Source organism: Micrococcus sp. HMSC067E09, from assembly GCF_001812555.1.
Taxonomy (GTDB): Bacteria; Actinomycetota; Actinomycetes; order Actinomycetales; family Micrococcaceae; genus Micrococcus; species Micrococcus lylae.
This window is the reverse complement of the sequence record NZ_KV809440.1, coordinates 1-57,671: the sequence shown is the minus strand read 5'-3', so window position 1 is coordinate 57,671 and position 57,671 is coordinate 1. Positions and strand designations below refer to the sequence as shown.

The following is a 57,671-nucleotide window of genomic DNA, read 5'->3' as shown; positions in this document are numbered from 1 at the left end:
GGTCTCCCTGCCCGGCCGCTACCTCGTGTACGTGCCCGGCGGCTCGATGACCGGCATCTCCCGCAAGCTCCCGGACGTGGAGCGTTCCCGCCTGAAGAAGATCCTCAAGGACCACCTGCCGCAGGACGCCGGCGTGATCGTCCGCACCGCGGCCGAGGGCACCTCGGAGCAGGAGCTGCAGAACGACATCAACCGCCTGCGCGCCCAGTGGGAGGGCATCCAGGAGAAGGCCAAGGGCACCAAGGTGCTGGCCCCGGAGCTGCTGTACGCGGAGCCGGACCTGACCATCAAGACCGTCCGCGACGTCTTCAACGAGGACTTCTCCGCGATGCTCGTGCAGGGTCAGGAGACCTGGGACAACATCGAGGCCTACGTGATGTACGTGGCCCCGCACCTGCTGGACCGTCTGCACCACTGGGTGCCGGAGGACCACGAGGGCGAGGACCTCTACACCACCCACCGCATCGATGAGCAGCTCCACAAGGCGCTCGAGCGCAAGGTGTACCTGCCCTCCGGCGGATCGCTCGTGTTCGACCGCACCGAGGCCATGACCGTGGTGGATGTGAACACCGGCAAGTTCACCGGCTCCGGCGGCAACCTCGAGGAGACCGTCACCAAGAACAACCTGGAGGCCGCTGAGGAGATCGTCCGCCAGCTGCGCCTGCGGGACATCGGCGGCATCATCGTCATCGACTTCATCGACATGGTGCTCGAGTCCAACCGGGACCTGGTGCTGCGTCGTCTGGTCGAGTGCCTCGGCCGGGACCGCACCAAGCACCAGGTGGCCGAGGTGACCTCGCTGGGCCTGGTGCAGATGACGCGCAAGCGCATGGGCACCGGCCTCGTCGAGGTGTTCTCGGAGACCTGTGAGCAGTGCGCCGGACGCGGCATCCTGATCCAGGACGAGCCTGTGGACCGCCACCGCTCCCACAACTCCCACGGCGAGCCGCGCGGCGAGGGCGACGGCCGTCGTCGCCGGAAGAGGCGAGGCGGCAGCGGCGGACAGCAGCACGACGGCGACGCCGCTCAGAAGGACACCGCAGGTTCCGCCGACGCCGAGGTCTCCGAGGAGGAGAAGCAGCGTCAGGAGCGGGCCGCCGCCGCGCGGGCCGCGCTCCAGTCCATCGCCAAGGCCTCCGGCAAGTCCGTCGACGACGGCACCGCCTCCGCAGCGGAGGACACCGCCGCCCCGACCGAGCCCGCCACCGCGTCGGCCGGTTCTGACGGACCGGATGCTTCCGACGGACAGGACGGTTCCGGACAGGAGCAGTCCTCCGGCCGTTCGCGCCGCAAGCGGCGCGGCAAACGCCGCCGCGGCCGCGGCGGCGAGGGCCGTGGCGGTGAGGGCCGCAGCGAGGGCCGGGACCAGGAGCAGGACGACTCCGAGTCCGACGGCCGCGATCGCGCGGACACCGGCCGCCAGGACGCGGAGCGCAAGGACGCCGAACCGAAGGCCGAGGGCCGCGACGATGCCGTGCAGCAGCGCGCCGGGCAGGGCGAGGCCGCCCAGGCCGGTCCGACGGACGACGCCGTGATCACCTTCGACGGCGAGCCGGTCTCCGTGCCGCGCCGTCGCGGCGGGCGCCGTGCCGCGACGGAGGAGGGCGCCAAGGACCTCTCCGCCCTCGAGGACGCCCTCGAGCAGAAGTCGGCCTCGCGCCGCCGTTCCGAGCCGAATGAGACGAAGTCCACATCCGCCGACGCCCGGGATGCGGCCGACGACCGGTCCGCGGCGGACGGCCGGGAGCAGCCGGCGCCGCGTCGTCGTTCCCGCCGGGCCGTCTCGTCCGGCTCTGCCGGCTCCGCGGTGAGCACCGTCGAGGACCAGAAGGCCTCCGGCGGCGCCACCTTCACCGCCACCGCCGGCGCCCCGGCGAAGAAGGAGGAGGCCACCTCCGCCCCGGTGATGCTGGGCGTGGGCGTCAAGGCGGAGGACATCGTCCGCCACCGCTGAGCCGGTGTCCGCTCCGGTCGCCACGCCGCCGGAGCGGACATTTGTCCGGTGAACCGTGACCGCGTATGATGGTCACTCGGTGTTCACCGCCAGCTGGCTCCCGCATGCCCGTCGCACACGGCGGCGAGGTTCGGAATTTCGGAGCCGCACGTGCGGTCGAGAAGCAGGCGTGGACACAGTCAATCCGAAACGTCGAGAGAAGTGAGTCCCAAGTGGTGTACGCGATTGTCCGCGCTGGCGGCCGCCAGGAGAAGGTTGCCGTCGGCGACCTCGTTACCCTTGACCGCGTTGCCGCTGAGACCGGTGGCTCCGTCGAGCTGCCCGCTCTGATGCTGGTGGACGGGGACAAGGTCAAGGCAGGCACCGACGCCGCCGGTGTGAAGGTGACCGCCGAGGTCGTCTCCCACTCCCGTGGCAAGAAGGTCGTCATCCAGAAGTACAAGAACAAGACCGGCTACAAGAAGCGCCAGGGTCACCGCTCTGAGCTGTCCACGGTCAAGATCACCGAGATCGCCTGAGGCCTGCCCCGCGCAGGACCGGCACCTCGATAGCATCCGAGAGGATAGGTAACAGCAATGGCACAGAAGAAGGCCGGCAGTTCCTCGAAGAACGGCCGTGACTCCAACCCGCAGTACCTGGGCGTGAAGCGCTTCGGCGGCCAGGTCGTCTCGGCCGGCGAGATCCTCGTCCGCCAGCGGGGCACGAAGTTCCACCCGGGCCACAACGTGGGCCGCGGCAAGGACGACACCCTGTTCGCCCTGTCCGCCGGCTCGGTGGCCTACGGCCAGCGCCGCGGCCGCAAGGTCGTGGACATCGTCCCGGCCGCCGAGTGACCCTCGGCTGAACAGACTCCGTCGGCCCGCAGATCGGTGAGATGACACCGGCCCGCGGCCGCACAGACGCCCCGGCGGGGGCGGGTCGCTGACACCACTCACGACCCGCCTCCGCCGTCGGCGTACCCGGGCCCTTCGGGCCCCACGGACGGCCACGGCCGACTCCGTACCCGCAGCGCGGTCTCCGCGCACCGCCCCTGACCCGAGGAGGGACGTCCGACATGGCAGCCTTCGTGGACCGCGTGGTCCTGCACCTCACGGCCGGCAACGGCGGCCACGGCTGCGTCTCCGTGCGGCGCGAGAAGTTCAAGCCCCTCGGCGGCCCAGACGGCGGCGACGGCGGCAACGGCGGCGACATCACGCTCGTCGTGGACTCGCAGACCACCACGCTGCTCGGATACCACCAGGCGCCGCACCGCTCCGCCGAGAACGGCGGCCCCGGCATGGGCGACAACCGCTCCGGCAAGCATGGACAGGACCTGATCCTGCCGGTGCCGGACGGCACCGTGGTGAAGGACACAGACGGCAACATCCTCGCGGATCTGGTGGGGGAGGGCGCCACCTTCACGGCCGCCGCCGGCGGCCAGGGCGGCCTCGGCAACGCCGCGCTGGCCTCCAGGAAGCGCAAGGCACCGGGCTTCGCGCTGCTCGGCCTGCCCGGCGAGCAGCGGGACGTGGTCCTGGAGATCAAGACCGTTGCGGACATCGCCCTGGTGGGCTACCCGTCCGCCGGGAAGTCCTCGCTCATCGCTGCACTCTCCGCGGCCCGCCCGAAGATCGCCGACTACCCGTTCACCACCCTGGTCCCGAACCTCGGCGTGGTGCAGGCCGGCGACGTCCGCTACACCGTGGCCGACGTGCCGGGCCTGATCCCCGGCGCCTCCGAGGGCAAGGGCCTCGGCCTCGAGTTCCTCCGCCACGTCGAGCGCTGCGCCGCGCTGGTGCACGTGCTGGACTGCGGCACCTTCGAGTCCGACCGTGACCCCGTCAGCGACTTCGAGGCCCTCGAAGCCGAGCTCGAGGCCTACGCGGTGGAGCCCGTCTTCGCCCAGGGCGGCGCTGGTGTGGTCCCGCTCAACGAGCGCCCCCGCCTCGTGGCCCTGAACAAGACCGACCTTCCCGACGGCGCGGACATGGCGGACCTGGTCCGGGCGCAGCTCGAGGAGCGCGGCCTGCGCGTCTTCGACATCTCCGCGCTCGCCCACCAGGGCCTGGACGCCCTCAAGTACGCGATGGCCGAGCTCGTCGAGGCCGCCCGCGCCCAGGAGCCCGAGCCGGAGCACGCCGCGCCGGTCGAGGTGCCGCGCCGCCGCGCCAGGAAGGGTCAGAACCATGAGTTCGACATCCGCCGCGAGGAGCGCAACCTGCTGCCGCTGTTCCGCGTGCGCGGCCCGAAGCCCGAGCGCTGGGTCGCCCAGACCGACTTCACCAACGACGAGGCCGTCGGCTACCTCGCCGACCGTCTGCACCGCCTGGGCGTGGAGGACGGCCTGTTCAAGGCCGGCGCCAAGCCCGGCGACGCCGTCGTGATCGGCGACGACTCCACCGGAGTCCTCTTCGACTGGGAGCCCACCATCTCCACCGGTGCCGAGCTGCTCGCCGGCCCCCGCGGTTCCGACATCCGTCTGGAGGAGCGCACGCGCGCCACCCGCCAGGAGAAGCGCGAGGACCAGGACCGCCGCAAGGCCGCCCGCGCGGCCACCCGCGCCGAGATGGAGGCCGAGCGCCGCGCAGGCATCTGGACCGAGACCTACGACCGCGACGACGAGGACTGACCCCCTCCACCGCTTCCGGGCGGCCGGCGCGGGGGAGCTCCCGGTCGGCGACCCGGCCGCCGAACGACCACCGCCCCCGAGACACCGAGGAGAGTCCACCGCACATGGCCGACCGCAAGACCGTCGTGTACCGCTACGCCACCCCCGCCACCGGAGGTGCGCCCGGAGAACCGAAGACGAACCCGGTCACCACCAGGGACACCCTCCAGGACGCACGCCGGGTGGTCATCAAGATCGGCTCCTCCTCCCTGACGACGGACCAAGGCCTGAACACCGAGGCCATCGACGCGCTCGTCGACCTGATCGCGTCGCTCCGCGAGCGCGGCACCCAGGTCGTGCTGGTCTCCTCCGGAGCGGTCGCCGCCGGCTTCCCGCAGCTCGGCCTGGCCCGCCGCCCGAAGGACACCGCGACCCAGCAGGCCGCCGCCGCGGTCGGCCAGGGCGGCCTGATGGCCTACTACTCGCAGTCCTTCGGCCGCTACGACACCACCGTGGCCCAGGTGCTGCTGACCGCGGAGGAGCTCATGCGCCGCGGCCAGTACATCAACGCCCACCGTGCGCTGGCCCGGCTGCTCACCCTGGACGTCATGCCGATCGTCAACGAGAATGACGCCGTGGCCACCCGCGAGATCCGCTTCGGTGACAACGACCGCCTGGCCGCCCTCACCGCCAACCTCGTCAAGGCCGACCTGCTCGTCCTGCTCTCCGATGTGGACGCCCTCTACACCGGCCACCCGTCGAAGCCCGACTCGCGCCGCATCGACTCGGTCGGTTCGGACGAGGACCTTGCCGGCGTCGATGTCGCCACCCCGGGTTCGGCCGGCGTCGGCACCGGAGGCATGGTCACCAAGGTGGACGCCGCCGGCATCGCCGCGACCACCGGCATCCCGACCCTTCTGACCTCCGCCCCGAAGGCGGCGGCCGCGTTCGCCGGCGAGGACGTCGGCACCTGGTTCGAGGTCGCCGGCCGGCGCCGCTCCGCGCGCGCCGCCTGGCTCGGGCTGACCGCCGAGGTCCGCGGGCGGCTGGTGCTGGACGACGGCGCCGTCCGCGCCGTCATCGAGAACGGACGATCCCTCCTGGCCGCCGGCATCACGGAGTTCAGCGGCCAATTCACCTCCGGCGACGTCGTGGAGATCGCGGACTCCCACGGGAAGGTGCTGGCCCGCGGCATGGTCCAGTACTCCTCCTCGCAGCTGCCGCGCATGCTCGGCCGCTCCACCGAGACCCTCAAGGAGGAGCTCGGAGCCGGCTACGACGGCGTCGTCGTCCACGCCGACGACCGGGTGAAGCTCGCTCCCTCGCACTCCGCCTACCGCTGATCCGGCGGGCGGGCACGCCCGCCGGCCGGCACCGATCAAGACCGAACGCACATCCTCATCCGCAGCCATCGACGAAGGGTGACAGACATGACCGAGAACCAGAACGCAGAGAACAAGACCGTCGACGCCATCCTCGAGATCTCCCGCCGCGCCCGCGCGGCCACCCCGGAGCTCGCCACCGCCGGCCGCGCCCGCAAGGACGAGACCCTGCAGGCCATCGCGGACGCCTTGCGCGCCTCCTCGACCGTGATCCTCGAGGCCAACGGGAAGGACGTGGAGCGGGGGCGCGAGAACGGCACCTCCGAGGCCCTGCTGGACCGTCTTCGCCTGGACAAGGACCGCCTGGAGGGCCTGGCCACCGCCGTCGAGGCCCTCGCCGCCCTGCCGGACCCGGTGGGCGTCGTCGTCCGCGGTCGCATGCTCCCCAACGGCGTGCGCATGCAGCAGACCCGCGTCCCGATGGGCGTGGTCGGCGCCGTCTATGAGGCCCGTCCGAACGTCACCGTGGACATCGCCGGCATCGCGCTGAAGTCGGGCAACGCCGTGGTGCTGCGTGGCGGCTCGGCGGCAAAGGACACCAACACGACCCTCATCGCGGTGCTGCGCCAGGCGATCGAGAACCAGGGCTTCGACCCGAACCTCGTCCAGGGCATCGACGATCTGGGGCGTGAGGGCGTCACGGCCCTGATGACCACCCACGGGGCCGTGGACGTGCTCGTCCCGCGCGGCGGCCGCGACCTCATCCAGAGGGTCGTCCGCGAGTCCCGCGTCCCGGTCATCGAGACCGGCGAGGGCAACGTGCACCTGTTCATCGACGAGTCCGCCCCGGTGCAGATGGCCGTGGACATCGCCGTGAACGCGAAGACCCATCGCACCTCCGTCTGCAACGCCGCCGAGACCCTGATCCTGCACCGCGGCGCCGAGGAGGCCTCCCGTGAGGTCCTGCGGGCCCTCACCCGTCTCGGCGTCCGCCTGCACGCCGACGCCGAGGCGATGACGCTCATGCCGCAGGGATCGGACCGCGGCGACAACGCCGTGGACCCGGTCGAGGCCACGGACGAGGACTGGGCCACCGAGTACCTGGACATGGAGATGGCCGTGAAGACCGTGGGCTCCCTGGCGGAAGCGGTGGAGCACATCACGCAGTACTCCACCGGCCACACCGAGGCCATCGTGACCAACGACCTGGCCAACGCGGACCGGTTCGTGCAGGACATCGACTCCGCCGCGGTGATCGTCAATGCGTCCACCCGCTTCACGGACGGCGGCGAGCTCGGCCTCGGCGCCGAGGTGGGCATCTCGACCCAGAAGATGCATGCCCGCGGCCCCATGGGGTTGGAGGAGCTGACCACCACGAAGTGGATCCTGCGCGGCGACGGCCAGATCCGGCGCTGATTCCGGGCTAGACTGGTTCCGACGCCCCTGCGCCGCCGTCAGCACGGTCCGGCGCGCTCATCCGATCGCACCGAGGAGCGAGAATGCTGAACTCCGCCATCGTCCTGGCCGCCGGCGAGGGCCACCACGTCGTCAACGAGCTGCCGATCCCGGCGCCGTGGTACGGCATCATCGTGTTCGTCAGCCTGATGTTCATGCTGCTGTGCATCATGGGCATGCGCTCCGTGGGCATCCGCCCGTCGGAGCCGGGCGACGAGGTCGTCCCGCACGGCCACGAGGCCCAAGGCCACGGTTCCCACCAGGCCCAGGGTCACGGCCGCTGACACCGCTGCCGCAGCGGCCCCGGGCGTTCCCCTCGAGCCCCGGGGGCCGCGGCGGCGTTGTCTTCCGACGTGAACGACACGCACCCGAACACGCCGTCCGCCGACGCCTCCGCGTCCGTGGGCGGCGCTGTCGCACCCGGGCCGGGGGAGCGGCGCTTCCGCCTGGGGATCATGGGCGGCACCTTCGATCCGATCCACCACGGTCACCTGGTGGCCGCGTCCGAGGTGGCGGCCCGCTACGAGCTCGACGAGGTCGTGTTCGTGCCCACCGGCCAGCCGTGGCAGAAGGCCGGACGGGACGTCTCGCCGGCCGAGCACCGCTACCTGATGACCGTGGTCGCCACCGCGTCGAACCCGCGCTTCACGGTCTCCCGCGTGGACATCGACCGTCCGGGCGCCACCTATACGGTGGACACGCTGCGGGACATCCGCCGCCAGCGACCCGAGGCGGAGCTGTTCTTCATCACCGGCGCGGACGCGCTGAGCCAGATCCTCACCTGGAAGGACATCGACGAGGTCTGGGACCTCGCGCACTTCGTCGGCGTGACCCGGCCGGGCCACAGCCTGACGGACTACGGTCTGGAGGGCGACATCTCGTTGCTGGAGATCCCGGCCATGGCGATCTCCTCCACGGACTGCCGTGAGCGCGTCGCGGCCGGCCGCCCCGTCTGGTACCTCGTGCCGGACGGTGTGGTGCAGTACATCAACAAGCACCGGCTCTACCTCAGGGCCGCTCCGAGCGGCACCGGGCACCGGGCAGACGGCTCAGGGGGCGAGGCAGACCGAGTCCACGACGACGGCACCCGCCGTCGCTGACCGGCTCGCCTCGTCGTCCGCGACGGCCTCCGCCGTCTGCCCGACGTACCCCACCGACCACTTCCGAAGGAGATCCATGACCGTTCCGGAGATCACCCGCACCGCCCTGCTCGTGGCCGCCCGTGCCGCCGAGGACAAGCTCGCCGAGGACATCGTCGCCTTCGACGTCGCCGAGCGACTCGGCCTGACCGACGCCTTCCTCGTGGCCTCCGGCGCCACCGAGCGTCAGGTCAACGCCATCGTGGACGGCGTGGAGGAGGAGCTCCTCAAGCAGGAGCAGCTGAAGCCGATCCGCCGCGAGGGACGTTCTGACGGCCACTGGGTGCTGCTCGACTACGGCCACTTCGTGGTGCATGTGCAGCACGCCGAAGACCGTGAGTTCTACGCCCTCGACCGCCTCTGGAAGGACTCGCCGTCCATCGACCTGCAGCTGGAGGGCCACGCCTCCCCGGCGTCGGCGGGCGATCCCGAGCCCGAGGACCCGGCCGAGCCCACCAGGGACTGATCGGCTGTGCCCGTGCGTCTGATCCTGCTGCGACACGGTGAGACGGACTGGAATGCGGAGGACCGCTACCAGGGCCGCACGGACGTCGACCTCAACGCGACGGGGCAGCGCCAGGCCCGCGCCGCCGTCGCCCGGTTCCTCGCCGGTGCGCTCGAGGACGCCGACGAGCTGGTGGCCGTGGCCTCTCCGCTGACGCGCGCCCGTCGCACCGCGGAGATCGTCCTTGAGGCCGCCGTCGGAGACGTCGAGCTCACGCTCGACCCGGACCTCATGGAGCTGTACGGCGGGGACTGGGAGGGGCTGCGCCTGGCCGAGATCGCCGAGCGCTGGCCCGCTGAGCACGAGGCCTGGCGCGGCACCCCGGACCTGGACGCCGGTCCCGTGGCCGGGGAGACCCTCCGGGCAGGCGGTCAGCGCGTGTTGGCCGCCCTCGGTGAGCACGTGCCACCGGCCTGGACCCCGGCGCGTGGAGCCGGGGAGCGTGCCCCGCAGGCCCCGGTCCTGCTGGTCGTCGCCCATGGCGGGGTCCTGCGCTCGGCCGTCGGGCTGCTGCTCGGCGCCGAAGGCGAGGACTTCGCCGCGCTCGAGCGGATCGAGAACGCCCGCGCTGTGGTGTTCGAGGGTGACTGTGCCGCCGGCGGGCCCGCGTCACGGCGGATCGTGGACGGCTGCTGGCAGCTGCGCGGCTACAACGTCTGAGTCGTGCACGGCGCCGATTTGGCCGCTCCGTCGGGTCCGGTGTACAGTAGTCGAGTTGCCAGCGCGACGAACGGACGGGGAACCTTCCGCGAACGCGGTGGAAACACCCTTTTTCGGGGGTATGGCGCAGTTGGTAGCGCGTCTGCATGGCATGCAGAAGGTCAGGGGTTCGAATCCCCTTACCTCCACCACAGCGAAGGGCCCGGATCGAAGGATCCGGGCCCTTTGCCGTCATCTGGTTCCTCGTGAGGTCGAGGCCCAGAGGCCGGGCACGTAGGGTGTGACCATGAGCACGTCACCTGCCTCGCCGCTTGCCGGCCTCGCCCCAGCACGGGATGCCGATGTCCCCGCCTTCCTGAAGGACCTGGGCCTGCCCGGTCTGGTGGACCTGCACGTGCACTTCATGCCGGAGAGCGTCCAGCGCAAGGTGTGGGGAGTGTTCGACGCGCTCCCGGAGCAGGGTCTGCCGGCCTGGCCCGTCTCCTATCGGTTCGACGACGAGCAGCGCGTCCGCATCCTGCGCGAGCTGGGCGTGACCGCCTACGGCACCCTGAACTACGCGCACCGTCCGGGCATGGCCGCCTGGCTGAACGAGTATTCCTGCGCCTTCGCGGCGGAGCATCCGGACGCGATCCACTCGGCCACCTTCTACCCGGAGCCCGAGGCTGACGCCTACGTGGCCGAGGCGCTCGCGGCAGGGGCGCGCCTGTTCAAGGTGCACGTGCAGGTCGGCGCGTTCTCCCCGGTGGACCCGTTGCTCGAGCCGGTGTGGCGCAGGATCGCCGTTGCGCGCACGCCCGTGGTCATCCACTGCGGCTCCGGTCCGCACCCGGGGGAGTTCACCGGTCCGGAGCGCATCGCCCGGCTCGTGGAACGTCACCCGGACCTCGTGCTGGTCATCGCCCACGCGGGCATGCCGGAGTATCGCGAGTTCGCCGCCCTCGCCTGTGAGCACCCGAACGTGTACCTGGACACCACCATGGTCGGCACCGACTACATGGAGGAGCTGGTCCCCACGCCCGAGGACTTCCCTGAGCTGATGCGCCGGGCCGCCGGCAAGGTCGTGTTGGGCAGCGACTTCCCCACCATCCCCTACGGCTACCACCACCAGCTCCAGGCACTGTCCTCCTGGGGGCTGGGGGAGGACTGGCTGCGGGACGTCCTCTGGCACACGCCGTCCCGCCTCGTCGGGCGGGCCTGACGGGCACGCCGCCACTGGGGAACACTGGCTGCGGGCACTGACGGGCATCGCCCGTTGCCGTGCCTGTGGCGGCTCCGCCGATTTGCATCGGCTCTCGAGTACTGGTTATAGTTCTCGAGTCGTTCGGGCGAGAGATCGGCTGGAGGACGCCTCGATCTGGGGGTATGGCGCAGTTGGTAGCGCGTCTGCATGGCATGCAGAAGGTCAGGGGTTCGAATCCCCTTACCTCCACCAGACGAAGGGCTCGGAGCGCACCCTCCGGGCCCTTTCTCGTGCGCCGACCACACGGCGGACCGCACGTCGACGGCGGAGGCGCGGGAGCGTCGTCGGGCGTACTCTGAGGCGTCTTGCCCGCCTTGACCCTGGCCGTCAGAAAGGCCCGCCGCCATGCACCTGCGCCACGCCCGCCCCGAGGACGCCGCGGCGATCGCCGCCATCTACAACCACGCCGTGGAGCACACCACCGCCATCTGGAACGACGCCACGGTGGACGCAGACAATCGCGTCGCCTGGATGGCCGACCGGCAGCGGGCCGGGTTGCCCGTCCGCGTGGCCGTGGACGCGCCCGAGGGGCAGGACGGCGAGGTCGTCGGCTACGCCACCTACGGGCCCTGGCGTGCCTTCGACGGCTACCGGCACACCGTGGAGCACTCCGTGTACGTGCGCGAGGACCAGCGTGGCCGCGGCCTGGGCCGGTGCCTCCTGGAGGACCTCGTGGAGTCCGCACGGGATGCCGGCGTGCACGTGATGGTCGCCGGCGTCGAGTCCGGCAATGCGGGCTCGATCCGCCTGCACGAACACCTCGGATTCATCGAGACCGGCCGGTTGCCGCAGGTCGGCTGCAAGTTCGGCCGGTGGCTGGACCTCGTCTTGCTCCAGAAGACGCTGGACTCCCGCCAGACTCCCGACGACGGTCGCGTGCCCTGAGTTCTGAGCCTCACCGGGCGTGGGCTCGCCTCTCTACACAGACGTTCTGCACCGGCGAGGGCGCGGATCGATGCTGCGCGGAACCGTCTTAGCGGGCTGGACGGTCGTCGACCATACGTACGTCCCGGTCAGCAAGCTGGAGGACTGCTTTTCTTGGACATGCTCAGCTCGTTCTTGCTTCGACTCGGAACGCATCCCGGGATGCTTCACCGATGCCTGGCAGATAGAGGAAGAGTAGGCCGCATGAAAGTCCGACTCCCGATCATTGGCGCATGTGCTCGGAGGCAAGTCGCGCGTAAACAAGGGTGTCCGTCCATTCGCCCTTGCTGAACCAGTCCTGGACGTGATGCGCTTCCAGTCGGAGCCCGATGCGGCGAGCGAGTGCTGCGGAGGCGCTGTTGCGGGCATCCATCTGCGCGGTGATGCGATGGAGCCGGTAGTGGTCGAACCCGAGGGCGAGTACTGCTCGGACGGCTTCGCTGGCGAAACCTTGCCCCCCGTGCGCCGGGTCGAGAACCCACCCGATCTCGCCTTGACGGTGCTCGTGATCGGTGAGCCACAACGCGACGTCTCCGATCGGGACGCCGTCATGCTCGATGACCAGCGCAAGCGCGCCAGTCTCGCCATCGATGTCGATCTTCGCCAGGCGCTCGGCGAGCTTGTCGCGGGTGACTTCCGCGGTCCACGGCTCGTCCAGCAGGTAGCGGGCAACCTCGGGTCGCGAGTACAGCTCGTGAAGCCATTCGGCATCACTTGCCTCGTGCAGTCGGAGCCGAAGCCGCTGCGTCACCAACGGCCACTGGGTGCCGGGCGCCAGATCGCGCCGGTAATGGAACAACTCCTCCTGCTGTCCTGCGGGCGTGGTCCCCACGCGCCGCTCGACCTCACGGAACCCGGCGTTCGTCAGGCACCGCTGGGAGGGCTTGTTCTCCGGGAGTGTGCGTGCCGTCAAGGATTGAAGCCCACTGTTGTGCGCCAAGCGCGATGCCAACTCCAGGCCCCGACGAGCGTGCCCTTCGCCGCGTGCATCGGGATGAATCCAGAACCCGACCTCGGCAGCCTCGGAGCTGACGTCGAAGAGCACCACGGAGCCGACGAACCGTTCCGTCTCGGCGTCGGCAAGTGTGAGGACTGCAAGGGTGCCGGACGACAGGCCAGCCGCGACCTCTTCGCGGATCATCCGCCGCACGGACTCGGGGGTGTAGTCAGGTTCGGGCAGGTGGCCGAAGCGCCGCACGGCGTCATCCTTGGTGCCGGCTGCGTACGCGTTTGCGTCCTGCTCAGAGAGGGGGCGTAGGCGAGTGTTCTCCAAGGTGATCGGGAGGGTGGTGGCATCCAGCATGCGCTAAACCTAACAAAGAACGGATAGCTGCCTGAAGCGTGTGTGGTTAGGCTGGCGGGGTGAGCTACTGGGCGCACCGCAAACCTGTGCAACGCCTCCGTGCGGTGGACATCGGGGAGGTGGCAAGGGCATCCGTGAGTCTGCTGGACGAAGGCGGGTTGAAGGCCCTCACCCTGCGGTCTGTGGCGCAACGGGTGGGTGTTGCGCCAGCCAGCCTGTACTCCCGCGTGGAATCAGTCGACGACCTGTTCGACCTTGCTCTCGACACCGCGCTGGCGGACGATCCCGTGATGTCCGAATCGATCCGCAACGCTGACCTGCCCTCCTTGATGCACGCCTTCTTCGAGCACCTCACGGCTCACCGCTGGGCCGGCCAGGTCATCGGCATGCGCGCGCCCAGGGGCCCGGCATACCTGGCCCTTTCCGAGCGGATGTGCATCCTGCTCGAACGTGCGGGTGCCTCGGATCCACTGGGAACTGCCTACATGTTGTCCAACTTGGTGATCGGCGCCTCCATGACTGCGCCCGTGGCGTCTGACGAGAAGCGCGTCGCCATCGATCCTGACCAGGCCCCTACCTACGCGCGGCTCCACGCGAGGCACCACATCAGCCCGCACGAGATTCTCGCCGACGGCATCAGGGCGCTCTTGTCGTGAGGGGGCCTTGTGATTCGGTGGCTGCCCTGCGTTGCTGATGGCCACGGGTTGGTCTGCGTCAGAGCGGTCTCGATCGCCGCGCACCGATACTCGGACGGGCCGATCCCGACGATGTCGGCACGGCGCCTCGCCTCAGTGCTGTGCGTCCAGTTCCCGGACGGCCGCCCGCACCGAGGCGGTGCCGGCCTTCGCGGAGCGTGTGACCGGTCGCCGCCACGCCGGTGTGACGCACAGCGCAGGACAGGACAGAATGAGGGGCACCCGAGGAGAGGAGACACCCCATGACCACCGCCACCGGATACCGCGTGCACAACCCGGCCACCGACGAGGTCGTCGAGACCTTCGACTCCCTGCAGGACTCCGAGATCGACGGCGTTCTCGCCACCGCCGTGGCCGGCCAGCGCGAGTGGGCCGCCCTGTCCGTGAACGAACGCGGGACGATCGTGCAGAAGGTCGCCGACCTGTTCGACGAGCGCAAGCACGAGCTCGCGCAGATCATCGCCGAGGAGATGGGCAAGCGCCTGTCCGAGGGCGTCGAGGAGGCCGAGTTCAGCGCGGAGATCTTCGGCTACTTCGTGAAGAACGCCGCCGAGCTGTCCAAGGACCGACCGATCGAGTCCTTCGCCGGCGGCCGCGCCATGGTCCGCAGCCTGCCGATCGGCGTGCTGCTGGGCATCATGCCGTGGAACTTCCCGTACTACCAGATCGCCCGTTTCGCCGCCCCGAACCTGATGCTCGGCAACGCGATCGTGCTCAAGCACGCGGAGATCTGCCCCCGCTCGGCCCTGGCCGTGCAGAAGATCATGGACGACGCCGGCGTGCCGGCCGGCGTGTACACCAACGTGTTCGCCACCCATGAGCAGATCTCCGAGTTCATCGCGGACCCGCGCATCCAGGGCGTCTCCCTCACTGGCTCCGAGCGCGCCGGCGCCATGATCGGCGCCCAGGCCGGCCGGCACCTGAAGAAGGCCGTGCTCGAGCTCGGCGGCTCCGACCCCTACGTCATCCTGGACACGGAGGACGTGGCCGCGGCCGCCGCCACCGCCTGGGGCACCCGCATGTACAACCAGGGCCAGGCGTGCAACTCGAACAAGCGCATGATCGTGGCGGAGGACATCTACGACGAGTTCGTGGCCGAGCTGGTGAAGCTCGCCTCCGCCATGACTCCCGGCGATCCGGCCTCCGAGGACGAGACCGTCTACCTGCCGCTGTCCTCCCGCGGCGCCGCAGAGACCTTGGCGGAGCAGGTGGCGAAGGCCAGGCAGCAGGGCGCCACCGTGCACGTGGGCGGCGAGCTCGCCGACGGCGCCGGAGCCCTGTTCTCCCCGGCCGTCATCACCGACGTCACCAAGGACATGGACGCCTACAGCGAGGAGCTCTTCGGCCCGGTGGCCGTCGTCTACAAGGTGTCCTCCCCGGAGGAGGCCCTCGACCTGGCCAACGACACCCCGTTCGGCCTCGGCGGCGCGGTGTTCTCGCAGGACGAGGCGCTCGCGGAGAGGATCGCCTCGCAGCTCGAGGTGGGCATGGCCAATGTGAACACCCCCGCCGGCGAGGGCGCCGAGATCCCGTTCGGCGGCGTGAAGCGCTCGGGCTTCGGCCGTGAGCTGGGACCGCTCGGCATGGACGAGTTCGTCAACAAGCAGATGTACTACGTGCAGCCCTGAGTGCCGGCTCGGGTCCCAGTGATCTGAGCATCGTCCACCACGACGGGCCCTCGCCTTCCAGCCGAAGGCGAGGGCCCGTCGTCGTTCCAGTCCGGAGACGGGAGGGGAGGGGAGAGGAGTCTCTCGGCGGGGCCGGTCAAGCCGTCGCCAGGGGCGGACGCACGGCGCCGGCGTAGGTGTTGCCGGTGTCGTAGGAGGCCACCGTGACGATCTCGATGGTCTTGCCGGACTCGGGGGAGTGCAGGATCTTGCCGTCGCCGACGTACACCGCCACGTGGCGGATGCGGTCGGGATCGGCCTGGAAGGAGAAGAACAGCAGGTCGCCGGGCTGCCAGTCCTCACGTTCCACGGACGGGAAGCCGGACTCGCGCAGCTGCGGGCCGGAGTCGCGCGGCATGTCGATGCCGTGGTGGCGGAAGATCGAGTAGGTGAAGCCCGAGCAGTCGAAGCCGTACGAGGAGGCTCCGGCCCACAGGTAGGGCAGTCCCAGGAAGCGCGTGCCGGTCTCGATGATCTGCTCGGCGGTGGGGGTGGGGAGCTTCTCGCCCCGCTTCAGAACCTTCACGGCCTCCTCGGACAGCCATCCGTCCTCGGAGTCCGGCAGGGCCACGCGCACGTGCCCGTCCTTCTTCTCGAGCAGCGGCAGGCGGGTTTCGAAGGAGACGGCGAGCAGGTCCTCGCCGCCGCCGGCGGCAGAGGTCACCGTGGCCTTGTCCGCGGTGACCACCACGGTGTCGTGCTCCTCGCGCAGCTGGGCGAAGCGCTCGTCGTGCACGAGCTGGACCGCCGGCACCCAGCCGGTCATGAAGCCCTCGTCGCGGTGCGGTGCGGGCTGCTCGGTGAAGGAGACCTTCGCCCAGCCGTTCGCGATCTCCAGGACGTCCGCCGGGGAGCCGACCAGGGCCTGCGAGTCGAGCTTGCCGAGCAGCCAGTAGCGGGACTGGTAGTCGGGCATGCGGTCGTTCCAGGCGGCCAGGTCCACGGGGCGGCCCATCGAGGGCTCGTCTACGCCCTGGCGGTTCAGACCCGGCTCGGTCCACATGGACGCGGCGGTCACGGCCACGAAGGCCTCGTCGCCGGCCTCGATGGGGCGGGCCGGCGCGAAGGTCGGGGCGGGGGAGGTCGAGGGGGCGGGGGAGCTCGAGGACTCGGGGGAACTCGGGGAGGCCACGGCTGCACCGGTGGTGGAACCTCGTCCGCCCTGGGCGCAGCCGGACAGGACGAGGCCCGAGGCGGCGGCGAGGGAGGTCAGCAGGGTGCGGCGGCCGATCAGGCCGTGCGGCGGACGGTGTGCGGACACGCAGGAGCTCCAGTGGGTCGGGGAAAGCCGGTGCGCAGATGCAGAACGGCGGGCATCGGCCGTGGCCCTCAGCGCAACAGGGGGAAGTCTAGCCTCCGGGCGTCGGCGACGGCCATGGCAGCGCTCACATCGTCCCGGCCCGCCGGTGGCGCTCGGTGCCCGCCGGGGCCGGGCGCCAAGTGCTGCCGTGACGACGACGGACTGTCGCCGTCGTCAGAGGGCGACAGTCCGTCGTCGGGGAGCCTCCGTCAGGGCAGGCGGCGGTCAGGGCGGCTCAGACGGCCTTGAGGGCGTCGGTGACCTCCTGCAGGCCCTCGCGCAGCAGCTCCTCGGAGATGGTGAGCGGAGGCAGGAAGCGGACCACGTTGCCGTAGGTGCCGCAGGTGAGCAGGATGACGCCGGTCTCGCGGACGGCCTTGGCCACCGCGCCGCAGAGCTCGGCGTCGGGAGCGCCGGTGGCCGGGTCCACGAACTCGATCGCCATCATGGCGCCGCGGCCGCGGACCTCGCCGATGCGGTCGTCCGCGTTCTGCTCGAAGTGGCCGCGGATGACCTGCTCGATCCTCTGGGCCGCTTCGATCAGACCCTGCGACTCGATGGTCTCGAAGACCCCGAGCGCAGCGGCGCAGGCCACCGGGTTGCCGCCATAGGTGCCGCCGAGGCCGCCGGCGTGGACGCTGTCCATGATCTCGGCGCGGCCGGTGAGGGCGGACAGCGGCATGCCGCCGGCGATGCCCTTGGCGGTGGTGATCAGGTCCGGCTCGATGCCCTCGTGCTCGCAGGCGAACCAGGTGCCGGTGCGGGCGAACCCGGACTGCACCTCGTCCGCGATGAACAGGACGCCGTTCTCACGGCACCAGTCGACGACGGTCGGGAGGAAGCCCTCGGCCGGGACGATGAAGCCGCCTTCGCCCTGGACGGGCTCCATGATCACGGCGGCCAGGGAGTCCGCGCCGATCTGCTTCTCCAGGGCGGAGATGGTGGCCTGGGCGGCGGCGACGCCGTCGAGGCCGCCGTCGCGCAGCGGGTAGGAGCCCGGCACGCGGTAGACCTCGGGGGCGAAGGGGCCGAAGGAGTGCTTGTACGGCATCTGCTTCGCCGTCAGTGCCATGGTGAGAGTGGTGCGGCCGTGGTAGGCGTGGTCGAACGCGGCGACGGCCTGGCGGCCGGTGTAGGCGCGGGCCACCTTGACGGCGTTCTCCACGGCCTCGGCGCCGGAGTTGAACAGGGCGGTGCGGGTCTCGCCCGGGACCGGGGACTTCTCCCCCAGGCGCTCGGCCACCTCCACGTAGCCCTCGTACGGGGTGACCATGAAACAGGTGTGGGTGAACTCGGCCACCTGGGACTGCACGTTCTCCACCACGGCCGGGGCGGCGGCCCCCACGGAGGTCACGGCGATGCCGGAGCCGAGGTCGATGAGGCGGTTGCCGTCCACGTCCTCGAGGATGCCGTCGTACGCGCGGGCCGCGTAGACCGGCATGGTCGGGGCGAGGGCGCCCGGGACGGATGCGGCCTGACGGGCGGCAAGCTCGCGCGAGCGCGGGCCGGGGATCTCGGTGGCCAGGTGACGGGACTGCTCCAGGGCAGGGCGCTCGGCGGTGCTCACGGGCGGTTCCTCCAGACGGGGGTCGGTGCGGATGTGCTGATCGAGGAGGAGGAACTGCGTGGCGGTGTCATGCCGTGCAGTGTGCCGACGGCCGGTCGCCGCAGGCTCGCCGCCGTCCTCTCCTGCGGCGATTCTCCGCCCGCCCGTCCATGCTGTCCAATGATGATCCGTCATAGCGCCTATGCTCTGCAGGCATGAAGCATGCAGACCTGGGGCGCCTGCCCGAGCTGGACCCGTCCTTGGTGTCCGCATTCCTGCGCACCGTGGAGGCCGGGACGGTCTCGGAGGCCGCCCGCCAGCTGGGCGTGGTGCAGCCGGCGCTGAGCCGCCAGCTGCAGCGCCTCGAGCGGCAGACGGGGCTGTCCCTGTTCGCCCGGGGCGGGCCGCGGCTGCGCCTGACGCACACCGGCGAGGCCTTCGTCCCGGTGGCGCGCCGGCTGCTCGCGGAGCACCGGGCGGCGGGCCAGGCTGTCCAGATGCTGGCGGCCGGGCGGCTCGAGTCCGTCCGCTTCGCCGCGCCGGGCACCACGCTCGTGGACGTCGTCATCCCGTTCGTGGCGACGCTGTCCGAGGACGCGCCGCGCGCGGAGGTGGTGGAGACGGACCTGGACGACTCGCTGGCGCAGGCCGTGGCGCACCATGACCTGGTGGTGATGCCGTCCACCCCGCCGGACACCGTGGCCTCCCTGGCATTGGTGGACGCCCCGGTCTGGGCCTATGTGGCCCCGCATCACCGCTGGGCCGGGCGGGGACGGATCAGCGTGGACGACCTCACGGGCGAACGGCTCGTGGTCCCGTCCCGCTCCTTCAAGTCCCGCCGTGTGTTGGACGGGGCGCTCGAGGTGGCCGGGCTGACGGTGCCGGAGGTGACGGAGGTGAACTCCGGTCGCGTGGCGCAGGCGCTCGTGGCCACCGGCGCGGGCGTGGCCGTGGTGACCGAGGACCCCGCCTTCGACCTGGTGCCGCTGCACCTGGCGGCCCGCGGTGCCGACCTCGCCGTGGGGCTGCACGCGGCCTGGGCGCCGGACCACTACGGCGAGGCGACGCTGCGGGCGCTCGCGCAGCAGCTGCAGGGGTGGCTGCGGGACCGGTACCGCGGCTGAGACCGCCGTGGCCGTGCCCTCGGCAGCGGCCACACTTCTGTATCGTCTGGAATCGTGGCGGGCGGCCCGCCGCGGCGGCGACCGTACCCGCCGTGACCACCGCCGGCCCTGACCGGGCGAGCCCACAGAGCGCAGAAGGGGATCCGAGATGCACAGGAACGTCAAGCGGGCGATCTGGGTGGTCGCACTGCTCGCCTGCCTCGCCGTGGTCTGGTTCTCGGTCCGTGGCCTCTTCGCCTTCGGAGAGGTGCCCATCAGCCAGGCCCCGACGGCGGCGCCGTCGCCGTCCGTCTCCAGTCCCGCCTCGGACACGGCGTCGCGGTCCGTGTCCTCCTCCAACGCACCGTCCTCCTCCGGCGTGCCGTCGTCGGCGTCGGCCACGCCGACGCGGGAGGCCGACGCCCCGTCTGCGACGCAGTCCCCGGCGTCGTCGGAGGCCGCGTCACCGGAGGCCTCCGGCCCTGCGTCCTCGGAGGCCTCCACCCCTGCCGCCCCGACCTCCTCGGAGGCCGCGTCACCGGAGTCCTCAGCCCCGGCATCGACCTCGGCCGAGCCGGAGCCCAGCCCGTCGCCGACGCCGACCCCCACCGGTCCGCCGGCCGCGGCGATGGACGAGATCACCGCGGCGCCGGTGCATGTGGACGTCTACCACGAAGGGGAGCAGTACATCGGGGCGCCGATCGTTCCGGAGCATCGGGACGAGGACGGGGAGCTGAACCCGGAGCCGCGGAACGTCGGCTGGTACGCGCCGCCCCAGTGGAGCACGACGCCGGGCGAGCTGTCCTCCCATCCGGGCATCCTCACCGGCCACGTCATCCACTCTGGGCTGAAGGACGTGTTCTACCGCCTGGAGGAGACCCGCAAGGGTGACCTCGTGGTGGTGACCTATGAGGACGGGACACAGGCGAAGTTCACCCTGGACACGGACCCGGTCCAGATGGGCAAGCGGGACCTGATCGACTCCCCGGAGTTCGCCTGGGCGTGGGAGCTGGAGGAGCCGGGACGGAAGGTCACGCTCATCACATGCGAGCTCGTCCCGGGCTCCGGCATGACCGGACATTCCGTGGACAACTGGGTGGTCCAGGCGACCCGGATCGCCTGAACCGGACGGTCGCGGACCGGGCGCGCCGTTTTCCCCGGGCGGGTGTCACGACGTACCGTTTCCAGTGAACGGCGGCGTATCCGCCGTCGGGGCCACACGTCGATGCGGCGGCCCCGCCAGCCGAGAGGAACCCCGCCATGCAGCAGCCGAGCATCCGCCCCGCCTTCCGCCGTCCTCTCCGGACGTTCGCGGTCGGCCTCGGCTCCGTGGCGCTGGCGTTCGGTCTGACCGGCTGCCTGGACAGCGCCCAGTCCGCCCGCGAGCGTGCCGCCGCGGCCACCGCCACGGCGTCCGAGGGCGGCCTGCCCTCGCCGAGCCCGACCCAGGATGCCCAGCGGCGGCAGGACATCGTCTTCGCGTCCACCATGCTGAGGAACCAGCGTCAGGCCGTGGAGTACTCGCAGCTGCTGCTGGACAAGGGCGACGGCGTGGACGAGGAGGCGCGCCGGTTCGCCCACGCCGTCACCGACCGCCGTCCCGAGCTGATCGACCGCCTGGACGGTCTGCTCCAGGACTGGGGCGTGGAGACCGAGGAGGACGCCGAGGCCGTCGCCGAGGCCAACCCGACCCCGACCCCCAGCGGCTTCGCCACAGGTCCCTCCGAGGAGGAGCTGATGGAGGCCAACCAGCAGGCCGCCGCGGACCGCCGTGCGGGCCTGCTGACCTCGGAGGAGAAGCGCGCCCTCGAGTCCGCCACGGACGAGGACGCCGGCCGTCTGTACCTGATGCAGATGCACCGTCTGCACTTCGGCTCGGTGATGATCGCGAACACCCAGGTGGAGGAGGGCGAGGACGAGGAGGCCAAGGACCTCGCCGAGGAGATCTCCGAGGACCAGTCCCGCGTCGTCGACGACGTCCAGCAGCTGCTGGGTGAGATGGGCGTGATCATCGGCGGCAGCCGTGACCACGAGCCGAACCCGAAGAGTGCCCCCGCCTCCATCAACAACGACGACGGCCCGGTCACCTTCAAGCCGGACCCGCCCAGCCCGTCTCCGTCGGAGAGCGACGAGAGCGAGGACGGCGACGACCGCGACCGACGCAGGGCGGACAGGTCCGCGGATTCCTCGCCGTCTCCGAGCCCGGCCGACTCCGACTCCCCGTCGAACGACGACGAGGACGACGAGGACGACGACGACTGAGCCTCGGCGGCGACGGCGTTGCACACGCCGCGGGCCCGTGCCGACCCGGCGCGGGCCCGCGGCGTCTCTGCTGAGGCCCGCGCGGACCGGGTGTGCGGCCGACCTACGATGGACCCCATGCCCGCTCACCCGCTCTTCGCCCCCGGTGCGCCGGCCGTCCGTGTCCAGGTCGCCTGCGAGGCGCTGCGCACGGTGGCGGTCGGCGCCGTGATGCTCTGTGTGGGCCGGCTGCTCGCCGACGCCCTCGACCGTTCCGCCCAGGTGTCCGTCCCCGTGGTGGCTGCCGCCGTGGCGGCAGCGCTCGTGGCGGCGGCAACAGAGGCCGGCTCGCATGCCGTCCAGGGGCGCAGCATCGCCGCCGAGTCCCGCCGCCTGCGCGGGGCGCTGCTGCGCCGTGCCTTCGCCCTCGGCCCGGCACGCTTCACCGGTGCGCAGACCGGCCGGCTCGTGGCGATGATGACCGACTCCGTGGAGCGCGTGACCGAGTATCGCCAGGGCTACGTCGGCCGCCTGGTGGGCGCGGTGCTGGCGCCGCTGCTGACCATCCTGCTGGCAGCGGTCTTCGTGGACTGGCTCTCCGCCCTGGTGCTGCTCCTGCTGGTCCCGGTGATCCCCCTGGCGATCATGGGGTTCCGCCGCCTCGTGGCGGGCGTGTCCGCCGCGTCCCGCGAGATGCGCATGCGGCTGGCCGGCCAGTTCCTGGAGGCGATCCAGGGCCTGCCGACGCTCGTGGGCCTGCGTGCGGCCGGCCGTGTGGGCGACCGCCTTCAGGCCGCCGGCGAGCAGAACCGACGGGCCACCATGTCCCTGCTTGCGCGGAACCAGCTCATCCTGTTCGTCACCGAGTCCGTGTTCTCCCTGTTCATGGTCTCCGCCGCCGTGCTGCTCGCCTGGGTCAGGCACGACGACGGCGCCGTCACCGTGGCCGGGGCCCTCGCCCTGGTGCTCCTGTCGACTCAGCTGACCGCTCCGATGAAGCAGATCGGCGGGTTCTTCTACATCGGCATGGCCGGTCGGGCCGGGCAACGGATGATGACCGCCTTCGTGGACCGCGGCGTGGTGCCCGTCGGGCAGGCTCACCCCGGTGGCAGACCGGATGCCAGACGGCCCGGCACCCCGGCCGAGACGGCTCCGGCCGCGTCGTCCCCGGCCGAGCCTGCGCCGAGGCGAGGCGATCCTGCGCAGGAGGGGGCCGTCGTCGTGCAGGGCGTGGACTTCTGCTACGAGCCGGACAGGCCGGTGCTCACGGACGTGGACCTGACCGTGGCCGAACGGGAGACCACGGCGCTGCTGGGCACCTCGGGCTCGGGCAAGTCCACGCTGCTGGGCCTGCTCGCCGGGGACCTGCTGCCGGCCTCGGGCACCGTGCACGTGAACGGCGTCCCGCTGACCGCGGCGACCCAGGACGAGGTGCGTGCGGCCTCCGCCGTGGTGCAGCAGCACACGTGGCTGTTCCGGGCGTCGTTGGCGCAGAACCTGCGCATCGCCGCACCGGGGGCCACGGACGAACAGCTCTGGGACGCCCTCGAGCAGGTGGACCTGGCGGGCTGGGCGCGCACGCTGCCGCAGGGACTGGACACACCCGTGGGCGAGCGCGGATTGGGCGTCTCCGGCGGTCAGGGCCAGCGGATCGCCCTGGCCCGCGCGTTCCTGGCCGGCCGACCCCTGGTGATCCTCGACGAGCCGACGAGCCAGGTCGACCTGGAGTCCGAGGCTGTGATCGAGCAGGCAATCGAGCGGTTGGGGGAGCGGGCCACCGTGGTGCTCGCGACGCACCGCCCCGCCCTGGTGACGGGCCGTGCCGTGCGCGTGCGCGGCGGACGGGTGGAGCAGGAGCGGCGATGACGACGACGGCGCAGTCGCGGACGGCCCCGCTGGTAGAGGTGGGCCGCTGGCTGATCCGCGCCACGGCCCCGGTGCTGTGGCCGCTGGCCGGCTCGGTGCTGTTCCGGCACGTCTACTTCGCCGCGGCGGCGGCGCTGTTGGGCATGGGCGCCGGGGCGATCGCGTCCCTGGCGGTCGACGGGCCGACGCCGGCATGGCTGCCCGGGACGGTGTGGACGCTGATCGGCGTGCTGGCCGGGCTGACCCTGGTGAAGGCCGTGGCCGGCTACCTCGAGCACTTCCTGGGCCACTGGGTGGCGTTCAAGGCGCTCGAGCTGCTGCGCGTGCGCCTGTACCGCGCGCTGGTGCCCCTGGCGCACCAGGCCGCGCGGAACGCCTCCTCGGGTGACCTGCTGACGCGGGCGACCAAGGACGTCGACCGGATCGAGGTGTTCTTCGCGCACACCCTGGCACCGGCGGTGACCGCGGTGACGATGCCCGCGCTGGTCCTGGCCGTGATGGGACCGCAGGTCGGCGGGCCGGCGGCGCTGGCGGCGGGGGTCGGGCTGGGCCTGTCCGTGGTCGTGGTCCCGGCGCTGGGCGTGCGGGCGAGCCAGCGCGGAGCCGACGCGGCCAACGCGCGGCGTGGCGAGATCGCTCAGCACATCACCGACTCGGTGCAGGGCATGTCCGAGGTGACCGGCTACGGCCATGTGGATCGTCGGCTGGAGGAGACGGCGGCGCTGGACGAGGCGCTGCAGTCCGACGGCGCCGTCCGCGGCCGGTGGGCCGTGGCACGGGAGGGCGCTGCCCAGGCGGTGTCCCTGGCCACGCTGCCGGCCGTAGTGGCAGCCGGTGCGGCGTCCGGGGCGGACCTGGTGCCGCTGGCCGCCTTCACCGCGATGGTGTGGGCGCTGTTCGACGCGACCGCCGGCGTGCGTGGGTTCGCCGGGACGCTGGACGCCTCGATGGCCGCGGCGCGCCGTGTGCACCAGATCGCCGTGAGGGCCCCCGACGTGGCGGACCCGCCGACGCCGGTGCCGGTGCCCGCGGGGTCTCTGGGCGTGCGCGTGGAGGACGTGGACTACGCGTATCCGTCCGAGGCCGAGGCGCGTCCGACGGCACTCGCGGGCATCACGCTCGAGGTCCCGGCCGGCAGTCACACGGCGCTGATGGGCGCCTCGGGCTCCGGCAAGTCCTCGATCCTGCGCCTGCTTGCCCGGCACGACGACGCCACGGCCGGCACGGTCGCGCTGACCGGGGCCGAGGGGGCCGCGGTTCCGGTGTCCGCCGTGGCGTTGGAGGACCTGAGGACGGCCACGCACTACGTGACCCAGCAGACCACGCTGTTCCGCGGCAGCATCGCCGAGAACCTCCGGCTGTCTGCGCCCCGGGCCGGCGACGATCGGCTGTGGGAGGCGCTCGAGGCGGCACAGCTGGCCGAGACCGTGCGGAAGCGCGGGGGACTGGACACCGAGGTCGGGGAGCAGGGCCGTCGGCTGTCCGGCGGGCAGCGTCAGCGGCTCGGCGTGGCCCGGGCCGTGCTGGCCCGCCCGCGGGTTCTCCTGCTGGACGAGTACACCTCCCACCTGGACCCCGAGACCGCCGCGGCGGTGCGCGCCGGCCTGCGCGCGGCGCTGCCGGAGGCGACGATCGTGGAGGCCACGCACACCTCGGCCGGGCTGGACGCCGCGGACCAGGTGGTGGTGTTGGACGCCGGCCGGATCGTGGCCTGTGGGCGGCCCGAGGACCTGAAGCGCGCCGGACCGCTGGCGAGGCTCATCGCGCGGGAGACGGACCGGGCGTGACCATTCTGTGTCGTGGGTGACAGGGCTGTTGCGATGTCGGTGTTCCCCTGGCATCTGCTCACCGGATTCGTAGGCTGTGACGCGGAGGGGACATGTGACATGGGGCACGTTCCTTTCGGCCGCGCCAGGCCGGCCGCGGTCACACGCACATCCATGGGAGTGAAGCATCATGACCCGCGCGACGACCATCGGCCACCGCACCGCCCTCGGCATGGGGGCGCTGGCCCTGACCGCAGCAATGCTGGCACCGGGAGCCGGTGCCGAGACCGCCGGCACCCAGGGCGGCAACCCGGAACCCGGCCCGGTGGGTGGGATCGGAGACCCCGCCGTCTGGGGCTGCTTCGTGGGCTCCACCACGGGCAAGGGCGTCGGCGAGCCCGACTCCACCGGGCGACTGCGCAGCGCCCACCAGATCGTGTTCGCACTGCAGCGCGGTCCCGGTCAGGAGGGCGCCGTCGCCGCGGACCAGGTGACGGTCACCGCGGTGCCCCGCGGCGCCGACACCGAGCCGGTGGAGGTCCCGTTCAGCTTCGAGGGCCCGGTCGGCACCGTGTGGACCAGTGACCTCGGCGACGCGCTCGGGCTCGAGGAGGGCACGGACACCAGCCACGTCGGCGAGGTGGACGTCACCGTCACGGTCGACGGCACCGCCGAGGTGGTGGCGACCCTGGACATGGCGAAGGGCGGCACGCCCGTGGACCACCGGTGCGAGAATACCAACACCGAGTCCGGGCCGCTCTGGATCGACGTCCACTGGACCGCGGTCCCCATGAACATGAACGACCGCGGCTTCCTCGACGGCGGCGGCTGGGCCTTCACCAGCGACGTCCGCGAGTGGATGCCGTTCCGCTGGCAGAGCGACGACGCCACCGCCACCGGGACGCACTATGTGCCCGCCGACGAGGTCGAGTGGACCGAGCACACGCCGAGCGTGTTCCCGCTGCACGGGTTCGAATCCGGCAGACACTACGGGACCAACGTCAGCACCCTGTCCGGAGAGTCGGACCTGAGCTGGATCGAGGCCGAGGGCGTCGGCCCGGACGGCAAGACCTACAGGAGGCTCAGCCTGATCGACCCGATGACCCAGAAGACCTACGACGCGACGCTGGACGGCGCCGTCCCGGTGGCCGGCATGAACGCCGAGGACAAGAAGGACATGACGCCGCAGCTTCTCCTGCGGGACACGCAGCCCGAGGACCCGAACGAGCCGGCGGACGACGGTCACACCGTCCCGGACAAGGTGGAGACCGGTGGCTCCGCTGCCGGCGGCCTCGCGCTGGCAGGTCTGGGCGGGGCGACCGGCCTGGTGGCGCTGCGCCGCAGGTTCGGCATGGCCTGAGGGCCACGCCGTCACGAATCCGGCGGGAGAGGCGATTCCCCGCGCCGCCCGTCGAAGGCAGAGGGCCGTCGTCGTGAGCTGATGGGAGCCACGGTGGCGGCCCTCGGCCGTCCCTGTCCGGCCCCGCCGACGATCGGGAGGGGCAGAGCATGGTCAGTCCTCGGCCGAGGGCGGCGGGTCGACAGGCGCCGCGGGGGAGTCCTTGTCCTGTCCGGGCCTACATCTAGTGTCCGGACCATGCAGACACGCCGACGTTTTGAGTGGTGGACATCGCTGAAAGGCGTGTGCAGATGTGCACTGTGCCCGTCCACCGGCTGTGGACAGCGTGGGGTCGAAGCGGCCCGATCCGCGTGTTCGCGCGGATCGTGGTCGGCCGGGAGTGTGGATGGGGTGTGGAGAGAGTGTGAACGATGAATGACATCCGTGTAAGCACTACATCTAGGGATGGTCGCGCCCGCCGATCACCACATGTAGTATCGATGGGAACGAAAGCACGAATCCCCGGATTCCGCTCCGGGACCGATGTGAGCCCCAGTCGGGGCCCGTCGGATGAGAAGCAAAGGGATGCAGATGACCGTCACCGTCTACACCAAGCCGGCCTGCGTGCAGTGCAACGCCACCTACCGTGCGCTGGACAAGAAGGGCATCGCCTACAAGACCGTCGACATGTCCCAGGACCCGGAGGCCCTGGAGCAGGTTCGGGCCCTCGGCTTCATGCAGGCACCGGTCGTCATGACCGAGTCCGACTCCTGGTCCGGCTTCCGCCCGGACAAGATCGAGGAGCTGGCCCAGGCCGCCGCCACCTCAGTCGCTTGAGTGGCAACGCGGTGCAGATGACCCGAGGCGCGGACCTCCACCACATCCGATCTGCCGCAGCGCAGGGACTCGTCCCCACGGACGCCCGGCTCATCTACTTCTCCTCGGCGTCCGGGTACACGCACCGCTTCGTCCAGAAGCTCGCCCTGCCCGAGGGTCAGACGGCGCGGCTGCCCCTGATCACGAAGGAGCCGACGCTGGAGGCCACCGCCCCGTTCGTCCTGCTCACCCCCACCTACGGCGGGGGAGACGGGAAGGGGGCGGTCCCCAAGCAGGTGATCAAGTTCCTCAACGTCGAGGGGAACCGGAGGTTGCTGCAGGGCGTGATCGCCAGCGGCAACACCAACTTCAACGAGGGGTACTGCCTCGCGGGATACATCATCGCCCGCAAGTGTCAGGTGCCCCTGATGTACAAGTTCGAACTCATGGGCACGTCGGACGACGTGACCCGCGTCCGCGAAGGATTGGAAGGGATCTTCTGATGACCGTCACCGAGCAGGACCTCATCCAGCAGGCCAAGCACCTGCCGCCGGAGTGGCAGGGTCTGGGCTACCACGAGCTCAACGCCATGCTGAACCTGTATGGCCCCGACGGCAAGATCCAGTTCGAGGCCGACCACGCCGCCGCGCGGCAGTACTTCCTGCAGCACGTCAACAACAACACGGTCTTCTTCCACGACCTCGAGGAGAAGCTGACCTACCTGCAGGAGAACGACTACTACGAGTCCGAGACCTTCGAGCAGTACCCGTTCGAGTTCGTCAAGGGCCTGTTCGACCGTGCCTACAAGGCGAAGTTCCGCTTCCCGACCTTCCTCGGCGCCTTCAAGTTCTACACCTCCTATGCGCTGAAGACCTTCGACGGCAAGCGCTATCTCGAGCGCTACGAGGACCGGGTCTCCGTGGTGGCCCTCCACCTCGCCCAGGGCGACCAGGCCATGGCCGAGCACCTTGTGGACGAGATGGTCGCCGGCCGCTTCCAGCCCGCCACCCCGACCTTCCTCAACGCAGGCAAGAAGCAGCGCGGCGAACTCGTCTCCTGCTTCCTGCTGCGCATCGAGGACAACATGGAGTCCATCGCCCGCGGCATCAACTCCGCCCTGCAGCTGTCCAAGCGCGGCGGCGGCGTGGCCCTGTCGCTCACCAACATCCGTGAGCACGGTGCCCCCATCAAGCAGATCGAGAACCAGTCCTCCGGCGTCATCCCCGTGATGAAGCTGCTCGAGGACTCCTTCTCCTACGCGAACCAGCTCGGCGCCCGCCAGGGAGCCGGCGCCGTGTACCTGCACGCGCACCACCCGGACATCCATCGCTTCCTGGACACGAAGCGTGAGAACGCGGACGAGAAGATCCGCATCAAGACCCTGTCCCTCGGCGTGGTCATCCCGGACATCACCTTCGAGCTGGCCAAGCGCAACGAGGACATGTACCTCTTCTCCCCGTACGACGTGGAGCGTGTCTACGGCAAGCCGTTCTCCGAGATCTCCGTCACGGAGAAGTACCACGAGATGGTGGACGACGCCCGGATCAAGAAGACCAAGATCAACGCGCGCGAGTTCTTCCAGACCCTCGCGGAGATCCAGTTCGAGTCCGGCTACCCGTACATCGTCTTCGAGGACACCGTGAACCGCGCGAACCCGATCGCCGGCCGCATCACCATGTCCAACCTCTGCTCCGAGATCCTGCAGGTCTCCTCCGCCTCGCAGTACAACGAGGACCTGACCTACGCCGAGGTCGGTGAGGACATCTCCTGCAACCTCGGCTCCATGAACATCGCGAAGACCATGGACTCGCCGGACTTCGGCCTGTCCATCGAGACGGCGATCCGCGCGCTGACCGCCGTGTCCACCATGTCCGACATCCAGTCGGTCCCCTCGGTGGCCAAGGGCAACGAACGCTCCCACGCCATCGGCCTGGGGCAGATGAACCTCCACGGCTACCTCGCCCGCGAGCGGGTGCACTACGGCTCCGAGGAGGGCATCGACTTCACGAACATGTACTTCTACGCGGTGCTGTTCCACGCGCTGCGCGCCTCGAACAAGATCGCCATCGAGCGCGGTCAGAGGTTCGGCGGGTTCGAGGACTCGACGTACGCCTCCGGCGAGTTCTTCGACAAGTACACCGAGCAGGAGTGGAAGCCCGCCACCGAGCGAGTCGCAGCCCTGTTCGCGGACGCGGACATCCACCTGCCGACCCGCGAGGACTGGCTCGAGCTCAAGGCCTCCGTCATGGAGCACGGCATCTTCAACCGCAACCTGCAGGCCGTCCCGCCGACCGGCTCGATCTCCTACATCAACAACTCGACCTCCTCGATCCACCCGGTGGCCTCGAAGATCGAGATCCGCAAGGAGGGCAAGCTCGGCCGCGTCTACTACCCGGCCCCGTACCTGACCAACGAGAACCTCGAGTACTACGAGGACGCGTACGAGATCGGCTACGAGAAGATCATCGACACCTACGCCGCTGCCACCCAGCATGTGGACCAGGGGCTGTCCCTGACGCTGTTCTTCAAGGACACGGCCACCACCCGTGACCTGAACCGTGCGCAGATCTACGCCTGGAAGAAGGGCATCAAGACGATCTACTACATCCGCCTGCGCCAGCTCGCCCTGGAAGGCACCGAGGTCGAGGGCTGCGTGTCCTGCATGCTCTGAGCCGGCCACGCGCCGTCCGCCGCCGCACCGGAAGGCGGCGAGCGGCCGTCGTCGTGATGCACGGAAGGGGCCGGGCGAGAACCCGCCCGGCCCCTCCGTCACACCCCTGGGGGACACCCCGGGGACACCCCGTTCCGCCCACGGCGAGGCACGCCCGACGTGTCCGGCCGTCGGCCTAGACTGACCACTCGAACAGCCGGGCTTCCGTGCGTGCCGATCACCCTGGAAGCCGCAAGAACACGCCGATTCTCCTGTGTGAGAAGCCGGCCCCACGTACCGCCGAAGGATGAGCACTCCGTGACTGACCAGCAGCATCACCTCGTCGAAGCGATCAACTGGAACCGCATCCAGGACGAGAAGGACGTCGAGGTGTGGAACCGCCTCGTGAACAACTTCTGGCTGCCGGAGAAGGTTCCGCTGTCCAACGACGCGCAGTCCTGGTCCAACCTGACCGACGACGAGCGCCTGCTCTCCATGCGGGTGTTCACCGGCCTGACCCTGCTGGACACCATCCAGGGCACCGTCGGCGCCGTGTCCCTCATCCCGGACGCCATCACCCCGCACGAGGAGGCCGTCTACACGAACATCGCGTTCATGGAGTCGGTGCACGCGAAGTCCTACTCCTCGATCTTCTCCACCCTCGCCTCCACCAAGGAGATCGACGAGGCCTTCCGCTGGTCCCGGGAGAACACGAACCTGCAGCGCAAGGCCGCGCTGATCGTCGAACGCTACGACGGCGAGGACCCGTACAAGAAGAAGATCGCCTCCACCCTGCTGGAGTCCTTCCTCTTCTACTCCGGCTTCTACTGGCCGATGTACCTGTCCTCCCACGCGCGCCTGACCAACACCGCGGACCTGATCCGCCTGATCATCCGCGACGAGGCCGTGCACGGCTACTACATCGGCTACAAGTACCAGCGGAACCTCGAGACCCTGCCCGAGGAGAAGCGCGAGGAGCTCAAGGCCTTCACCTACGAGCTGCTCTTCGAGCTGTACGAGAACGAGGTCGAGTACACCCACGCCCTCTACGACTCCGTCGGGCTGGCCGAGGACGTCAAGAAGTTCCTGCACTACAACGCCAACAAGGCCCTGATGAACCTGGGCTACGAGGCGATGTTCCCGGCCGAGACCACCAACGTGAACCCGGCGATCCTCTCCGCCCTGTCCCCGAACTCGGACGAGAACCACGACTTCTTCTCCGGCTCCGGCTCCTCCTACGTGATCGGCAAGGCCGAGAACACCGAAGACGACGACTGGGACTTCTGAGCCCGCCCGCCTGACCTGCTCTGCACGCCCTCCCCGGCACCGAGCGGTCGACGACGGCCCGCATCCTCTGCGCGAGGGTGCGGGCCGCCGTCGTCTCCGACCGCCCTGCGGAAGGTCATGCGGCGTCATGCAGCCCGGTGCCGGGCGTGGAATCCCTCACATGCGCCCCCAGAAGCCGCCCGGAATGCCGTGCGCGGCGCGTGGACACGTTACGATCATGCCCAGCTTCAGGAGAAGCGGCTTACGGCCCCGCCGGCGAAGCGGGGCCACGTGGTCCCAGGACGAGCCGCTCACCAACCCCATGTTCACGGGTGGTATCGGACCGAGAAGCGGCCCACTTCCGCCGCGCGGAGGACCCCGACGACGGGGACGCGCGCGGTGGCTGGAGGCGGGCAAGAGCAGACCCTCGAAAGGAAGTACACCGGCGCGGCACGGGCGTCTCCGCCCTGTCCGCGCAGGCGCGGCCCCACCGGCGTCGGCACTCTCCGTCCCCGCCCCGGCCGGGCGCGCCGTTCAGCACCGCACCCGACCCCGTCCCGGACGAGCCGAGGACGGGCAGGCGTCGTTTCCCCCCCCTGTCCCAGAGGAGATCCCCCATGTCCCAGCACCCCGCACTGTCCCGCCGTTCGTTCGGCGCCCTCTCCCTCGCCGCCGTCGGCTCCCTGGCCCTCTCGGCCTGCAACTCGCAGGCGCAGGACGACTCCGCCAACGGCGGCAAGGGCAAGATCGTCATCGGCATCGTGGGCGAGAACGAGACCAACAAGCTGTTCGTGGAGCTTGCCAAGAAGGAGCTGGACCTCGACGTGGAGATCCGCAACTTCACGGAGTACACCCAGCCGAACCCGGCGCTGGAGAACGGTGACATCCAGATGAACTGGTTCCAGCACATCGCCTACCTGGCCGACTACAACGAGGCCTCGGGCAGCGACCTGGTGATGATCGGCTCCACCGAGATCATCCCCCTGCCGCTGTACTCGAAGAAGTACAAGGACGTGGAGGACTTCCAGAAGGGGGACACCGTCGCGATCCCGAACGACACCGTCAACCAGGGCCGTGCCATCGGCGTGCTCGTGCAGGCCGGCCTGGTCACGCTCAAGAACGACACGATCCGCCCGGAGCCGAAGGACATCGACGAGTCCGCCTCCACCGTGAAGGTGCAGCCGGTGGCCGCGCAGCAGACCGTGAACGCGCTGGAGTCCGTGCAGGGCGCGGTGATCAACAACGACTTCTCCGCAGACGCCGGGATCGACACGAACACCGCCCTGTTCCAGGACGACCCGTCCGCAGACGCCGCCAAGCCGTTCGTCAACGGGTTCGTGGTCCGCCAGGAGGACAAGGACGACGAGACGTACAAGAAGCTCGCCGAGCTCTACCACAACCAGCAGATCCTGGACTCGGACGCCGAGCTCTCCTCCGGCACCTCCGTGCCGGTGCAGCTGGAGCAGGACGAGATCGATCGGGTCACCGAGGACTACCAGGCCGCGATCGCCGAGCAGGGCTCCTGATGCCCATGGCAGCGCACACCCCTGACCGAAAGCAGCTCGCCCCCGGGCGCACCGCAGAGGGCGCCGCGGGGGAGCCCGTCATCGTCTTCGACCACGTCAGCCGCGTCTTCGGCGGGCGCAGCGGCGAGGTCACGGCGGTGGACGACGTCTCCCTGACCGTCCACCGCGGCGAGGTCTTCGGAGTCATCGGCTTCTCCGGCGCCGGCAAGTCCACCCTGATCCGCATGATCAACGGACTGGAGAAGCCCACCTCCGGCACCGTCACGGTGCTCGGCGAGGAGGTCTCCGCGCTCTCCGAGGCGAAGCTGCGGCCGGTGCGTCGACGCATCGGCATGGTGTTCCAGCAGTTCAACCTCATGCACTCGCGGACCGTCGCCGGCAACGTGAACTACGCCCTGGCCACCGCCGGCTGGCCGAAGGCCAGGCGCCGGGAGCGTGTGGCCGAGCTGCTGGAGTTCGTGGGCCTGGAGTCCAAGGCGAAGCACTACCCGGAGCAGCTCTCCGGCGGGCAGAAGCAGCGCGTGGGCATCGCCCGTGCCCTGGCCGCCGAGCCGGAGATCCTGCTCGCGGACGAGGCCACCTCCGCGCTGGACCCGTCCACGACCTCCGAGGTCCTGTCCGTGCTGCGGCGCGTCAACGAGGAGCTCGGTGTGACGATCGTGGCCATCACCCACGAGATGGAGGTCATCCGTTCCATTGCGGACCGGGTGGCCGTGATGGACGCGGGCCGCGTCGTGGAATCCGGTCGAGTGTTCGACCTGTTCTCCCGCACGAACCACTCCGCGGATGCCGCGTCCTTCGTCACCACGGCGCTCAAGGACCGGCCCAACGCCGAGGAGATCGCCCGCATCCGGGAGCGCACCGACGGCCGGCTCGTGATGGTGTCCCTCAAGGACGCGCCCGCGGTCTCGGCTGTGCTGGGCACGGCTTCGACGCGCGGGGTCGGCTTCGAGATCGTCCACGGCGGCATGTCCGCCACCAAGGACTCCGCGTACGGGCTGCTCACCGTGTCCCTGACCGGTGCCGCCGACGACGTGGAGGCGTTCGTCACGCAGCTGGCCCAGGCCGGCGAGGTGCAGGAGGTGACCCAGGCGTGATCGAGAAGTACCGGAACCTGGACTGGAGCTACTACGGCCCCGAGCTGTGGGTCGCCCTCGGCGACACCCTGTACCTGGTGGCGTGGGCGTTCGTGGTCGGCGGCGTGATCGGGCTTCTGGTGGGCCTGCTGCTGTACACCACCCGCCCCGGCGGGATCTTCGCCAACCGCGCCGTGTACCTGGTCACGAACTTCATCGTGAACCTGATCCGGCCGATCCCGTTCGTGATCCTCATCGCGGCCCTGCAGCCGCTCACCATCAAGGTGGTCGGCATCGGCATCGGCAACACCGCGGTGGCGTTCTGCATGGTGTGGGCCTCGGCATTCGCGATCGCCCGCATCGTGGAGCAGAACCTCGTCTCCCTGGACCCCGGGGTGATCGAGGCCGCCCGCGCCATGGGCGCCTCCCGCATGCGGATCATCCGCACCGTGGTGCTGCCCGAGACCCTCGGCCCGCTGATCCTGGGCTTCACCTTCGTGATCATCTCCCTGGTGGACATGGCGGCCCTGGCCGGCATCATCGGCGGCAACTCGATCGGCAACTTCGCGATCGTCGAGGGCTACAACCGCTTCCGGCCCGAGGTGACGTGGCTGGCGGTGGCCGTGGTGATCGTGCTCGTGCAGGCCCTGCAGCTGCTGGGCAACGGAGTGGCCCGGCGCATCATGCGCCGCTGAGCGCCGGCTCGGCCCCGCGCCACGACGGCCGGTGACGTCCCTGCGGGGACGTCACCGGCCGTCGTCGTTCTGGCAGACTGAGGCCCATGACCGACAACGCGCCCACCCCCGAGTCCTCCGCCGGCGACCCGGCGGCCTTCTACGTCCGCCTCGGCGAGCCCACCGTGGATGCCGACGGCGTCCGCACCTCCCGCGTGCGCTCCACCGTGCACGCCCAGGGCGCGTGGCGGGCCGAGGAGATGCACATGGCCGCGGTCTCGGGCCTGCTGCTGCATGAGGTGAGCGCGCATGAGACCACGCCCGGGCTGCGGGTGGGACGGCTCTCCTACGACATCCTGGGCACGCTCTGGGCCGGGGAGCTGGAGGTGACCACACGCACCCTGCGTCCGGGCCGCACCATCGAGCTGGTCGAATCCGTGCTCCAGGCCCGGGGCCGCACCGTGCTGACCCTGCGTGCCTGGCTGCTGTCCACCTCGGACACCTCCGCTGTCGCCCAGTTGCCGGACGAGCCCCTCCCGCCGCGCTCGCAGGCGCAGGCGCAGAACGCGCTCCAGGGGTGGGCCGGCGGGTACATCGCCTCCCTCGAGGGCGTCACCGTCCCCGGTCACGCGCCGGGCCACGGCCGGGTGTGGATCACCACGGACCGTGAGATGGTGGCGGGGGAGCCCACGAGCGATCTGGTGCGCCTGATCGGACTCACGGACACGGCCAACGGGATCGCCCCGGCCCTGCCGCCGAAGCCCGGGGGCTGGTTCTTCCCCAACGTGGACCTGCAGATCCATCTGTACCGCGAGCCCAGCGGCCACTGGCTCGGCCTCGCAGGCCAGGTCACCGTGGGCCCGGACGGCGTGGGCCTGACGAGCACCGTCCTCCATGACGACGACGGCCCCTTCGCCCACGTCGAACAGACCCTCACCCTGCGCTCCTGGCCGGCCGAGGCCGGCCTGTGAGCGCAGTCCGCCGGCTGCGCTGGGCGGTGCAGGAGCGGACCCTGGGGGCCGCCGAGGACCTCGACTGGGCCATGGGCGAGCTGTCCGTCTTCCGCACTGCCGCGGCGGAGGGGAAGGACCTGGACGATCTGATCCGTGTCTACGTGCCCGAGCCGACGGTCGCGTTCGGCCAGCGCGATACGCGGCTGCCCGGCTTCGAGGCGGCGGCAGCGGCGGCCCGGGCCCACGGCTTCGCACCCCTGACCCGCCGGGCCGGCGGACGGGCGGCGGCCTACCACCACGGCTGCGTGGTGGTGGACCACCTGTGCCTGCAGGAGGACGCGGCCGTGACGCAGCGGGCACGCTTCTCCGCGTTCGCCGACCTGTTCGTGCGCGCATTCGCCCGCATGGACGTGCCGGCCTCGGTGGGAGAGATCCCCGGGGAGTACTGCCCCGGCGAGTTCTCCGTGCAGGGCCCGGCCCCCGAGCACCCGGTGAAGCTGGCCGGCTCCGCCCAGCGTGTGGTCAAGGGCGCCTGGCTGTTCTCCACCCACGTGGTGGTCGCGGACGCCGCGCCGCTGCGTGCGGTGCTCACGGACGTCTACCGGGAGCTCGGCATGCCGATGGACCCGCGCACCGTGGGCGGGGCCGAGGACGTGCACCCCGGCGCGAGCGTGGAGCAGTTCGTGGCGGCGCTGCGCGCCGAGTACGCGGACTGGGCGGCCGAGCGCGGCATGTCCCTGGTGGACCTGGCGGTCTGACCCGGCAGCGGGCACGTCCGGACGGCCGCCGGCGGCAGGGCCCGGGGCCGGTCGCCCCCGCCCGTGACCTGCGGCGCGGGCTCAGGCGTCCTCGGCGGGCGCACCGGCCATGGCGAACAGGTCGTGCTGCATGTCCGCCGTGGAGCGGGCCATGAATCCGGCGTCCACCGCGGCCTGCTTCCGGGCGCCGTCCGTGCGGAACAGGGCCCAGCCGCGCTGGAGCAGGAAGGGGATCGGCTTGCGGCGCTCGGCCACGTCCCGGGCGAAGCGGCGCACGGCGGTGGTCACCGGCGACTGGTCGATGTACCAGGCGTCGAAGGGCACCCCTGCCGCCTCGAGCAGGGCCGGCATCTGCGTGGCGAAGATGCCCTCGGCCACGATCGGCCCGCCCACGCCGCCGGCACCCGAGGCGTCGGCCTCGGAGCCGTTCCCGTACTCCAGGTGCAACGGCACCGTGCCCACGATCGAGGACGTGGAGATGTCGTAGTCCGGGATCTGCGCGGTCCCGGTCTGACGCAGCTGCACGATCGCCTCGACGGCGGCCGGGCCGTTCCAGGTGCCGGCGTCGTCCCAGTCGATCTCCCCGTAGGGGGTGCGCGGGAAGGCCGGGCCGTCCCCGCCCTCGGCGGCGTCCTCGGACTGCGGCCGGTAGAAGGAGTCCAGCGGCAGGTGCGGACGACCGTAGCGGCGGGCGAGGAACGACTTGCCGGAGCCGGATGCCCCGCCGATCAGCACCACGCGTGGCCGGGGGGTTGCCTCGGCGGAGCCGGTGGTCCCGGACGCGGCGGGCTCGGGCTGGACGGGCTCGGGCTGGGCGGTGTCGTTCACGGTCACCCATTCTGACAGACCCTCCTCAGATGCTGTGCGCCTGCGGAAGGGCCACCGCGCCAGGGCTCCGAGGGCAGACGACGACGGACCCGGCGCCTTCCGCGGAAGTCGCCGGGTCCGTCGCCGGGACGGGGCCGAAGGCCCGCACCGTGGTGGCAGGGCGGTCAGTGGCCGCGGGCGATCCACTCGTCCAGGTGCGGTGCCTCCGCGCCGATGGTGGTGGAGTCGCCGTGGCCGGTGTGGACCACCGTGCGGTCGGACATCGGCAGCAGGCGCGTGGAGATGGACTCGATGATCGTGTCGAAGTCCGAGTAGCTGCGGCCGGTGGCGCCGGGGCCGCCGGCGAACAGGGTGTCGCCGGAGAACACGACGCCGGTGGGGGTGCCGTCCTCGTCCTTCTCTCCCAGGGCCGGGGCGTGGAAGCACACCGAGCCGGGGGAGTGGCCCGGGGTGTGGCGGACCTCGAGCTCCACACCGGCCACGCGGAAGGTGTCGCCGTCCTGCAGGGCGCCGTCGGGGGCCTCGTCCGGGAACACGGCGTCCCAGAGCATGCGGTCGTCCGGGTGGATCAGCACGGGGGCGTCCACCATCCGGCGGAACTCCATGACCTGGCGGATGTGGTCGTCGTGGCCGTGGGTGAGCAGGATCGCCAGGACCTGACGGCCGTTGACGGCCTTCCACACGGCGTGCGCGTCATGGGCCGGGTCGATGACCACGCACTCCTCGGCGCCGCCGACGATCCAGACGTTGTTGTCCACCTCATGGGTCTCCCCGTCCAGGGAGAAGGTGCCGGAGGTGACGATGTGGTCGATGCGTGCCATCAGAGCACCACCACCGAACGCAGGACGTCGCCGGACTTCATGGTGTCGAAGGCCTCGTTCACCTCGTCGATGCCGATCTTCTCGGTGACGAACGCCTCCAGCGGCAGACGGCCCAGGCGGTACTGGTCCACGAGCATCGGGAAGTCGCGCTCGGGCAGGCAGTCGCCGTACCAGGAGGACTTCAGGGCGCCGCCGCGGCCGAAGACCTCGAGCAGGGGCAGCTCGATCTTCATCTCCGGGGTCGGCACGCCCACAAGCACCACGCGGCCGGCGAGGTCGCGGGCGTAGAAGGCCTGCTCGTAGGTCTCCGGGCGGCCCACGGCCTCGATGACCACGTCTGCGCCGACGCCGCCGGTGGCCTCACGGATCGCCTCGACGGCGTCCTGCTCCTTCGAGTTCACGGTGACGGTGGCCCCGAGCTCCTCGGCCTTCGCCAGCTTCTTCGGGTCGATGTCCACGGCCACGATCGTGGTGGCGCCGGCCAGCTTCGCGCCGGCCACCGCGGCCACGCCGACGCCGCCGCAGCCGATGACGGCCACGGACTCGCCGCGCTTGACCTCGCCGGTGTTCACGGCGGCGCCGATGCCGGCCATGACGCCGCAGCCCAGCAGGCCGACGGCGGCCTGCTCGTCCACCGAGTCCACGCCGTCCACCCTGGTGCACTGGCCGGAGTGGACCAGGGTCTTCTCGGCGAAGGCGCCGATGCCCAGGGCAGGCTCCAGCTCGGTGCCGTCCTCCAGGGTCATCTTCTGCTCGGCGTTGAAGGTGGAGAAGCAGTACTTCAGGTCCCCCTTCTTGCAGGCGCGGCACTCGCCGCAGACGGCACGCCAGTTCAGGATGACGGTGTCCCCGACCTCGACGTTCGTCACGCCTTCGCCGACGGCGGAGACCACGCCGGTGGCCTCGTGGCCGAGCAGGTAGGGGTAGTCGTCTCCGATGCCGCCCTCGACGTAGTGCAGGTCCGTGTGGCAGACGCCGCAGGTCTTGATGTCCACGACGGCCTCGCCCGGACCCGGGTCCGGGACCACGATGGTGGTCAGCTCGACGGGGGCGTCCTTCGACCGTGCGATGACGGCCTTCACCTTCTGGGGCACGTGGGCTCCTCTCCTGTGGGGTGCACGGGCGGACGGTTGCGGTGCGTGTGTGCCGGTCCGGGGCCAGCGGGCCTTCGGGGGCCGCAGGCTGGTCGGAGCGGTGCCACGCCGGTGGGGCGTCCTCCCGCGTCGGTCCCTCCATCCCATCACAGGGTCGGCGGCGGATGCACGGGTCACAGGTCCGGTGGGGCCGGCGCGCAGCACGCGTGGCGTGTGGCGCCGTCGCCCGGGACGGGGAAGACTTGATGCGGCAGACGAGTGCGCTGTGACCGGAGGCCGAGCAGACGAGGGGAAGGACCGTTGAGATGTGTGGCCGCTACGTGATGGCCCGTGCCACCGGGGACCTGGTGGCCCGGGGCGGCGCCGAGCCAGACGAGGAGCTGGTGCTCCGCGAGAACTGGAACGTCGCCCCGACGGCCGAGGTGCCGATCCTGGTGGCGCATGCGGGGAACGCCGGGGCGGGTGACGGCGACGCCGCGGTGACGCGGCGGATCCATGTGGCCCGCTGGGGCCTGGTGCCGCCGTGGGCGAAGGAGCTGTCCGTGGGCTCGCGTGCGTTCAACGCCCGCTCCGAGACGGTGGCGCAGAAGCCGACCTTCCGGGCTGCCGTGCGTGCCCGCCGCTGCGCCGTGCCCGTGGAAGGCTACTACGAATGGAAGGCCCCCGACCCCGGGCAGAAGGGCGCCGACGGGAAGGCGGCGAAGAAGCAGCCGTACTACGTGCACCCCGCCGGAGCCGGTGACGGCGAGGGGCCCGTCATCTGGTTCGCCGGCCTCTACGAGTGGTGGAAGGACCCGGAGGCTCAGGCCCGCGGCGAGGACCCGTGGGTGCTCTCCTGCTCCATCCTCACCTGCGCCTCCCCGGACCCGGAGGACGACGACGGCACCCTCGCCTCCCTGGGGCGTCTGCACGACCGTCTGCCCGTCCCCCTGGACGAGTCCCTGATGGCTGACTGGCTCGAGCCGGTGAAGCTCGGCTCCGCCGAGGAGGCGGAGGACCTCGTCGGGCGCGTGGTGGAGCGCGCCGAGTCCGTGGCGCGCGGCTGGCGGCTGCGCCCCGTCGGCACCGCCGTGGGCAACGTGCGGAACAACGGGCCGGAGCTGATCCGGCCGCAGGGCGGGGTGCAGGAACGCCTTGTCTGAGCGGCACGCGCAGGAGCCGGCCCGCGGGCAGGCAGGGCACGAGGAGACGGGGCCCGCGGACGATGTCGCCGTGCCCCGCCCTGCCGGAGCGCGGCCGTCCGGGGACGTGACGGCGCAGACCGAGGCGACGGCGCCGCCGTCGGGCCTGGAGCAGCACCAGGTGTGGCTGTACCTGGGTGCGGCCGTGCTCGGCGGGGCCCTGGGCCTGGCGGTGCCGGGTGTGTCAGCGGTGACCGGTGTGCTGCTGTGGCCGCTGCTGGCGGCGCTGCTGTTCGCGACCTTCGTCCAGACCCCGCTGCAGCGGCTGCGTGAGGCCGGCCGGGACGGCCCCTGGCTCGGCACCGTGCTGGTGGCCAACGGGCTGGTGATGCCGGTGTTCGCCCTGTGCCTGGTGGCCGGGGTGGAGGTGTTCGGCAGAGTGCTCGTGGGCTCCGAGGCCCAGGTGACGGCCCTGGCGCTGGGACTGCTGCTGGTGCTCGCGGTGCCGTGCACGGACTGGTTCCTGACGTTCTCCTACCTGTCCTGGGGAGACCGGGCCGCGGCTGTGGTCATCACCCCCGTGAACCTGGTGCTGCAGCTGGTGAGCCTGCCCGTGTGGGTGTGGCTGTTCACGGTGCTGTGGGGAGGCATCGGCGCGGGCGTCGGAGGCGCCGGAGGGGGACTGCCGGGCCTCGGGGCGGCGCTGCTGAGCCCGGGCGTGATCACCGGGGCCGTGCTGGTGGTGCTGGTGCCGCTCGGAGCCGCCGCGTTCTTCGAGCGGTCGCTGCAGCGCTCGCCGGTGGGCGAGGCGCGGCGTGCGCGGCTGGCCCGCTGGCCGATCCCGCTGCTGACCGCCGTGGTCTTCCTCGTGGCCGCCGGCAGTGCGCCGGCGGTGGCCGAGGCGTCCGGCGTGCTCTGGGTCGGCGCGCTGGTGTGCGTGGTCTACCTCGGCGGCGCGGTGCTGGCCGGGACCGTGGCCGGGGACATCGCCGGACTGCCGCGCCCACAGCGCCGCACCCTCGTGTGCACGCTCGGCACGAGGAACTCGTTCGTGGTGCTGCCGATCGCCGTGGCGCTGCCGGCCGGCTGGGAACTGGCCGGTGCGGCGATCGTGGCGCAGTCGCTCGTCGAGCTGCTCGGCATGGGTCTGGTCAGCCGCTGGATGGCGGCCCGCGCGGTGCGGGGAGAGGAGGCGGCGCCGGCGCTGTGAGCAACGGCTCGGTCCCGGTCGGCTGGGCGCGGCTCGGTCCCGGCCTGCAGGGCGCGGCCCCCGTCCCCTCGAGGAGGGGACGGGGGCCGTCGTCGTGGCGGGACGCGCGTCAGCGCGCGGCGAGGATCAGCGCACGGTGAAGTCGATCGACTCGGTGTGGCGCTCGCCGTTGAGGTCCGTCACGGTGACCTCGGCGGTGTGCTCGCCGGCGGTCAGGTCCGACGGCAGCGGCAGGCGCCACAGGTGCATGGTGCGGTCGGCGAGGGAGCCGCCGTGCACCAGCTGCTCCTGGGCCGCAGTCGGGTCCGAGTACTCGGCGCCCACGCGGACCTCCTCGCCGTCCATCTCCTGGGTGCGGGTCGCGGGGACCGGTTCAGCTCCGTCCACGCTGACCTCGACCCGGGTGCCGGTGGCGCCCATGAACACGTTGGCGGTCAGCCAGGTTCCGGCCAGGTCCTCGGCGGCCACGGTGTGCGGGTCCGCCAGCGGCTTGGCGCCGCCCTTCTTGGCGTGGTCCTGGTTGGCCTCGAACCACTCGCGGTAGGCCGGGGTGTTCAGGCCGAGGCTCATCTGGTCGGAGCCGTCGTCGCCGCGGACGGTGAAGCGGGAGGCGATGCCCTCGGCGGTCAGGTCCAGGGTGACCACGCCGGGCAGGGCGCCGTCGCGCTGGGCGGCCAGCGGGTACCGGCCCCCGTCCACGAGGCGTCCGGAGTACCAGTCGCCGGAGATCGCGCCGGCCACCAGGTGGTCGAACGGCAGCCCGTCGATGCCGAACAGGTCCTTCCACCCGGCCACGAGGTCGCCGGCGCGCAGGTTCTCGGTGGAGTGGGTGTGGCCGCCGACCGTGATGACCTCACGGCCCTCGAGCAGCTCGTAGATCTCGGGCACCTGGTCGATCGAGTGGGTGGCCGAGGTGCTGTCCGCGAAGGACATCAGCGGCACGTGGGTGCCCAGCACGATCTTCTTGTCCTTCGGGGTCGCGGCGATGTCCTGGCGCAGCCACTCCATCTGGCGCTCGTCGATCGAGCCGTTGTAGCCGCTGGAGTCTGCGAGCGGGTACTCCACGGAGGACAGGGCGACCACGTGGGCGTCACCGACGTCGTAGGAGTAGTACTCGGGCCCGAGGGCGGCGCGGAAGCTGTCGAAGGCGTGCTCGGAGTCCGGGGCGTCGAAGTCCAGGTCGTGGTTGCCGGGCAGGAACCAGGCCGGGCCGTTGAGCATGGAGGACAGCTCACGTGACTGCGGGTACAGGTCCGGGCGGTCGCCCACGATGTCGCCGATGAACAGGATGCCGCAGTCCGTGTAGTCGGTGCGCTCGGCCAGGTCCGCGAACGCGCCGGAGCGGGCGTACTCCACCTCCTGCTCGGTGTAGGTCTGGACGTCGCCGCCGATCAGGCAGCGCTGGTCCTCCTCGGCCATGCGCTCGTCCGCCACCACCGGGAAGTTCACGGCGGCCGGGAGCTCGCCGGTCGGGGCGATGCCGCCGTGCTCCAGCTCCGGGGAGCCGTCCGGCAGGTGGTGGTAGTGGAACTGCGGGACGTTGTCCGCGTCCACCGGGACGCGGTAGCCGGTCGGCTGGGTGACGAAGACCGTCATGTTGTCCCGGACGGGCAGCTCGTAGCGGCCGTGCTTGTCCGTGAGGACGACGTCCTCGCCGTTGGAGACGCGCACACCGGCCAGGCCCTTCTCCGAGGGGTGGCGGCGGGAGTCGCGGTCCGCGTCCACGAAGACGCGGCCGGTGAGCACGTTCGGGTCCTTCGGGCGGGAGTCGTGCGGGGTGCGGCGCACGTCTACCTGACCGCGGTAGGCGTCACGGTCCCAGTCGAACTCCTCCGGGGTGCCGGGGTGGTGCGGGTGCTTCGGTCCCTTGCCCGGGTGCTCCGGGTGGACCGGGTGCGGGTTCTTCGGCCCCTTGCCGGGGTGCTCCGGGTGGACCGGGTGCGGGCGGTGCTGCGGGGAGGAGGCCGGAGCGGCCGCAGCGCCGGCGGACTCGCTCTCGGCGACGGCGGACGGGGCGATGACGGCTGCGGAGAGCAGTCCGCCGGTCAGGGTCAGGGCGAGGGCTCCGGCGCCGAGGCGGCGGACGCAGGCGGTGGTCTTCACGATGTACCTCTGTTCTGCGGTTCTGTCGTCGGGGACAGCCCCGGGGCACGCGCCGTGAAGCGCGCCGTTCCCTCCGGCGTAACCCCCGCACGCCCCGGCGCGACATCGAGCCTGACAGCACGGTGTGACGTGTCGGTGACGGTCGGATGAAGGGCACCGCACCGGCCCCCGACGCCCCAGTGACGCTTATCGTGTCCGGCCGCCTCCGTAGCTTCGGGGAAGCGATTCGAACACATGTTCGAGTAGCATGGTGGGTGCGGCCTTCCCAGCGCTTCCCGTCCAGGGCCCCTCGGGGCCTGCCGCTCCCACCGCCCGACGGCATCCCGCCGTCGGGTCCGCACACGCCGGTCCGCCGGCAGAACCGAGCAGGGAATCAGGGAGAAGACCATGGGAATCTTCACGCAGTCCGTCGCCGTGGAGTGCGCGCAGGACGGCACGCCGCACCGGCTCCGCTGGAACGGTCGGGACTACGCGCTCGCCGAGCGTCCGGTGCGCTGGTACGAGCGCCGCCGCTGGTGGGCCGAGGAGCACCGGGCCGAGAAGGGCCGTGGCGCCGGCCTCGTGGACCACGAGATCTGGCGCCTCCAGGTCCGGCTCGCCCGTGCCGGCAACGCTCCGCTGCAGACCGTGGACGTCGCCCATCACCTGGACTCCGGCCGCTGGCGTCTGATCCGCATCCACGGCGGGGTCTGCCTGCCCCTCGTGGCCACCGCCTAGCCCGCACCTGTCCGCCGCCCCGTGAGGTGCGGGCCTTCGCCCGCCCGTCCTTCCCGACGCCGGCCCCTTCCCTCCGTCGTCCGCCTCACCCACGCCTGTCCGCGCTTCCCGTCGCGCTCTGTCCGTGCTTCCCGCCGCCCGGTCCGTCCGCCGTCATCGGGCGGTGCCGGTTCCGTCGAACAGGAGTGTCAGCATGACCGAGACCGCCGAGCCCTTCGCCCACCTGCAGGTCGCCAGCGCCTTCAGCGCGCACTACGGAGCGTCCTGGCCCGCCGAACTCGTCGCCGCCGCGGCCGCCGACGGGCAGCGCCTGCTCGCCTGCACCGACCGCGACGGCCTCTACGGCATGGCCAAGCACGTCTCCGCGTGCAGGCAGCACGGGATCGCCCCGATCGTCGGCGTGGACCTCGCCGTCACCTGGGCAGACCTGCCGCCGGGGGAGCGGCCGGGGACGCAGGAGCCGGGGGCCGAAGCCGGCCGCGTGGTGATCCTGGCCCGCGGCGGCTGCGGGGGCTCCGGGTACGCTGCGCTGTGCCGGGTGGTCTCGGCGGCGCACGCCCGCACCACGGGCGGCGCCGGCGGCGGTGCCCCGGTGCTCACGGTCGCCGAGCTGGCCGCGGCCGCCGCCGGACCGGTGCCCACCGCGGCGGACCCGAAGAACCCGCCGACGCCCGAGCTGTTCGTCCTGCTCGGCCCGGACTCGGACGTCGGCCGGCACCTGGCCCGCCGCCGCTGGAACGCCGGCCTGCAGGGGCTGCGCCGCTGGAAGGCCGCTCTGCCCGCCCGCAGCCTGCACGTCAACGCGGTCAGCCACCTCTCCGCACCCGGGCGGCGGTGCGACACCGGGCACGCCGTGAAGATGGTCCGCGCCGCCGCGCAGGTCCGGGTGCCCGCCGTGCTCACCAACGCCGTCCGCTACGCCGCCCCGGACGGGGCCGCCACCGCCGACGTCCTGGACGCCGTCCGGGCCCTCAGCGCTCTGGACGGGGCGCACGACCTGCAGCCCAACGGCCAGGGATGGCTCAAGCCCACCGCGGCCATGCGGCAGATCGCCGCCGAGGTCGCGGACGCCGCGGACATCCGCCCTGCAGCCCTGCTCGCGGCCACCCAGGCCTTGGCCGAGGCCTGTGCCGTGGACCCTGCCGAGGACCTCGGATGGGGGCGGCCGCGTGTTCCGGAGGCGGCCGTCGTCGGGATCGAGGGGGACCCGGCACGGGTGCTGCGGGAGCGGACCCTGGCGGGGGTGGCCGACCGCTACCCGGACCTGTTCACGGGCACGGCCTTCGCCGCCACGGCGGCCGGCCGGGAGCTCGAGGAGCGTGTGGAGCACGAGCTCGGGATCATCTCCCGGCTCGGGTTCTCCGGGTACTTCCTCACGGTGGCCGAGGTGGTGCGGATGATCGAGGGCCGCGGCGTGCGCGTGGCGGCTCGGGGCTCGGGAGCGTCCTCGCTGGTCAACCACGCCCTGCGGATCTCGCACGTGGACCCCATGGCGCAGGGGCTGCTCATGGAGCGGTTCCTCTCGGACGACCGCTCGACCCTGCCGGACATCGACATCGACGTGGAGTCCGCCCGCCGCCACGAGGTCTACCGGGCGCTGTTCGAACGGTTCGGACAGCAGCGCACCACCCTGATGAGCATGCAGAACGCCTACCGGGCCCGCGGCGCCGTGCGGGACGCCGGGCTCGCCCTGGGCATGCCGGACCCGGAGGTGGACGCGGTGGCCAAGCAGCTGTGGCGGTTCTCCGCCTCCCACTTCCGCGACGCCCTCGAGCGCATGCCGGAGCTGCGCGGCTTCGCCGAGCGCCTCGAGTCCGGGCGCCGCGAGGGCAGCCGGCAGCTGGACCTGCTCGTGGACCTCACCGAGCGCCTGGACCGGCTGCCGCGGCACATCTCCATGCACCCGTGCGGCGTGATCCTCGGGGACGCCTCCCTGCTGAAGCGCACCCCCGTGCAGCCCTCCGGCCTCGGCCTGCCCATGAGCCAGTTCGACAAGCACGACATGGACCCCATGGGCATGCTCAAGCTCGACGTCCTCGGCGTCCGCATGCAGTCCGCCATCGCCTACGCCCTCCAGGAGGTCGCCCGCACCACCGGCGAGCAGGTGGACCTCGAGCAGGTTCCCTTGGACGACCCCGCCACCTACGAGATGATCCGCACCACCCACACGCTCGGCTGCTTCCAGATCGAGTCCCCGGGCCAGCGGGAGCTGATCGGCAAGCTCGCCCCGGAGCGGTTCGAGGATCTCATCGTGGACATCTCCCTGTTCCGCCCCGGCCCCATGCAGTCGGACATGGTGCGCCCCTTCCTGGAACAGCGGCACGGGTGGGCGCCGGCCCACTACCCGCACCCGGACCTCGTTCCCGTGCTCGCCGAGACCCACGGGGTCACCGTGTTCCACGAGCAGGTGCTGCGCACCTTCGACGTCATGACCGGCTGCGGCCTTGCCAAGGCCGACGAGCTCCGCCGTCTCATCGGCTCCGACGCCGAGACCCGTGTGGAGGAGTTCTTCCGCTCCCGGGCCCTGTCCCGCGGCTACAGCCTCGACGTCATCGACGAGGTCTGGGCCACCCTCCACGCCTTCGGCTCCTTCGGGTTCTGCAAGGCGCACGGGGCGGCGTTCGCAGTGCCCACCTACCACTCGGCCTGGCTGAAGACGCACCACCCGGAGGCGTTCATGGCCGCGATCCTCGAGCACGACCCCGGCATGTACCCCGCCCGTCTCATGATCGCCGAGGCCCGCCGCATGGGCATCCCCGTGCTCCCCGTGGACGTGAACCGCTCCTCCGACCACGTCCGCGTCGAATGGGTGCCGGACCATCCCGAGCTCGGACTGCCGCCCCGCGATGGAGGCCACGGGGGAACGCCCGAGACCCTCTTCCCGACGACGGCACCCGCCTCCGCCGGTGGGCCGGCAGGAGGGGGTGAGGCGGCCGTCGTCGGGGAACCGCCTGTGCCGGGACCGTCTGCGCAGGAGGCGTCTGCACAGGGGGCGTCTGCACAGGGGGCATCTGGGCAGGGGGCGTCTGCGCAGGGGGCCTCCCGCGGGCCGGGACGCTGGGGGATCCGTCTGCCGATGAGCGCGCTGTCCGGGCTGAGCGAGGCCGAGGTGCGGCGGCTCGTGGACGGGAGGCCCTACATGAGCCTGGCCGACGTGCGCGACCGTGCCCGGCCGACCGCCCGCAATCTCGAACGGCTCGCGCAGCTCGGGGCGCTGGACTGCCTGCTGCCGCCGGGCGGGGCCTCGCGCACGGACCTCGTGCACCATCTGGAGATGCAGCACTCCGCCGGCTACGGCTCGGGTCCGGGGCGGCTCGCCACGACGTCCCGGAAGGCGCGGCCGCGGCAGGTGGACGGGCAGCTGTCCCTGGACCTGCCGGATGTGGAGCTGCAGTCGCTGACGCCGATGTTCCCGTCCCCGCGGAACGCGGACCGGGTGCGCACCGAGCTCGACCTCACCGCCCTCGACGTCACCGCACACCTCATGGACTCCCACGCCCCCTACCTGGAGGCGCTCGGGGTGACGAAGGCGGAGCGGCTGCTCTCGCTGCGGTCCCAGTCGCGGGTGCTGGTCGCAGGGGTGCGCGTGGCCACCCAGACACCGCCGATGCGCAGTGGCCGGCGCGTCGTGTTCGTCTCCGTGGACGACGGCACCGGCTGTGTGGACACCTCCTTCTTCACCGAGGCCCAGCACGCCTCGGGGGAGATGCTGTTCTCCTCCCGGCTGCTGCTGATCGAGGGGACCGTGCGCCGCACCGGAGCGAAGGCCGTGTCCGTGCAGGCCGTGCGCGCCTGGGACCTCCACCGGCCCGAGACCCTGCCCGACCCCGACTACCTCGACTCCACCCGCGATGCCTGGGCCCGCTGGCTCCGGGCAGACCGGGAGGCTGCTCGGCGGCGGGCGGCGGAGAGGGACGGTGTGCTGGTCGGCGCACGAGCCCACCCCGGCCGCCTGCCGGAGGTGCCCCACCATGCGACGGGCCACTGGCCCGTCAAGGCCGACGTCGGCCGGGTCGCCCGCGACCTCGACGTCGCCCTCGCCGGCGCCCGGGCTGGCGGCGAGCTGCCCTGGCCGGTCCGCAGGTCCGATGACCGTGCCGTCCCGGTGCCCCACCCGGACACCTGGGAGCTGCTTCCGACGCCGGACGGCTGACCGGGGTGCGTGCCGGCCGGGACGCAGGGTCTTGTCCGCAGGAGACGTCAGGACAGTGCGGGCCCGGCCGCCGGTGGCGCTTATCGTGTCCGGCCCGGATGTTCGAATGTATGGACGAAGGGAGGTGGGGTGCATGGCACTCGCAACAGAGACGAGGAACAAGGCCGGGGACGAGCGGCCACCCGGTACCGTGCGCCCCGGAAGTCTTCGGGACCGGCGTGATCCCCGCGCCCGCCACTTCCCGAACATGCCCATGGCCCACGAGGTCGCCGTCGCACAGCGATTGGCCGACCACGTGGTGCGCCGGCTCGAAGGGCCGGACTGGTGGGCCACCGGAGAGCAGGAGGACCTGCCCGAGCTGATCTCAGACGTCGAACGGCTGGCTCGGACCGTGGCGGCGGCCCAGGCGATGCTGGCCGGACACGTCGCGAAGGCGCACGAGAACGAGGCCGACCGCGAGGAGATCCTCGGTGTGCCCCGGGGCAAGAGCGCCCACCGGGATGCCGCCGACTACCTCCGCAGCACCCTGCGCGTGGATCGCCGCGAGGCGAAGCGGCGCATCGCGCGGGCGGCCGCGACCCGTGAGCAGCAGGCCTTCGTCACCGCGCCGGCGACCCCGCCGCAGCTGCCGGCCGTCGCCGCGACGATGAGCCGCGGGCACGTGGACCCCGCTGCCGGCGACGTGGTGGTCAAGACCCTCACCGAGGCGCGCACAGACGCCCGTCTCGCCGGAGTGCCGGACACCGAGGCGGACGCCATGATCGCCAGCGCCGACCGGCTCCTGTCCGAGCAGCTCACCCGTCTCGACGCCGACTCGATCCGCCGTCTCTGCCAGCGCTGGCGCCAGAACGTGGACGCCGTCGTGATGCCGGACCACGGTGCGCCCACAGAGGCCGAGCTCAACGCTGCGCAGGGCATGTTCTACCGGGGCCGACGTCGGGGGCTCCACCGGTGGGAGCTGCTCGTCACCGACGCACAGAACGAGGTGCTGCAGACCCTCGCGTCAGCGGCCACCAACCCTCGGGCCGACCGGGAGGCCGGCGGTGGCCGGTCCAGCAGCCGAGCGGCCGCCGCACCGCACACCGATCTGCACACCGATCCGCACACCGATCCGCGGACCCGCGGCCAGAAGCAGGCCGACACCGTGATCAGCGCCCTGCAGTCGGCCCTCGCGCACGCCGGCTCCGACGTGCTTCCGAGCAGCGGCGGTCACCGTCCCCAGCTGCTCGTCACCATCGACTACGAGACGCTGCTGCGCCAGGTCAGCGGTGCTGTCCTGGGTGCCGACGGCACCGGCGCCGACCCCGCGTGGACGAACGGCACCGCCCCCGGGTGGACGAACGGCACCGCCCCCGGGAGGACGGACGGAATGGGGGCTGCCGGCGTCACACTCGGAGCGGGGGTTGCCGGCGTGGCGTTCGGAACCGCACACGGCCGGGCCCTGTCCTGCATGGACTTCACCGGTCCGGTCGATCCGCGGCAGATCCGTCGCATCGCCTGCGACGCAGACATCATCCCCGCCGTGCTCGGCGGTGAAGGCGAGATCCTCGACCTCGGCCGAGCCCGCCGACTCTTCACCCGTGCCCAGCGCAAGGCCATCACCGCCCGCGACGGCGGATGCGCCGCCCCCGGCTGCACCATCCCGGCGGCCTGGTGCGAGGTCCACCACATCGACCACTGGGAGCACGGGGGTCCGACCGACGTGGACAACGGGGTGCTCCTCTGCTCACACCATCACCATGCGGTCCACTCCGGGTGGTGGGAGATCGACGTCGAGGACGGTGTTCCCTGGTTCACCCCGGCCCGGCACCTCGACCCGGATCGGACGCCGAGACGGAACCAGTACCACCGGACGCGGGGACATCCGCGGCACGAGTAGCGCAGGAGGCAGGGACCGCAGGCGGGTCGTGGGGTCGTGGGCCTTCCTGTGCCCGTCTGCCGCACGCATGCCCGCCGGCCCGTACGCCTGCCTGCCTTCCCGTACGCATGCCTGCCTGCCCGGGTCTAGACTTGTCCCGGCTGGCGGTGGCCCCCGTATGCCACCAGCCCTGAAGCCTGATGTGAACAAGGAGCACCCATTGTCCGACCCGAAGAAGATCCTCATCACCCTCGACGGAGAGATGCGGGAGGTGGCTGAGGGCACCACCGGTCTGGAGCTCTACAAGGACCAGAAGACCACCGTCGTCATGCGCGTCGACGGCCATCTCTGGGACCTGTCGCGTGAGGTCCCGGTGGGCGCCTCCGTCGAGGCCGTGGACATCTCGGAGCCGGACGGGCTCAACGTCCTGCGTCACTCGACCGCCCACGTCATGGCCCAGGCCGTGCAGCAGCTGCGCCCGGACGCCAAGCTGGGCATCGGTCCGTACATCACGGACGGCTTCTACTTCGACTTCGACGTCGCCGAGCCCTTCACCCCGGAGGACCTGAAGGCGATCGAGAAGCTCATGCTGAAGATCGTCAACCAGAACCAGATGTTCGCCCGCCGCGTCGTCACCGAGGACGAGGCCCGTGAGGCCATGGCGGCCGAGCCGTACAAGCTCGAGCTGCTCGGCAAGAAGGACAATGCCGAGAACGCCGGCGAGGGCGCCTCCGTCGAGGTCGGCGTCGGCGAGATCACCATCTACGACAACGTGGACCGCAGGTCCGGCGACGCCGTCTGGTGCGACCTCTGCCGCGGCCCGCACCTGCCGAACACGAAGCTGATCTCCAACGCCTTCGCGCTCACCCGCTCGGCCGCCGCCTACTGGCTCGGCAACGAGAACAACAGGCAGCTGCAGCGCATCTACGGCACCGCCTGGCCCACCAAGGCGGACCTCAAGGCCTACCAGGAGCGCCTGGCCGAGGCCGAGCGCCGCGACCACCGCAAGCTCGGCGCCGAGCTGGACCTGTTCTCCTTCCCGGACGAGCTGGGCTCCGGCCTGCCGGTCTTCCATCCGCGCGGCGGCGTCATCAAGCGCGAGATGGAGGACTACGTCCGTCAGCGGCACATCGAGGAGGGCTTCCAGTACGTCGGGACCCCGCACATCTCGAAGGACGGCCTGTTCCACACCTCGGGTCACCTGCCGTACTACGCGGACACCATGTTCCCGCCGCTGAAGGTGGACGAGGAGCGCGACGAGGACGGCAACATCACCCGTCAGGGGCAGGAGTACCGCCTCAAGGCGATGAACTGCCCCATGCACAACCTCATCTTCCGCTCCCGGGGCCGCTCCTACCGCGAGCTGCCGCTGCGCCTCTTCGAGTTCGGCCATGTGTACCGCCATGAGAAGTCCGGTGTGGTCCACGGGCTGACCCGTGTGCGGGGCTTCGCACAGGACGACTCGCACTCGTACGTGACCCGCGAGCAGGCGCCGGCCGAGGTCAAGCACCTGCTGGACTTCATCCTCGGGCTGCTCAAGGACTTCGGCCTGGACGACTTCTACCTGGAGCTGTCCACCCGCGACCCGGAGTCGGACAAGTTCATCGGCACCGACGAGCAGTGGGCCGAGGCGACCTCCGTGCTCGAGACCGTGGCCCGCGAGACCGGCCTGGAGCTCGTCCCGGATCCGGGTGGAGCCGCCTACTACGGACCGAAGATCTCGGTGCAGGCCCGCGACGCCATCGGCCGCACCTGGCAGATGTCGACCGTCCAGTACGACTTCAACCAGCCGGCCCGCTTCGGCCTCGAGTACCAGGCCGCGGACGGCTCCCGCCAGGAGCCGGTCATGATCCATGCCGCGAAGTTCGGGTCGATCGAGCGCTTCTTGGGCGTGCTCACCGAGCACTACGCCGGCGCCTTCCCGGCCTGGCTCGCCCCGGAGCAGGTCGTCGCCGTCCCGGTGGCGGAGGCGTTCAACGACTACCTCGCCGAGGTCGTGGACAAGCTCAGGGCCGAGGGCATCCGCGCCCGCCTGGACGACTCCTCCGACCGCTTTCCGAAGAAGATCCGCACCGCCTCGAAGGAGAAGGTGCCGTTCGTGCTCATCGCCGGCGGCGAGGACGCCGAGGCCGGCGCCGTGTCCTTCCGCTTCCGTGACGGCTCGCAGGACAACGGCGTGCCGGTGGACGAGGCCGTCGCCCGCATCGTGAAGGCGGTGCGCGACCGCGAGGTGACCCCGTGATCCGGCCTCACCACGACGCCCCCGACGCCGGACGGCAGTCGCCGACCGGCGCAGCGGACGCGCCCGCGGCGGGCCACGGCCTTCCCGACGACGGCCGGGCCACCGACCAGCACACCCTCGCCGGGGTGCCCGATGCCTTCTCGCGCCTCTGGAACGCCCATCGGATGGCGTACGTGTCCAAGGGTCAGGAGCAGGTCAAGGACGAGCACACCTGCCCGTTCTGCGCCGGCCCGTCCCGCTCGGACGAGGACAGCCTGATCCTGCACCGAGGCGAGACCTGCTTCGTGCTGCTCAACCTCTACCCGTACAACCCGGGCCACCTGCTGATCTGCCCCTACCGCCACGTGCCCCTGTACACGGACATCACGGCGGAGGAGACCGCGGAGATGGCGCGCCTGACCCAGACGGCCATGGTCGCCCTGGAGAAGGTCGCGAACCCCGCCGGCTACAACCTCGGCATGAACCAGGGCGCGGTCGGCGGGGCCGGCATCGCGGCACACCTGCACCAGCACGTGGTGCCGCGCTGGTCCGGTGACGGGAACTTCCTGCCGATCATCGCCCAGACCAAGAACATGGCACAGACCCTCGGCCAGACCTGGGAGCTGCTCCACACCGCCTGGGACGAGGCCGCCGCGGAGTTCGCCGAGCGGCAGGACGGGGACGCCTGCTGATGCTGGACCGCCATGCCCGCGGGGCCACGAACCGCATCTTCACGCCTCCGGCGCGGCTGCTGCTGCGCTGGGGTGTGACCCCGGACGCGGTCACGGTGGCCGGAACGCTGGGCGTGGTCGTCGGTGCACTGGCGCTCTTCCCCGTCGGACACCTCTTCTGGGGCGTCATGGTGATCACTCTCTTCGTGTTCTCCGACGTCCTCGACGGCGTCATGGCCCGGCTCTCCGGCACCACCGGCCGCTGGGGGTCCTTCCTGGACTCGACCCTGGACAGGGTGCAGGACGCGGCGGTCTTCCTGGGGCTGATGTGGTGGGCCTTCGGGGTGGGGGAGCAGACCGTCCTCGGCGTCGCCGCCTCCCTCTGCCTGGCGTCGGGCATGCTCGTCTCCTATGTCCGTGCCAAGGCTGAGGCACTCGGGTTCACCGCAGACACCGGCATCGCAGAACGGGCCGAGCGTCTCATCGTCACCCTCGTGGCCGCAGGGCTCGTGGGCATCGGCGTGCCGGCGGTCGTTCTCACCGTCGTTCTCTGCCTTCTGGCGGCCGCCTCCTTCGTGACTGTGGTCCAACGCATGATCACCGTGCGTCGTCAGTGGCTGACCTCACACGAGAGGTGAGCCCCCTGCATGGGGCGCCACGCGCCTGGCCGGCCCCGGAGAGCGCCTCGCCGGCCGCGGTTGTTGGGCCAGGACAGCCTGCAGAGCATCTCCGTCGGGCCAGGCCGGCACCGTAGAGCGCCTCGCCGGCCGCCGGCGTCGGGCCAGGCCGGCCCCGTCTCACGGGAGTCGAGCCAATCGCCGCGCTCTGAGCGCACAGGGATATGACAGGTCTACACAGCGTGTTCTGCTGACCGCTGAGTAGTCTCGGCTAGCCGTCTCCTGGCCGAGCTGTCTGGACGCGCAGACCACGGCCTCGTGTGGTCACTCGGTGCGCGGGGCCTCGTCGTCAGGCTGCCGGGGCCACGCTGACGCCGCCGCCCCGACGCGGTCACACCATCCCTCCGTGCCGGCTGGCTGTCCTTCCGTCCCCGACCCCGTCTGCGTGCTTCATGCCCCACATCAGTTCCGCCCCCGTCGATGCCCCCGGGAGGCGGGCGAGGACCACGGTGCCTCCCACCGGCCTCGCTGCCCATCGCTTCCGCGCCGACATCCAGGGCATCCGCGCCCTCGCCGTGCTCAGCGTCCTGCTGTTCCACGCCGGCCTTCCCTGGCTGCCCGGAGGCTACGTCGGCGTCGACGTCTTCTTCGTCATCTCCGGCTTTCTCATCACAGGGCTTCTGATCAAGGAGATCAGCCGCACCGGCGGTGTCTGCCTGACCGACTTCTACGTGCGGCGTGTCCGGCGCATCCTGCCGGCAGCCCTCGTCGTGATCGCCCTGACCCTGGCCGCCGGGTGGACGCTCCTGCCGTTGTCCCGGTGGGAGTCGCTCGGCTGGACGGGCCTCTGGGCGGCACTGAGCGTCGCCAACTGGTCCCTGGCTGCCGACAGCACCGACTACTTCAACGCCGACGCCCCGCCCAGCCCGCTCCAGCACTACTGGTCCCTGGGCGTGGAGGAGCAGTACTACCTCGTCTGGCCGCTCCTGCTGGTCGTCTTCGTCGCGTTCGCGTTGCGTCGCCGCGCCGCTGCCCCCACCGGCACCGACGGCCGGCCCCGCCGACGCGCCGCTCGACAGGCCGCCCCCGCTGCCGGCGAACCGGCCCTCGATCCCCGCGCCGTCGCCATCCGGGTCCTCCTGGTCGCCGCCGTCGTGAGCGTCGTGTCCCTCGTGCACTCGGTGCTCTACACCCCGCAGAACCCGGGGGCGGCCTACTTCATCACCACCACGCGCGCCTGGGAGCTCGGCGTCGGCGCGGCACTGGCCGCGCTCGTCGTGCTCCTGCCCGCACTGCCCGCCCGGCTCCGTGTCGTGCTCGGCTGGACGGGTCTGGCCATGGTCCTGGCCGCCGTCGTCGTCTTCACGGAAGAGACCGTGTTCCCGGGCTACAAGGCCGCGGTCCCGGTCGTCGGCTCGGCCCTGATGATCCTGGCCGGCACCCATGCGGAGGGCGATCGCCACGGCGCCGGCGTCGGCACCCTGCTGTCCTCGCGGCCGGCACGGTGGGTCGGCGACCTCTCCTACTCGCTGTATCTCGTCCACTGGCCGGTGATCGCGATCGCCTCCTGGCGGTTCGCCGAGGGCCTTCCCCTGTGGCTGGGCCTGGTCCTGGCGGCTGCGTCGGTGCCCGTGGCCTGGCTGCTGCGCATCGCCGTCGAGAAGCCCTTCATGGGGGCGCATTCGGCCGCAGCGTCGCCCACCGCCGCCCAGACCCGGGCCGAGGCACGCCGTCGTCGACGCCGAGGCACCCTCCGCCCGCTGCTGGCCGGTGGCCTCGCCACCGCCGGCGTCTGCGCGCTCGCCCTGGCGCTCGCGTTCACCGCCGCCCAGCGCACCGCCCTGCCGGATACCGAGGGGGCGGTCGCCGGCGCCGGGGCCGCCGGCGCGGGCATCGCGACCGACGAGGACCCGGAGCCCGGACCCGCCGACGGGACGACGGCCGCCGGCTCGAATCGGGCGGAAGCCCTCGCCTCCGCCGAGGACGCCGAGGCCGAGGAGCCTGCCTCCCCGCCGGAGGGCTGGGACCCGATGGACGAGCTCGCCGGGCTCAGCGTCGATCAGATCGTCCCCGCACCGTCCTCGGGCTCCCGGGACGGCTCGCCGCTGCTGTATCGGGACTGCCAGGTCGAGGCCGCGGACGACACCGCCAAGCGCTGCGAGGACGGCGACCCGGACGCTGACACCACTGTCCTGCTGGTCGGTGACTCCCACGTCCACCACTGGTCTGAGGCGATCGTGGACGAGGCCCTCGAACGGGGATGGAACGTGGTCTCCTACGTCAAGGGCGCCTGCCCGATCACCACGCACACCGTGGAACTGTCCGAGGAGAACGGCGGACCGCGCCCGTTCACCGAATGCACCTCCTGGAACGAGAAGGTGATCAAGGAGGTCGAGGCCGAGCAGGCGGACGTCATCATCACCTCGGCGAGCTTCTACCGTGACGCGGACGGTTCCTCCGCCGCCGACGGCATGGCGGAGGGATGGAAGAAGCTCGTCGCCCACGCGGACCACACCGTGGTGCTGGCGGACCCGCCGCATGCGAGCCGGCCCGTGCCGGAGTGCGTCGAACGCCACAGCGACGACATCGCGGCCTGCTCCTGGGACCGCGAGGAGGGCCTGGCGGACTCCGGCACCCCGGACATCCTCGCCGCTGCCGAGCAGGTGCCCGAGGTCGAGGTGATCGACCTCAACGACTTCATCTGCCCGGGTCCGGTCTGCGCGCCCGTGGTTGGCAATGCCCTGGTCTACATGGACTCCCATCACATGACGGCGACCTTCTCCCATTCGCTCGACGACGCGTTGTGGGAACGGCTCGACCGCGTCATCGCAGACTGACACCCCTCAGCAAAGAGAAGAAGCGTTCCACTGATAAATGGATCTGTATCAGTAGAAGGCTTCTTCGCTAGGGTCCTCGTTCGATCGGCGCCACCGTCGCGTCCGCAACCCGCACGAGGTCAGCGGGCGCGATCTCGATGTCCAGCCCCCGCTGCCCGCCGGACACGAACACCGTGGCCCAGTTCAGGACGCTCTCGTCCACCAGCACCGGGCACCGCTGCCGCTGGCCGAACGGTGAGATCCCGCCGCGGACGTATCCGGTCCTGCGCTCGGCCTCCTCGCGGTCGGCCATCACGGCCTTCTTCGCCCCGAGGGCCTTCGCCGCGGCCCGCAAATCAAGCCGCCCGGACACCGGGACCACGCAGGCCGCCAGCGAACCATCCGGCACCTGCACCATCAGAGTCTTGAACACGCGGGCCGGCTCCACGCCCAGCGCCGTGGCCATCCGCTCGCCCACGCCCACGGCGTCGGCGGCGGTGTGTCCGTCGTCGATCTCCACGCGGTGCAGGGTGTGAACGGCATCCGCCCGGGTCAGTGCGGCGACGGCCGGCGTCGGCGCATCCCCGGCGTCCTTCTTGCGCGCCATCGTCAGCCTTCGGCCGTCAGGTCCCTCACGTTGCGCTTGATGCGGCCGAGCATCGCGGACATGCCGCGCAGGCGAAGCGGCGTCAGCGCCTGGGCCAGGCCGAGGCGATTCGGGATGTCGTCCGGTACGCCGAGGATCTCGGCGGCGCTCAGCCCATCGAGTCCCTGCGAGAGCACGGAGGCGAAGCCCCGCGTGGTCGGCGCCTCCGGGGGTGCGGTGATGAACAGGCGCATCACGGACTGTCCGCCGGCGGGCTCGCCCTCGATCTCCACGGCCAGGAAGAGCGGGGACTGGCACTCCACGACCTGCTCCATCTCCTCCTCATGCCCATCGTAGCGGGCCGGCAGTTCCGGCAGCTCGTCGGAGAACTCGAGCAGCAGCTCCAGCTTCTCCGGGTCCGGGACCGCGGTGAAGTCGTCGACGATCTCGGCCAGGGCGGTGGGCAGCGCGGTGTTCTCGGTCATGGCTCACCATCCTAGGTGTACCCGGCCATCACGTTG

At 71.3% G+C, this 57,671-nt stretch carries 47 protein-coding genes and 2 tRNA genes (1 of these 49 running past the window's edge); 40 read left to right on the top strand and 9 right to left on the bottom strand.

All coding sequences use genetic code 11. The features are described from left to right. The 14 genes from HMPREF2863_RS06830 to HMPREF2863_RS06765 form a co-directional block, all read left to right on the top strand. Nucleotides 1–1,954: the 3' portion of an Rne/Rng family ribonuclease gene (locus HMPREF2863_RS06830; RefSeq protein WP_371327625.1), read on the top strand. It extends 1,058 nt beyond the left edge of the window; 1,954 of the gene's 3,012 nt are visible here — the last part of the coding sequence; the start codon falls outside the window, past its left edge; the stop codon is at nucleotides 1,952–1,954. Between the two features lie 212 nt (nucleotides 1,955–2,166). Beyond that, on the top strand, nucleotides 2,167–2,472 hold the full coding sequence (gene rplU / locus HMPREF2863_RS06825; RefSeq protein WP_067190214.1) for a 50S ribosomal protein L21: 306 nt from the start codon (nucleotides 2,167–2,169) through the stop codon (nucleotides 2,470–2,472). A 57-nt stretch (nucleotides 2,473–2,529) separates the two neighbouring features. Next, on the top strand, nucleotides 2,530–2,787 hold the full coding sequence (gene rpmA, locus HMPREF2863_RS06820; RefSeq protein WP_067190216.1) for a 50S ribosomal protein L27: 258 nt from the start codon (nucleotides 2,530–2,532) through the stop codon (nucleotides 2,785–2,787). A 221-nt stretch (nucleotides 2,788–3,008) separates the two neighbouring features. Further along, nucleotides 3,009–4,562 carry a GTPase ObgE gene (obgE, locus tag HMPREF2863_RS06815; RefSeq protein WP_070638996.1) on the top strand — a complete coding sequence of 518 codons (1,554 nt, stop codon included), beginning with the start codon at nucleotides 3,009–3,011 and terminating at the stop codon, nucleotides 4,560–4,562. A 104-nt stretch (nucleotides 4,563–4,666) separates the two neighbouring features. Further along, nucleotides 4,667–5,884 carry a glutamate 5-kinase gene (proB, locus tag HMPREF2863_RS06810; RefSeq protein ID WP_070638995.1) on the top strand — a complete coding sequence of 406 codons (1,218 nt, stop codon included), beginning with the start codon at nucleotides 4,667–4,669 and terminating at the stop codon, nucleotides 5,882–5,884. Nucleotides 5,885–5,971: 87 nt separating this feature from the next. Then, the gene (locus HMPREF2863_RS06805; protein ID WP_067190222.1) at nucleotides 5,972–7,279 is read left to right on the top strand and encodes a glutamate-5-semialdehyde dehydrogenase; all 1,308 of its coding nucleotides are present in this window, start codon (nucleotides 5,972–5,974) and stop codon (nucleotides 7,277–7,279) included. 83 nt (nucleotides 7,280–7,362) lie between these two features. Beyond that, nucleotides 7,363–7,602: a hypothetical protein gene (locus HMPREF2863_RS06800; RefSeq protein ID WP_070638993.1), complete on the top strand. Its 240-nt coding sequence runs from the start codon at nucleotides 7,363–7,365 to the stop codon at nucleotides 7,600–7,602. Nucleotides 7,603–7,719: 117 nt separating this feature from the next. Continuing rightward, complete coding sequence (nadD, locus tag HMPREF2863_RS06795; RefSeq protein WP_255218010.1) at nucleotides 7,720–8,418, top strand: nicotinate-nucleotide adenylyltransferase; 699 nt, start codon at nucleotides 7,720–7,722, stop codon at nucleotides 8,416–8,418. A gap of 76 nt (nucleotides 8,419–8,494) precedes the next feature. Further along, a complete protein-coding gene (rsfS, locus tag HMPREF2863_RS06790) occupies nucleotides 8,495–8,923 on the top strand; it encodes a ribosome silencing factor (protein ID WP_067190228.1) in 429 nt (142 codons plus the stop codon). A 12-nt stretch (nucleotides 8,924–8,935) separates the two neighbouring features. Continuing rightward, nucleotides 8,936–9,622, top strand: a complete 687-nt coding sequence (locus HMPREF2863_RS06785; protein ID WP_070639010.1) for a histidine phosphatase family protein — start codon at nucleotides 8,936–8,938, stop codon at nucleotides 9,620–9,622. A 115-nt stretch (nucleotides 9,623–9,737) separates the two neighbouring features. Further along, nucleotides 9,738–9,813, top strand: a tRNA-Ala gene (locus tag HMPREF2863_RS06780). Nucleotides 9,814–9,908: 95 nt separating this feature from the next. Then, a complete protein-coding gene (locus tag HMPREF2863_RS06775; protein WP_070639008.1) occupies nucleotides 9,909–10,823 on the top strand; it encodes an amidohydrolase family protein in 915 nt (304 codons plus the stop codon). Nucleotides 10,824–10,981: 158 nt separating this feature from the next. Further along, nucleotides 10,982–11,057 (top strand) — tRNA-Ala (locus tag HMPREF2863_RS06770). A gap of 153 nt (nucleotides 11,058–11,210) precedes the next feature. Next, the gene (locus HMPREF2863_RS06765; RefSeq protein ID WP_070638991.1) at nucleotides 11,211–11,750 is read left to right on the top strand and encodes a GNAT family N-acetyltransferase; all 540 of its coding nucleotides are present in this window, start codon (nucleotides 11,211–11,213) and stop codon (nucleotides 11,748–11,750) included. Between the two features lie 262 nt (nucleotides 11,751–12,012). On the opposite strand, the gene HMPREF2863_RS06760 is transcribed toward HMPREF2863_RS06765, so the two are convergent. Continuing rightward, a complete protein-coding gene (locus HMPREF2863_RS06760; protein ID WP_070638990.1) occupies nucleotides 12,013–13,092 on the bottom strand; it encodes a GNAT family N-acetyltransferase in 1,080 nt (359 codons plus the stop codon). A 134-nt stretch (nucleotides 13,093–13,226) separates the two neighbouring features. On the opposite strand from HMPREF2863_RS06760, the gene HMPREF2863_RS06755 reads away from it, so the two are divergent. Together HMPREF2863_RS06755 and HMPREF2863_RS06750 are read left to right on the top strand one after the other, a co-directional pair. Then, on the top strand, nucleotides 13,227–13,748 hold the full coding sequence (locus tag HMPREF2863_RS06755; protein ID WP_070638988.1) for a TetR/AcrR family transcriptional regulator: 522 nt from the start codon (nucleotides 13,227–13,229) through the stop codon (nucleotides 13,746–13,748). 281 nt (nucleotides 13,749–14,029) lie between these two features. Beyond that, nucleotides 14,030–15,415 carry an NAD-dependent succinate-semialdehyde dehydrogenase gene (locus HMPREF2863_RS06750; RefSeq protein WP_070638986.1) on the top strand — a complete coding sequence of 462 codons (1,386 nt, stop codon included), beginning with the start codon at nucleotides 14,030–14,032 and terminating at the stop codon, nucleotides 15,413–15,415. Nucleotides 15,416–15,551: 136 nt separating this feature from the next. Here the strand turns inward: HMPREF2863_RS06750 and HMPREF2863_RS06745 are convergent, their stop codons facing one another. Both HMPREF2863_RS06745 and gabT read right to left on the bottom strand, forming a co-directional pair. Further along, nucleotides 15,552–16,715 carry a C40 family peptidase gene (locus HMPREF2863_RS06745; RefSeq protein WP_083315281.1) on the bottom strand — a complete coding sequence of 388 codons (1,164 nt, stop codon included), beginning with the start codon at nucleotides 16,713–16,715 and terminating at the stop codon, nucleotides 15,552–15,554. A 274-nt stretch (nucleotides 16,716–16,989) separates the two neighbouring features. Further along, nucleotides 16,990–18,321, bottom strand: a complete 1,332-nt coding sequence (gene gabT / locus HMPREF2863_RS06740; RefSeq protein WP_070638984.1) for a 4-aminobutyrate--2-oxoglutarate transaminase — start codon at nucleotides 18,319–18,321, stop codon at nucleotides 16,990–16,992. Between the two features lie 194 nt (nucleotides 18,322–18,515). On the opposite strand from gabT, the gene HMPREF2863_RS06735 reads away from it, so the two are divergent. The 15 genes from HMPREF2863_RS06735 (at nucleotide 18,516) to HMPREF2863_RS06665 (ending at nucleotide 36,334) form a co-directional block, all read left to right on the top strand. Beyond that, complete coding sequence (locus tag HMPREF2863_RS06735) at nucleotides 18,516–19,424, top strand: LysR family transcriptional regulator (protein WP_245232072.1); 909 nt, start codon at nucleotides 18,516–18,518, stop codon at nucleotides 19,422–19,424. 148 nt (nucleotides 19,425–19,572) lie between these two features. Beyond that, entirely contained in the window at nucleotides 19,573–20,526 is a 954-nt protein-coding gene (locus HMPREF2863_RS06730) for a class F sortase (RefSeq protein WP_070638982.1), read from the top strand. Between the two features lie 137 nt (nucleotides 20,527–20,663). Then, nucleotides 20,664–21,665, top strand: coding sequence for a DUF305 domain-containing protein (locus HMPREF2863_RS06725; protein WP_070638980.1), 1,002 nt, complete (start codon nucleotides 20,664–20,666; stop codon nucleotides 21,663–21,665). 117 nt (nucleotides 21,666–21,782) lie between these two features. Beyond that, a complete protein-coding gene (locus HMPREF2863_RS06720) occupies nucleotides 21,783–23,510 on the top strand; it encodes an ABC transporter ATP-binding protein/permease (RefSeq protein WP_168165767.1) in 1,728 nt (575 codons plus the stop codon). Continuing rightward, nucleotides 23,507–25,297, top strand: coding sequence for an amino acid ABC transporter ATP-binding/permease protein (locus HMPREF2863_RS06715; protein WP_070638978.1), 1,791 nt, complete (start codon nucleotides 23,507–23,509; stop codon nucleotides 25,295–25,297). Before HMPREF2863_RS06720 ends, HMPREF2863_RS06715 begins: the two co-directional genes overlap by 4 nt. A gap of 169 nt (nucleotides 25,298–25,466) precedes the next feature. Further along, complete coding sequence (locus HMPREF2863_RS06710; RefSeq protein WP_070638976.1) at nucleotides 25,467–26,636, top strand: hypothetical protein; 1,170 nt, start codon at nucleotides 25,467–25,469, stop codon at nucleotides 26,634–26,636. Nucleotides 26,637–27,206: 570 nt separating this feature from the next. Next, nucleotides 27,207–27,452 carry a glutaredoxin-like protein NrdH gene (nrdH, locus tag HMPREF2863_RS06705; protein WP_067190167.1) on the top strand — a complete coding sequence of 82 codons (246 nt, stop codon included), beginning with the start codon at nucleotides 27,207–27,209 and terminating at the stop codon, nucleotides 27,450–27,452. 17 nt (nucleotides 27,453–27,469) lie between these two features. Then, nucleotides 27,470–27,934 carry a class Ib ribonucleoside-diphosphate reductase assembly flavoprotein NrdI gene (gene nrdI, locus HMPREF2863_RS06700; RefSeq protein ID WP_067190169.1) on the top strand — a complete coding sequence of 155 codons (465 nt, stop codon included), beginning with the start codon at nucleotides 27,470–27,472 and terminating at the stop codon, nucleotides 27,932–27,934. Continuing rightward, nucleotides 27,934–30,102: a class 1b ribonucleoside-diphosphate reductase subunit alpha gene (gene nrdE, locus HMPREF2863_RS06695; protein ID WP_067190138.1), complete on the top strand. Its 2,169-nt coding sequence runs from the start codon at nucleotides 27,934–27,936 to the stop codon at nucleotides 30,100–30,102. Before nrdI ends, nrdE begins: the two co-directional genes overlap by 1 nt. A gap of 297 nt (nucleotides 30,103–30,399) precedes the next feature. After that, on the top strand, nucleotides 30,400–31,368 hold the full coding sequence (gene nrdF, locus HMPREF2863_RS06690) for a class 1b ribonucleoside-diphosphate reductase subunit beta (RefSeq protein WP_067190140.1): 969 nt from the start codon (nucleotides 30,400–30,402) through the stop codon (nucleotides 31,366–31,368). A 596-nt stretch (nucleotides 31,369–31,964) separates the two neighbouring features. Further along, a complete protein-coding gene (locus HMPREF2863_RS06685) occupies nucleotides 31,965–32,873 on the top strand; it encodes a MetQ/NlpA family ABC transporter substrate-binding protein (protein ID WP_067190142.1) in 909 nt (302 codons plus the stop codon). 5 nt (nucleotides 32,874–32,878) lie between these two features. Continuing rightward, the gene (locus tag HMPREF2863_RS06680; protein ID WP_083315285.1) at nucleotides 32,879–33,970 is read left to right on the top strand and encodes a methionine ABC transporter ATP-binding protein; all 1,092 of its coding nucleotides are present in this window, start codon (nucleotides 32,879–32,881) and stop codon (nucleotides 33,968–33,970) included. Continuing rightward, on the top strand, nucleotides 33,967–34,644 hold the full coding sequence (locus HMPREF2863_RS06675) for a methionine ABC transporter permease (protein ID WP_070638974.1): 678 nt from the start codon (nucleotides 33,967–33,969) through the stop codon (nucleotides 34,642–34,644). Before HMPREF2863_RS06680 ends, HMPREF2863_RS06675 begins: the two co-directional genes overlap by 4 nt. Before the next feature lie 86 nt (nucleotides 34,645–34,730). Next, the gene (locus HMPREF2863_RS06670; RefSeq protein ID WP_070638972.1) at nucleotides 34,731–35,594 is read left to right on the top strand and encodes a thioesterase family protein; all 864 of its coding nucleotides are present in this window, start codon (nucleotides 34,731–34,733) and stop codon (nucleotides 35,592–35,594) included. Then, on the top strand, nucleotides 35,591–36,334 hold the full coding sequence (locus HMPREF2863_RS06665) for a lipoate--protein ligase family protein (protein ID WP_070638970.1): 744 nt from the start codon (nucleotides 35,591–35,593) through the stop codon (nucleotides 36,332–36,334). Before HMPREF2863_RS06670 ends, HMPREF2863_RS06665 begins: the two co-directional genes overlap by 4 nt. 81 nt (nucleotides 36,335–36,415) lie before the next feature. On the opposite strand, the gene HMPREF2863_RS06660 is transcribed toward HMPREF2863_RS06665, so the two are convergent. The 3 genes from HMPREF2863_RS06660 to HMPREF2863_RS06650 all read right to left on the bottom strand — a co-directional run bounded on the left by HMPREF2863_RS06660 (nucleotide 36,416) and on the right by HMPREF2863_RS06650 (nucleotide 39,077). Then, nucleotides 36,416–37,162, bottom strand: coding sequence for a uridine kinase family protein (locus tag HMPREF2863_RS06660; RefSeq protein ID WP_246828848.1), 747 nt, complete (start codon nucleotides 37,160–37,162; stop codon nucleotides 36,416–36,418). A 164-nt stretch (nucleotides 37,163–37,326) separates the two neighbouring features. Further along, a complete protein-coding gene (locus tag HMPREF2863_RS06655) occupies nucleotides 37,327–37,983 on the bottom strand; it encodes an MBL fold metallo-hydrolase (RefSeq protein ID WP_070638968.1) in 657 nt (218 codons plus the stop codon). Continuing rightward, nucleotides 37,983–39,077 (bottom strand): S-(hydroxymethyl)mycothiol dehydrogenase, encoded by a 1,095-nt coding sequence (locus tag HMPREF2863_RS06650; protein WP_067190150.1) that lies wholly within the window; start codon nucleotides 39,075–39,077, stop codon nucleotides 37,983–37,985. The genes HMPREF2863_RS06655 and HMPREF2863_RS06650 overlap by 1 nt, the downstream gene beginning before the upstream one ends. 305 nt (nucleotides 39,078–39,382) lie before the next feature. Between HMPREF2863_RS06650 and HMPREF2863_RS06645 the strand changes: the two genes are divergently transcribed. Next, complete coding sequence (locus HMPREF2863_RS06645; RefSeq protein WP_070638966.1) at nucleotides 39,383–40,219, top strand: SOS response-associated peptidase; 837 nt, start codon at nucleotides 39,383–39,385, stop codon at nucleotides 40,217–40,219. Continuing rightward, entirely contained in the window at nucleotides 40,212–41,408 is a 1,197-nt protein-coding gene (locus HMPREF2863_RS06640; protein ID WP_083315279.1) for an arsenic resistance protein, read from the top strand. Before HMPREF2863_RS06645 ends, HMPREF2863_RS06640 begins: the two co-directional genes overlap by 8 nt. Before the next feature lie 126 nt (nucleotides 41,409–41,534). Here HMPREF2863_RS06640 and HMPREF2863_RS06635 read toward each other — a convergent pair whose 3' ends face one another. Beyond that, complete coding sequence (locus HMPREF2863_RS06635; protein ID WP_070638964.1) at nucleotides 41,535–43,511, bottom strand: calcineurin-like phosphoesterase C-terminal domain-containing protein; 1,977 nt, start codon at nucleotides 43,509–43,511, stop codon at nucleotides 41,535–41,537. Nucleotides 43,512–43,898: 387 nt separating this feature from the next. Between HMPREF2863_RS06635 and HMPREF2863_RS06630 the strand changes: the two genes are divergently transcribed. The 7 genes from HMPREF2863_RS06630 to HMPREF2863_RS06600 all read left to right on the top strand — a co-directional run bounded on the left by HMPREF2863_RS06630 (nucleotide 43,899) and on the right by HMPREF2863_RS06600 (nucleotide 56,585). After that, the gene (locus HMPREF2863_RS06630) at nucleotides 43,899–44,228 is read left to right on the top strand and encodes a DUF6504 family protein (RefSeq protein ID WP_067190157.1); all 330 of its coding nucleotides are present in this window, start codon (nucleotides 43,899–43,901) and stop codon (nucleotides 44,226–44,228) included. A 193-nt stretch (nucleotides 44,229–44,421) separates the two neighbouring features. Next, on the top strand, nucleotides 44,422–48,381 hold the full coding sequence (locus HMPREF2863_RS06625; RefSeq protein WP_083315278.1) for a DNA polymerase III subunit alpha: 3,960 nt from the start codon (nucleotides 44,422–44,424) through the stop codon (nucleotides 48,379–48,381). A gap of 133 nt (nucleotides 48,382–48,514) precedes the next feature. After that, a complete protein-coding gene (locus HMPREF2863_RS11830) occupies nucleotides 48,515–50,260 on the top strand; it encodes an HNH endonuclease signature motif containing protein (RefSeq protein WP_246828847.1) in 1,746 nt (581 codons plus the stop codon). 199 nt (nucleotides 50,261–50,459) lie between these two features. Then, nucleotides 50,460–52,481 carry a threonine--tRNA ligase gene (gene thrS, locus HMPREF2863_RS06615; protein ID WP_070638960.1) on the top strand — a complete coding sequence of 674 codons (2,022 nt, stop codon included), beginning with the start codon at nucleotides 50,460–50,462 and terminating at the stop codon, nucleotides 52,479–52,481. Nucleotides 52,482–52,606: 125 nt separating this feature from the next. After that, nucleotides 52,607–53,152: an HIT family protein gene (locus HMPREF2863_RS06610; RefSeq protein WP_245232076.1), complete on the top strand. Its 546-nt coding sequence runs from the start codon at nucleotides 52,607–52,609 to the stop codon at nucleotides 53,150–53,152. After that, on the top strand, nucleotides 53,152–53,769 hold the full coding sequence (gene pgsA / locus HMPREF2863_RS06605; RefSeq protein WP_070638958.1) for a phosphatidylinositol phosphate synthase: 618 nt from the start codon (nucleotides 53,152–53,154) through the stop codon (nucleotides 53,767–53,769). Before HMPREF2863_RS06610 ends, pgsA begins: the two co-directional genes overlap by 1 nt. Before the next feature lie 488 nt (nucleotides 53,770–54,257). Further along, the gene (locus HMPREF2863_RS06600; RefSeq protein WP_070638957.1) at nucleotides 54,258–56,585 is read left to right on the top strand and encodes an acyltransferase family protein; all 2,328 of its coding nucleotides are present in this window, start codon (nucleotides 54,258–54,260) and stop codon (nucleotides 56,583–56,585) included. 67 nt (nucleotides 56,586–56,652) lie between these two features. Here HMPREF2863_RS06600 and ybaK read toward each other — a convergent pair whose 3' ends face one another. Then, the gene (gene ybaK / locus HMPREF2863_RS06595; RefSeq protein ID WP_070638955.1) at nucleotides 56,653–57,171 is read right to left on the bottom strand and encodes a Cys-tRNA(Pro) deacylase; all 519 of its coding nucleotides are present in this window, start codon (nucleotides 57,169–57,171) and stop codon (nucleotides 56,653–56,655) included. Between the two features lie 2 nt (nucleotides 57,172–57,173). Next, complete coding sequence (locus HMPREF2863_RS06590) at nucleotides 57,174–57,635, bottom strand: SufE family protein (RefSeq protein WP_070638953.1); 462 nt, start codon at nucleotides 57,633–57,635, stop codon at nucleotides 57,174–57,176. Between the last annotated feature and the right edge of the window lie 36 nt (nucleotides 57,636–57,671).

Excerpts from the sequence above, each read along its gene's own strand:
- rsfS (WP_067190228.1), top strand. The coding sequence starts at position 8,495 with ATGACCGTTCCGGAGATCACCCGCACCGCCCTGCTCGTGGCCGCCCGT.
- HMPREF2863_RS06710 (WP_070638976.1), top strand. The coding sequence starts at position 25,467 with ATGACCCGCGCGACGACCATCGGCCACCGCACCGCCCTCGGCATGGGG.
- HMPREF2863_RS06670 (WP_070638972.1), top strand. The coding sequence starts at position 34,731 with ATGACCGACAACGCGCCCACCCCCGAGTCCTCCGCCGGCGACCCGGCG.
- HMPREF2863_RS06680 (WP_083315285.1), top strand. The coding sequence starts at position 32,879 with ATGGCAGCGCACACCCCTGACCGAAAGCAGCTCGCCCCCGGGCGCACC.
- HMPREF2863_RS06685 (WP_067190142.1), top strand. The coding sequence starts at position 31,965 with ATGTCCCAGCACCCCGCACTGTCCCGCCGTTCGTTCGGCGCCCTCTCC.
- HMPREF2863_RS11830 (WP_246828847.1), top strand. The coding sequence starts at position 48,515 with ATGGCACTCGCAACAGAGACGAGGAACAAGGCCGGGGACGAGCGGCCA.
- HMPREF2863_RS06775 (WP_070639008.1), top strand. The coding sequence starts at position 9,909 with ATGAGCACGTCACCTGCCTCGCCGCTTGCCGGCCTCGCCCCAGCACGG.
- HMPREF2863_RS06750 (WP_070638986.1), top strand. The coding sequence starts at position 14,030 with ATGACCACCGCCACCGGATACCGCGTGCACAACCCGGCCACCGACGAG.
- HMPREF2863_RS06725 (WP_070638980.1), top strand. The coding sequence starts at position 20,664 with ATGCAGCAGCCGAGCATCCGCCCCGCCTTCCGCCGTCCTCTCCGGACG.
- HMPREF2863_RS06655 (WP_070638968.1), bottom strand. The coding sequence starts at position 37,983 with ATGGCACGCATCGACCACATCGTCACCTCCGGCACCTTCTCCCTGGAC.
- obgE (WP_070638996.1), top strand. The coding sequence starts at position 3,009 with ATGGCAGCCTTCGTGGACCGCGTGGTCCTGCACCTCACGGCCGGCAAC.
- nrdI (WP_067190169.1), top strand. The coding sequence starts at position 27,470 with ATGACCCGAGGCGCGGACCTCCACCACATCCGATCTGCCGCAGCGCAG.
- HMPREF2863_RS06805 (WP_067190222.1), top strand. The coding sequence starts at position 5,972 with ATGACCGAGAACCAGAACGCAGAGAACAAGACCGTCGACGCCATCCTC.
- ybaK (WP_070638955.1), bottom strand. The coding sequence starts at position 57,171 with ATGGCGCGCAAGAAGGACGCCGGGGATGCGCCGACGCCGGCCGTCGCC.
- HMPREF2863_RS06735 (WP_245232072.1), top strand. The coding sequence starts at position 18,516 with ATGAAGCATGCAGACCTGGGGCGCCTGCCCGAGCTGGACCCGTCCTTG.
- pgsA (WP_070638958.1), top strand. The coding sequence starts at position 53,152 with ATGCTGGACCGCCATGCCCGCGGGGCCACGAACCGCATCTTCACGCCT.
- nrdH (WP_067190167.1), top strand. The coding sequence starts at position 27,207 with ATGACCGTCACCGTCTACACCAAGCCGGCCTGCGTGCAGTGCAACGCC.
- HMPREF2863_RS06800 (WP_070638993.1), top strand. The coding sequence starts at position 7,363 with ATGCTGAACTCCGCCATCGTCCTGGCCGCCGGCGAGGGCCACCACGTC.
- HMPREF2863_RS06730 (WP_070638982.1), top strand. The coding sequence starts at position 19,573 with ATGCACAGGAACGTCAAGCGGGCGATCTGGGTGGTCGCACTGCTCGCC.
- HMPREF2863_RS06760 (WP_070638990.1), bottom strand. The coding sequence starts at position 13,092 with ATGCTGGATGCCACCACCCTCCCGATCACCTTGGAGAACACTCGCCTA.
- HMPREF2863_RS06720 (WP_168165767.1), top strand. The coding sequence starts at position 21,783 with ATGCCCGCTCACCCGCTCTTCGCCCCCGGTGCGCCGGCCGTCCGTGTC.
- rpmA (WP_067190216.1), top strand. The coding sequence starts at position 2,530 with ATGGCACAGAAGAAGGCCGGCAGTTCCTCGAAGAACGGCCGTGACTCC.
- HMPREF2863_RS06645 (WP_070638966.1), top strand. The coding sequence starts at position 39,383 with ATGTGTGGCCGCTACGTGATGGCCCGTGCCACCGGGGACCTGGTGGCC.
- HMPREF2863_RS06630 (WP_067190157.1), top strand. The coding sequence starts at position 43,899 with ATGGGAATCTTCACGCAGTCCGTCGCCGTGGAGTGCGCGCAGGACGGC.
- HMPREF2863_RS06765 (WP_070638991.1), top strand. The coding sequence starts at position 11,211 with ATGCACCTGCGCCACGCCCGCCCCGAGGACGCCGCGGCGATCGCCGCC.
- nrdE (WP_067190138.1), top strand. The coding sequence starts at position 27,934 with ATGACCGTCACCGAGCAGGACCTCATCCAGCAGGCCAAGCACCTGCCG.
- HMPREF2863_RS06625 (WP_083315278.1), top strand. The coding sequence starts at position 44,422 with ATGACCGAGACCGCCGAGCCCTTCGCCCACCTGCAGGTCGCCAGCGCC.
- HMPREF2863_RS06715 (WP_070638978.1), top strand. The coding sequence starts at position 23,507 with ATGACGACGACGGCGCAGTCGCGGACGGCCCCGCTGGTAGAGGTGGGC.
- HMPREF2863_RS06590 (WP_070638953.1), bottom strand. The coding sequence starts at position 57,635 with ATGACCGAGAACACCGCGCTGCCCACCGCCCTGGCCGAGATCGTCGAC.
- proB (WP_070638995.1), top strand. The coding sequence starts at position 4,667 with ATGGCCGACCGCAAGACCGTCGTGTACCGCTACGCCACCCCCGCCACC.